The organism is Cupriavidus sp. LA-1 (assembly GCF_055385985.1).
The window spans coordinates 443,275-499,472 of the sequence record NZ_AP031387.1 but is presented as its reverse complement, the minus strand read 5'-3'; the positions used below and the strand labels follow the sequence as shown (position 1 = coordinate 499,472).

Sequence of the window (56,198 nt, the reverse complement as noted above, 5' to 3'; positions counted from 1 at the left end):
GATCTTCGACGCCGGGATCGACACGCCCGAGTTCAGGTGGCCAACCACGGCCACGACCTTGGCGTCGACCAGCTTCTGCGCCACGGCGGTGCCAGTCTTCGGATCCGCTGCGTCGTCTTCGCCGACCAGTTCGAGCTTGATCTTCTTGCCACCGATTTCCAGGCCGGTCTTGTTGACTTCTTCCACGGCCAGGCGGGCGCCGTTTTCGTTGTCCTTGCCAAGGTGCGCGATACCGCCGGTCAGCGGGGCCGCATGGCCGATCTTGACGACGACCTCGCCGCCACCCGCTGCGGGAGCGGCCGCCGCCGGCGCCGAAGCTGCCGGTTCAGCCGGCTTCTCTTCCTTCTTGCCGCAAGCTGCGACCAGCGCCACTGCAGCCGCGATCGGCAGAATCTTGGCAAACGTGATTTGCATGAGTGATCTCCTAGGATTCACAAAAACAGGGATTTGCAACGCCTCCCGGGGCGTTTCCCTGGACCGCCTTTGTTTAGTTTCAATTTGAAACGCGCGCATTGTATCCCCTTTCTTAGTCGATGCAATACGCGACGCAACATCCTTAACCATTTACCGGTCAAATGAGCTAGGGAATTTCCCCAATGCACAGAATGCGGCAATTCCCGCCCACATGACGCGGTCGCCCCACGTACTTACAAGAATCGTGCCTGCGCCGCCTGAAGAGGCGAATAAGCATCGCCGGCGCCACCTATAATGCTCCTTTATTAATTAGGTGTTCCATTTAAATGCAATGTCACCGATCTCTAATGTGCAGAATGTAGCGCCGCACCATAATAGGGAAAACCCCAGACCCGGGGATTACCCTGATTTGTCTGGCGTAAAAGACAGGCATCAATGACTGCACCGTGCGCGTGCATTAATCGGGCGGCAGATGAACGCCCGCCGGCAGCGCCAAAAACAAAAGGGCGCCGCATCAAGCGGCGCCCTCTTAATCAGGCAGGATTGAAAGGCGGGTACGCCCGCGCATTCCTCAAGCGGCTGCGCTGGTGGGCAACAACCCGCGCGGCAGCGGGAAAGCCATGTTCTCTTCGATGCCATCGAGTGGGCGCACCTGGCGCGCACCAAGTTCGCGCAGGCGCTCGACGATCGACTGGGCCAGCGCCTCGGGCGCCGAGGCACCGGCGGTCAGGCCGATGCGGCGCTTGCCGGCAACCCACTCGGCCCGCACCTGCTCGGGCGCATCCACCATATAGGCCGGCACGCCCAGGCGCTCGGCCAGCTCGCGCAGACGGTTGGAGTTGGAGCTGTTGGGGCTGCCCACCACGATCACCACCTCCACCTGCGGCGCCATGAACTTGACCGCGTCCTGGCGGTTCTGCGTGGCATAGCAGATGTCCTGCTTCTTGGGCTCGCGGATCTGCGGAAAGCGCGCCTTGAGCGCGGCCACGATCTCGCGGGTCTCATCCACCGACAGCGTGGTCTGGGTGACGTAGGCCAGGCGCGAGGGATCGGCGATCTGCAGCTTGCCGACATCGCCGACCGACTCCACCAGCACCATGCCGGTGCTGGCCTGGCCCATGGTGCCTTCCACTTCGGGATGGCCGCGATGGCCGATCATCACGATCTCGCAGCCCTCCGCGCGCATCTTGCTCACTTCGACGTGCACCTTGGTCACCAGCGGGCAGGTGGCATCGAACACATGCAGCCCGCGCGCGGCGGCGTCCTCGCGCACTTCACGCGAGACGCCATGGGCGCTGAAGATGACCGTGGCGCCGGCGGGCACCTCATCGAGCTCGTGCACGAACACCGCGCCCTTGCGGCGCAGGTCGGCCACCACATAGGCGTTGTGCACGATTTCGTGACGCACGTAGATGGGCGCGCCGAAGCGCGCGAGCGCACGCTCGACAATCTCGATGGCACGGTCCACGCCGGCGCAGAAGCCGCGCGGCTGGGCCATCAGGATTTCTGCGTCGGGTGCGGGGATCAGGTCAGGCATGCTGCGGTATAAGTACAGGTTCGGCACAGGTGCGGCGCGCTCACAAAATGCCGATCAGCTGCACGTCGAACAGGATGGTCTGCCCGGCCAGCGGATGGTTGAAGTCGAACAGCGCAGCCGTCTCGCCGATCTCCTTGAGCACGCCCGCGTACTTGCCGCCGCCGGGCGCGTTGAATTCCACCAGGTCGCCCGCGCTGTAGTCCTCTTCGAACGAGCTGTTCTCGCGCAGCGTGGCGAGCGACACCCACTGCAGCAACTCGGGGTTGCGCGGGCCGAAGGCCTGCTCCGGCGCCAGCCGGTAGGTCATGCGCTCGCCCTCGGGCATACCGAGCAGCGCCTGTTCGAGCGTGGGCGCGAACTGACCCTGCCCCAGCAGCAGCGTCGCGGGCTTCTCCTCGAACGTGCTGACGACCTCAGTGCCGTTCTCGAGCGCGATGCTGTAGTGCAGGGTCAGGAAGGAGTCTGGCTGGACAGTCTTGCGGCCAGTCGTGCCGCCGTCGGCTTCCGACGCGAAAGTTTGCAAATTCATGGGTGATCAACCGGTGTAGGGTAGGAGCAGGCCATCGCTGGCCCACTCCCCCCTAAGAACCGTACGTGCGGGTTTCCCCGCATACGGCTCAAGCCTTCTCAAAATACCATCAAATCGATGGCACCGGCTTTACAACAGAAAGCCCGTGGTTATGCACTTGGACGTGACAGTTCGGATGCAGCAGCACTCGGTTCCTCAGAGCATCGGAGCCACCGCGCACGCGGTACTCGATGTGGTGGTCATGCCACCCAGTCTCCTTGGTCATCTTGCACTGACACAGAGCACACAAGCCTCGCTGAGACATGTACAGCTTGATCCACTGCTTGCGGTGCGCCATGCTTTCCAGCAGCCGCTCCTGTCGCAATGTTTCACCATACACCTCCTGCGCCGGATCGAAGGGGTTGTAATCCGCTCTTACTTTCTTGTGCCGTTGGATGGGTGTGCTCGCGAGCGAGTACAACTCAACCCATACCTCACTATCGACATCTTTCACTACCGTGGTCCCGAACACCCAGTTGCGCTGACTGACTGAGGCGAAGTACTTCTTCCGCACCCAATCTGCCTTCTTGCCTGGATGTCTCCGCTTGGCCCACCGCCACAGAGCACGAAAAATGTCGTGCCCCAGACGGTTGAAGGCCGCCTTCGCCACTACGGCGCGGTGATACTGCGCCCAACCTCGTAGCATCGGGTTCAGCAGTCGAATCAGCTCTGACTGCTTCACCGTCTTGTTGGCACTGATGACATCCTTCACCTTGCGATAGAACGTCTGCACGTTCTTCTTGCTCGGCTTGATGAGCAGCGTTCCCGAGTACTTCCGGAAATTCCACCCAACGAAGTCAAAGCCGTCGGCTATGTTGACGATCCGCGTTTTCTCCGTGGATAGCGTCAGCCCCCGTATCGCTAGGAACTGCTCCACCCACGGCTTCACTTCGTTTTCTAGGATCTCAGGCGTATTGCCTGTGATCACGAAGTCGTCCGCATAGCGCACAACGTTCACTTTCAGCTTTCGCGTTTTCGCGATCCCTAGCTTCTCCTCGAAGGAAGCAACCAGTTGTCGTTCCAACCCGTTCAGCGCCACGTTTGCCAGTGTCGGGGAGATGATTCCTCCCTGCGGCGTTCCGGCTTCGGTCGCCTGAAACTGGCCCTGAAATACCACGCCAGCTTTCAACCACTTCCGCAGGATGGCTCTGTCCATCGGGACGTTGCGCTCCAGCCAGTCGTGACTGATATGGTCAAAGCAGCCTTTGATATCCGCCTCCAGCACCCATTGGGCTGAGTGCCCCCTGGACAGGTTGACGAATAGCTGTGACATGGCATCCGCCGTAGAACGGTTGATCCGGAACCCGTAAGAGTTCGGATCGCCGGTCCCTTCGGACACCGGTTCCAGCGCCAGCAGGTGCAACGCCTGCATGGCTCGATCCAACATGGTCGGAATACCTAGTGGGCGTTCCTTCCCGTTGGCCTTAGGGATGAAGACCCGCCGCAATGGCAAAGGCCTGTACCCTCGGCGCTTCAACCGCCCGATGGCTTCCCACCGGACTTCAGGCGAGTCCCACAGTACGCGATCGACGCCTGCCGTTCGCTTACCTTGGTTCTCCGTCACTCGCTTAACCGCCGATGCCTTGGCGGAAAACGAGCGGGTCAGAGACCGTTGCAAGGCTTTCACCCTGCGCCAGTCCCCTTCCTGTGTAGCCTTCGCAATTCGGATCTGCATTGCCCGGACGTTCCGTTCCACTCGGCGCCAATTGATGGCATCCCAGCGTTGCGGTGCGCCGGAGAGCGCAGATTCATCCTCGCGGATCAATGCTTCCATGCTGCTCTCCTATCTTGAGGTCTTCCCCAAAAGGCAGAGACAACATGCCCCCTGAGGGGCAAATTGCCCCTCAGGGGAAGAAATTTCAGTTTCAAGCGGGTTAGCCAGTCGTCCTGCGACGAAAGACCAGTTGGAAGTCTGCCCGCTTTCGCGTGAGGTGATGTTTCAACCCCTATTCGAGCCATTACAGCCCGGCGTTCGCTTCCTCCAACCTCCCATACCCGCACAGCCAACAGCGTTCCTTACGGTCCGCCTGCCTGAGCCACACTGCACTCGGGCAGCCATACGGGCTTACCACGTTCCCAGCACGCTACAAGACCGGGTTAGGGTCTGCCTATTCGCCGATGGTCCAGTGACGACGTGCTCCGAATGTTGAGCGGAGCAACCGACCAAATACCGTTTTGGTTAGTGCCTGTCAGCAGCTTTGGCACCGCAATACTCACGACGTTTATCAGCAGTTCACTTCCGTTACCCATACCAGTCAGCCTAGCTCCTCGACCCCGTTGCTGCTCGGAGCCTCTGCCCGAAGACCTCGCGATCCACGGACACCCTTGCGGGGGCTACATTGTCAGGAGAGCTTCATACCCCACCGTTACCAGTGACGCATGTCTCCCTAGGCTACTGCTAGTCGCATAGCAGGTTCACTATCAAAGCGCCCTCGCGGACGTGTTTGACCGAACCATAGCGTGCAGAGCGTTCGCTCCGCCCGAACCCTACCTGCCGGTCCATACGGACCGAAAATGCAAATGCTCCGCCTTGTGGGCGGATGACACTCGCCCACTTGGCGTTGTGGCGGCCAGCTGGCCGCGTACAAACTTGGTGCCAGACTTCGGCATGTACCAACACTGCCCCTTCTTGGAAGAGGGGACAGATACCCCGCCCGAAGGCGTGGTTCGCGCCTTAGGGCGGGCACTGGCTGGTAGGCCAGTACTGCAAGTAACACCTTTCAGAAAACTCTGAAAAGTAAGCAGGCGCTAGCGGCGTAAGCTATGGTGGGCTTCGTTTCACTAGCAAGTGGGAGCAAGCTCCCAAGGTCGATGTGTCGTACGTGACTCGGACGGACACGAGAGTGCGTGTCGCACCAACAACCCGTATTGTATTCGACTGGACCGTCGCCCGCCGCCCCGCGCTCGGGTGAAACCCTGACTGCGGCGTGACTACCCTGGAAATACCCATGACCATTGCCAACTGGCCCGCCTGCGAGCGGCCCCGAGAGAAACTCCTGGAAAGCGGCGCCGCCGCCCTGTCCGATGCCGAGCTGCTTGCCATCCTGCTGCGCGTGGGCTCGGCCGGCAGAAGTGCCGTGGACCTCGCACGCGAGCTGTTGCACCGTTTTGGCTCGCTGACAGCCCTGTTTGCGGCCGAGGCGCGTGCACTGACCGGCATCCGGGGCATGGGCGAGACCAAATATGTCCAGCTGCAGGCCATCCCGGAACTGGCGCGGCGCGCTGGCAGAGTCGCTGCGGCTACCCACCGGCTTCGATTCCCGGGATTCGGTGTGCAGCTACCTGCGCCTGACGCTGGCGCCGCTGCCGCACGAGGTCTTCCTGTGCCTGTTCCTCGATCCGCGCAACCGCATGGTGGCCAGCGAAGAGCTGTTCCGCGGCACGCTGACGCGTACCGCCGTCTACCCGCGCGAGGTAGCGCGCCAGGCGCTGGTGCATAATGCAGCGGGCATCATCGTGGCCCACAACCATCCGCGCGGCACCACGACGCCCAGCCAGAGCGACATCCACCTGACCCGCGAGCTGGCGCGCACGCTGGACCTGATCGACGTGCGGCTGCTCGACCACTTCATCGTGGCCGGGCAGGAAATCCGCTCGCTGGCCGACTGCTGCGAGCGCTTGCCGGGACTGTGACGCCAACGCCACGGCAAGGGCCGGGCGGCAACACCTGCCAACGACAAAGCACAGAAGGCATTGATTCGGCGAGGGATTCCGGTCTATAATGCCCGTTTTGCTGAAGTCTCAACCGCTGCAGTCCGGGCCCGCGCGCCTTTTGTTGATCTGTTGCGAACATTGTCCACGAATAGAAGATTTAGGAGTGCTTCATGGCACGCGTCTGTCAAGTGACCGGGAAAGCGCCGATGGTCGGCAACAACGTTTCCCACGCAAACAACAAGACCAAGCGCCGTTTTCTGCCCAACCTGCAGAATCGTCGTTTCTTCGTTGAATCCGAAAACCGCTGGGTGAGCCTGCGCGTCTCGAACGCCGGCCTGCGCCTGATCGACAAGAAAGGCATCGACTCCGTGCTCGCCGACCTGCGCGCACGCGGCGAAGTCTAATTAGGAGCACATCATGGCAAGCAAGGGCGGCCGCGACAAGATCAAGCTGGAATCGACCGCAGGTACGGGTCACTTCTACACGACTACCAAGAACAAGCGCACCATGCCGGAAAAGATGGAGATCATGAAGTTCGATCCCGTCGTCCGCAAGCACGTCGCTTACAAGGAAACCAAGATCAAGTAATTGATCCTGGATCCCGCCAGAAAGCCCCGCCATGTTGCGGGGCTTTTTGTTTATGCGCCCGGAATCGTCGCGCCGGCGCCGTCGGCGTGATAAGCGCCCGCCCGACCCGTGGCACTGATGCACGGCATGGCGCGCGGGTGTAGACTTCCCCGCTTCCCCCATCTGCCAAGCGCCCCCTGCGCACTCCGCACCATGAATTTCGACGTCGCCATCGTCGGCAGCGGCCTGGCCGGCCTTACGGTCGCGCTGCAACTGGCCGACACCCATCGGGTGGTCATCCTCAGCAAGCGCGCCATGACCCATGGCGCCAGCGACTGGGCGCAGGGCGGCATCGCCGCCGTGCTGGATTCCGGCGACAGCCATGACGAGCACACCCAGGACACGCTCGTTGCCGGAGCGGGGCTGTGCGATGAAGAGGCAACTCGCTTCATCGTGGAGCACGGGCGCGAGGCCATCCAGTGGCTGATCGACCGCGGCGTGCCGTTCACGCGCGACGAGCAGGCCGAACTGGGCTTCCACCTGACGCGCGAAGGCGGCCACAGCCGCCGGCGCATCATCCACGCGGCCGATGCCACCGGCCATGCCGTGGTCAGCACGCTGCTGCAGCAGGCGACACAACACCCGAACATCACCATCCTGGAAGACCACTTCGCGATCGACCTGATCACCTCGCGCAAGCTGGGTCTGCCGGGCAACCGCTGCTACGGCCTCTACGTGCTGGACGACAGCACCGGCGCGGTGCACACCCTGACCGCCACGCATACCGTGCTGGCCGCCGGCGGCGCGGGCAAGGTTTACCTGTACACCACCAACCCGGACACGGCCACCGGCGACGGCATCGCCATGGCCTGGCGCGCAGGCTGCCGGGTGTCGAACATGGAATTCATCCAGTTCCACCCGACCTGCCTGTACCACCCCTATGCCAAGTCCTTCCTGATCTCCGAAGCGGTGCGCGGCGAAGGCGGCCTGCTCAAGCTGCCGGACGGCACCCGCTTCATGCCCGAACACGACGAGCGCGCCGAACTGGCCCCGCGCGACGTGGTCGCGCGCGCGATCGACTTCGAGATGAAGAAGCGCGGGCTGGACTGCGTCCACCTGGATATCAGCCACCAGCCCGAGTCCTTCCTGAAGGAACACTTCCCGACCATCCACGCGCGCTGCCTGGAGCTCGGCATCGACATCACGCGCGAGCCGATCCCCGTGGTGCCGGCCGCCCACTACACCTGCGGCGGCGTGGTGACCGACACCTCGGGCCGTACCGACATCGGCAACCTGTACGCCGTGGGCGAAACCGCCTGCACCGGCCTGCACGGCGCCAACCGGCTGGCCTCCAACTCGCTGCTCGAATGCATGGTGATCGGCCGCGCCGCGGCCACGGACATCGCGTCCAAGGACAAGGCCGGCCTGCCGGACATTACCCTGCCCGCCTGGGACGAAAGCCGTGTCTCCGATGCCGACGAGGAAGTGGTGGTGTCACACAACTGGGACGAGCTGCGCCGCATGATGTGGAACTACGTCGGCATCGTGCGCACCAGCAAGCGGCTGGAACGCGCCCAGCACCGCATCGGCCTGCTGCGCGAGGAGATCGCCGAGTACTACGCCAACTTCCGCGTCACCAGCGACCTGCTCGAGCTGCGCAACCTGGTCGAGGTGGCCTCGCTGATCGTGGACAGCGCCTACTCGCGCCATGAAAGCCGGGGCCTGCATTTCAGCCGCGACTATCCGGAGGCCCTGCCCAAGGCGCTGCCCACAGTGATGCAGCCGCCGGCAGCCAGGAAGCGCTGACGGCTGGCCAGGCAAAGAAAAACGGGGTGGCGCCGCAAGGCCCCACCCCGTTTTTCCGGTATCGCGCGAAGCGTCAGCCGATGATCCGCAGCGAATAGTCCGTCGCCCGCACGTCCTTGGTCAGGGCACCGACCGAGATCCGATCCACGCCGGTTTCGGCGAAGGTGCGGATGGTATCGGCATTGACGCCGCCCGACACCTCCAGCAGCGCCCTGCCCTGGTTGAGCCTGACCGCGTCCTGCATCATCGGCACGGTGAAGTTGTCGATCAGCACGGACCTGGCGCCGGCCGCCAGCGCTTCTTCCAGCTCGGGCAGCGTTTCCACCTCGATCTGCACCGATGCGCTGGTGTCCAGCGCCAGCGCCGCCTGCATGGCAGCGGTGATGCTGCCGGCCGCGGCGATATGGTTCTCCTTGATCAGGATGCCGTCGTACAGCGCCAGGCGCTGGTTCTCGCCGCCGCCGATGCGGACCGCATACTTCTGCGCCAGGCGCAGGCCCGGCAGCGTCTTGCGCGTATCCAGCACGCGCGCACGGGTGCCGGCGATCAGGTCGGCATAGCGGCGCGTCGCGGTGGCCACGCCCGACAGCAGCTGCAGGAAATTCAACGACGGGCGCTCCGCGGTCAGCAGCGAGCGCGCCGGGCCGGTAATCTCGCAAACCGCCGAGTCCGGTGCCATGCGCGCGCCTTCCTGCTGCAGCCAGCGCACTTGCAGCGCCGGGTCGACCGCGCGCATGCAGGCATCGAACCACGGCTGGCCGCACAGCACTGCCGACTCGCGCACGATCACGCGCGCGCGCGCCGCCTTGGCCGCAGGCACCAGCAGTCCGGTCAGGTCGCCGCTGCCGACATCCTCGGCGATGGCGGCCTGCACGTTGGCTTGCAGCGCGGCCTGCAGCGCCGGGCCGTAACTATCGAAAACGGGATTCACGCTCATGCCGGGCCGATCCCCTGGAACAGTGCCTGCTCCTTGGCCAGGTCGGCCGACGGCCGCACGTTGCGCTTCTGCGCGGCAGCGAAGTCCAGCATGCGGTTGATGCAGGTCACCGCCTGGCGCCCGGTCACCGGGTCGACATGGATCTCGTTGCGGCCGGTTTCCAGCACCTCGGCCAGGTTGGTGAGCGCGTTCATGGCCATCCACGGGCAGTGCGCGCAGCTCTTGCAGGTGGCGCTGTTACCGGCGGTTGGCGCCTCAATGAAGTGCTTGCCGGGCGCGGCCATGCGCATCTTGTGCAGGATGCCGTTGTCGGTGGCGACGATGAATTCGGTCGCATCCAGCTTCTGGGCAGCCTCGATCAGCTGCGAGGTGGAGCCGACCACGTCGGCCTGCGCCACCACGTTCTCCGGCGATTCCGGGTGCACCAGAATCCTGGCGTTGGGGAATTCACGGCGCAGCAGGTCCAGCTCGATGCCCTTGAACTCGTCGTGCACCAGGCATGAGCCCTGCCACAGCAGCATGTCGGCGCCGGTCTGCTTCTGGATATAGCTGCCCAGGTGCTTGTCCGGTGCCCACAGGATCTTCTTGCCCTGCGCATGCAGGTGCTCGACGATCTTCAGGCCGATGCTGGAGGTCACCATCCAGTCCGCGCGCGCCTTGACCGCGGCGCTGGTGTTGGCGTAGACCACCACGGTGCGGTCCGGGTGCGCGTCGCAGAAGGCAGCGAACTCGTCGGCGGGGCAGCCCAGGTCCAGCGAGCAGGTCGCGTCCAGGTCCGGCATCAGCACGGTCTTTTCAGGACTCAGGATCTTGGCGGTCTCGCCCATGAAGCGCACGCCCGCCACCACCAGGGTCTGGGCCTCGTGGTCGCGGCCGAAGCGTGCCATTTCCAGGGAGTCGGAAACGCAGCCTCCGGTTTCCTCGGCCAGGTCCTGCAAGTCGGCGTCGACGTAGTAGTGCGCCACCAGCACCGCGTTGCGCTCCTTGAGCAGGCGGCGGATACGCGCCTTCAGCGACTGGCGCTCATCGGGCGTCAGCACCGGCGGTACCTTGGCCCAGGCATGGGCCACGCAGCTGCCGCCAGTGGCGTTTTCGGCATCCGCCAGGTTCGGCTTTTCGAACTCGACGGTCTTGATCGATTGTGGGGTCATCTCCGGTACTCCTCTAGACCTCCGCCAGCAAGGATGCGGCCCGGCCAGAATATTGGGGAGTTTATCTAAAACAAAAGCCCCGCCATGGGCGGGGCTTTGTCAAACCATACGGCACGGCCGAATTGTATCAGGCGTAGCGGCGCAGGCGCAGCGAGAAATCGTGCAACGCCTGGATGCCACTGGCCTCGGCACGATGGCACCAGGCCTGCAGCTGCTGCAGCAGCTGCTCGCGTGTGAGGTTGGAACGGCCCCAGATGGCGGCCAGTTCACGGCGCATTTCCACGAAGGTCTGCAGCGCCTTGTTCTGCTCGACGATGCTGGCCAGCTGCTCGCGCTGCAGCGCGGCCAGCTTGGTTTCCTCGCGGTGGATCCACTTGCTGGCGGGCTTGAAGCTGCGGTACTCGGCCACGCGGCCTTCCTTGAGCCGTTCGAGTTCCTGGCGGAACGCGCCCTTGACGGCCTTGGCGTAGCGCGCCATCACGTCATAGCGGTTGGCGATGATGGCTTCCAGCGTGTTGTGGTCGACCGGACGGGCTTCCACCAGGCGTGCCTTGGGCGGGGTCTTCTTGACCTTGGCCAGGCCGACAGCCTGCATCGCGCGGATATAGCCCCAGCCCACATCGAACTCATACCACTTGATCGAGAACTTGGCCGAGGTCGGGTAGGTGTGGTGGTTGTTGTGCAGCTCTTCGCCACCGATGATCAGGCCCCACGGCGACACGTTGGTCGAGGCGTCCTCGCAATCGTAGTTGCGATAACCCCACCAGTGGCCCAGGCCATTGATGATGCCGGCGGCATGGATCGGGATCCACAGCATCTGCACGGCCCACACGGTCATGCCGATCACGCCGAACAGCGCCAGGTCGATGATCAGCATCAGGCCCACGCCCTGCCAGCCGAAGCGCGAGTACACATTGCGCTCGATCCAGTCATTGGGGCAGCCGTGGCCGAACTTGGCGACGGTTTCCTTGTTCTTGGCTTCGGCACGATACAGCTCCGCGCCCTCCAGCAGCACCTTGCGGATGCCGCGGGTCTGCGGGCTGTGCGGATCGTCTTCGGTTTCGCACTTGGCGTGGTGCTTGCGGTGGATGGCGGTCCACTCGCGCGTGACCATGCCGGTGGTCAGCCACAGCCAGAAGCGGAAGAAATGCTGCGCAATGGGATGCAGATCCAGCGACCGGTGCGCCATGCAGCGGTGCAGGAAGATGGTGACGCCGGCGATCGTGATATGCGTCACCACGAGCGTGTAGATGACGATCTCCCACCAGGTCCAGTTGGCAAGGCCGTTGGCGGCCCAGTCAAGAATAGTGTCGAACAAACTGTTCTCCGTCGGTTAAACAGGGACTTTCCCGTGCAGGCCGGTGGGGCCGGTGCACGCAACGCGCAGAAAAAAGGCTGCGAACCCAAGTGATTGCGGTAGCTTTCTGGCGCCTGCCACGGGACCCGAAGTCATTCCGGGCTCCCAGGCACACGAGTCTCGCGCCGGCGCTGGGATGGCGCAGGGCTGGCGGGACAAGGTACGAGCCGCTGCAATCTGGCGGCTGTCTGATGTGGGAGCGTACGCCTGCAACCTTGGCTGCAACCCGCGACAACCCGGCATTCTACCGGATCGCGGGACGCGCAAGCATACGCTATTACCCGCATTTTGACGGCACGCAACGGTTTTCGTTCCGCGGGGTGGCGCTTGCTGCGCCTACCGCCGGGCCCTCGCTGGCCTATGCCGCACTCGCCGCATTCGCGGCATCGGCTACCGTCTTAGATGGGGGCAGATCGGTGCCGGGCAAGGGTGCTTCGCCCAGCACGCGGACTTCGCGCTGCGGATAGGGAATGGAAATGCCGTGCTCGCGCAGCGTGCGCCAGATCGCGCGGTTCATCGCGGACTGCACGCCCAGCTTGCCGTTCTGCGGATCGGCGATGTTGACCGCCACCTCGTACTCGATGCCGCTGTCGGCAAACAGCACCAGGAACGCGGCCGGCGCGGGCTCGGGCAGCACGCGCGGCAGGTCGCGCACGCAGGCGGTCAGCAGCGCGATCACCGTCTCCGGATCGGCATTGTAGTCAGCCTGCACGCGTGTCGCCACGCGCACATTGGTGTTCGAGAACGAATGGTTCTGCACCGCCTGCGCCACCAGTTGCTCGTTCGGCACCAGCGTTTCGCCGTCGCCGTTGCGCACCACGGTATAGCGGGTGCGGATCTGCGACACGATGCCGGTGTACTTGTCCACCGTGATCTGGTCGCCAAGCTTGACCGAGCGGTCCAGCAGGATAATGAAGCCGGAGATGTAGTTGCTGGCGATCTTCTGCAAACCCAGGCCCAGGCCCACGCCCAGCGCGCCGCCGAACACCGACAGCACGGTCAGGTCGATCCCCACCAGCGACAGGCTCAGCAGCAGCGATACCAGCAGCAGCAGGGCCTTGGATATACGCGTCAGCACCACCTTCAGGTTGCCGTCGAGGCTGGCCGAGCGCATCAGCCGCTCTTCCAGCCAGGAGCCGAACCACAGGGCCACCAGCACCGTCAGCAGGATCCAGACCACCGCCATCAGGGTGTCGGCCACGCTGATCTTCTGCTTGCCGCCGACGGAGAAGCGCACGCCCTCCATCCACGCCACCACGTCGCTCAGCACGCCCAGCACGTACAGCGCCATGCCCATCCACACCAGCGTGGTCAGCACCTTCTCCACCAGCAGCAGCATGCCGTGCAGCTGGCCGCTGCCCGACATCACCCGGCGCAGCACATAGAAGGTGAAATTCAGGGCGGTGATGCCAAACAGCGGCACCAGCGCCAGCCGCAGCACGCTGATCGGGATCAGCGGCGCCAGCGCGAAGCGGGCGGCCAGCACCAGCACCCAGCCGGCCAGCGGGAACATGGCGCGTTCAAGGCTGGCAGCGGCAAAGCGCACGGAAAAGCTCGAGCTTTCATAGCGCGCTTCCAGCCGCCGCACCACGAAGCGCGCGACCGGCCACGCCACCAGCAGGCAGCCGGCCAACACCAGCAGCTGCCAGAAGAAGTCCGGCCCGCCTGCATCGCGGATCAGGTCGTCCAGCATCTTGCCGAACATCGAATGGGTGGCTTTCAGGTCCTTCAGGCCGCCCAGGTCGGACAGGGTTTCACCGTTCATGGTGCAGATTCAGGGTTGGCGCGGCCGCCCGCGCGCGACGGGCGGACCGGCAGGCAACAGCGCTCAGCTGGTGCGTTCCAGCACCGCGGCAAAGAAGCCGTCGGTCTGGTGCAGGTGCGGATACAGGGCAAACATGCCGTTGTCCGGCAGCCCGGCCACTTCGATCTTCTGCTCGGCCAGCACTTCGGCGGCCGGCACCAGGCGGAAGTTGGGGTGCGAGGCCAGGAAATCGCGCACGATCTGCTCGTTTTCGGCTTCCAGCACGCTGCAGGTCGCATAGACGACGCGGCCGCCGCCCTTCACCAGCCGCGCGGCGGAGTCCAGGATCGCGCTCTGCTTGGCGGTCAGTTCCAGCACCGACTCCGGCGACTGGCGCCACTTCAGGTCGGGGTTGCGGCGCAGCGTGCCCAGCCCGCTGCACGGCGCGTCGACCAGCACGCGGTCGGCCTTGCCGGCCAGGCGCTTGATCTTGGCGTCGCGCTCGGAATCGATCAGCACCGGATGGACGTTGGACAGGCCGCTGCGCGCCAGCCGCGGCTTCAGGTTGGCCAGGCGCTTTTCCGACACGTCGAAGGCATAGAGCCGGCCGGTCGAGCGCATCGCCGCGCCCAGTGCCAGCGTCTTGCCGCCCGCGCCGGCGCAGAAATCGACCACCATCTCGCCGCGCTTGGGCGCGACCAGGTTGCACAGCAGCTGGCTGCCTTCGTCCTGTACCTCGACCAGGCCATTGACGAAGATCGGCAGCTGGTTCAGCGCCGGCTTGCCGGCCATGCGGATGCCGGCGGACGCCATCGGCGTGGGCTCGGCACCCAGGGCTGCGGCGTGCAGCTCGGCCAGCGCGGCCTCGCGGCTGGTCTTGGCCAGGTTGACGCGCAGGTCCAGCGGCGCCGGGCGCAGCCAGGCATCGCCCAGGGCCGCGGCAAAGGCGTCGCCATGCTGGCGCACGATTTCGTCGTACAGCCACTCGGGCAGATTGGCGCGCACGCGCGGCGCCAGGCTGGAGCGCTCGATCGTGGTCAGGCGGTCCAGCCACTCGGCTTCTTCGGGATGCAGGAACGGCGTCAGCGCGTCGCGGCCCAGGGTCGCGGCCAAGCCCAGCAGCGCGAGGCGGCGCGAGGTTGCGCCCGTGCCGCTTTCGGCAAACTGGGCAAACTCGACGCGCCGGCGCAGCACCGCGTAGATCGCCTCGGCGATGATGCCGCGCTCGCGGTGGCCAAGCTTGGCGTTCTCTCGGAAGTAATAGCTGACCACGGCATCGGCCGGGCGCGCGAACAGCATGACCTTGCCCAGCAGCCGATCGATATGCTGGATATGAGTGGCGTGCAGCCCGCCATGCGAGCGCACCGGGGCGCCGTTGGCACCGGGCGACTTGCGGATCGGGCTGCCCTTGCCCTTGCTGCGCGCGGGGGCGCGGCCTTCGCTGCGCGGGGATCGGGTTCCTTCCTGGGTACGGCTCATGCCTTGACTCCTCCCGCCGGGGTATCGGCGGAGATGGCCATCAGCAATTGCGGTTCGGCCGGGTTGATAACGTTGACTACGCCGTCCTGCAGTTGCAGGCGGTTCTCGACGAACCATTGCACGGCGCGGGGATAGATCACGTGCTCGCACTCGAGCAGGCGCGTGGCCAGGCTCTCGGGCGTGTCCGTGGGCCGCACGTCGAGTGCAGCCTGAATCACGATCGGGCCATGATCCAGTTCAGGGGTCACGAAGTGCACGGTGGCGCCATGCAGCTTGACGCCCGCGTCCAGCGCCTGCTTGTGGGTGTTCAGGCCCGGGAAGCACGGCAGCAGCGACGGATGGATATTCAGCAGCCGGCCCGCATAGCGGTCGACGAAGCCGGGCGTGAGTATACGCATGAAACCGGCCAGCACCACCAGATCCGGCGCGTGGGCGTCGATGGCCTCGGCCAGCGCCGCGTCGAAAGCGGCCCGGTCAGGGTGCTGGCGATGGTCGACCACGCCGGTTTCAATGCCTTGCTGCTGCGCAAACTGCAGCCCGGCGGCATCCGGCCGGTTCGACAGTACTGCCGCCACGCGGGCGGGCCAGCCGCCGCCTGCGCAGGCACGGACGATGGCTTCCATGTTGGAGCCCCGCCCGGAAATCAAGATGACAATTTTTTTCATCGCGCAATTCTACCAAGGCGAGGCACTAAACTCCGGTAAAGCCAACCCATTACGTGCTTAATTCACGAGATTCGGACAGGCTTGGCCTGTGGTAACGAAGCCCTTTCACCCGATTGATGGATTGTGACGTTTCGCCCCCTCTGCTAGAGTGGGCCCTACGTCCACGCGCCATTCCCGTGCATGACATGGGGCTCTCCGGAGCTGGTGACAACAAGGACGAAACGGGAAATTGAACGGGAATTCGCATGTCGAACGCTGCACCGATGTTGTTGGTGGTCGATGATCATCCTATGGCCTTGTCAGGGACCACGGCCTTCCTGGCCGAAGTCATGCCGGATGTGGCAGTCCATGCCGCCGGCAGTGCCCGCGAGGCGCTGGCCAGCCTGCAGCAGGGCTTGCGCCCCGATATCGTACTGCTGGATATCTGGCTCAACGACGGCACCGGCTTCGATGCCATGCAGTCGTTCAAGACGGTCATCCCGGGCGCACGCTTTATCTTCATGTCCGCCGAGGCCACGCCTGAAATCGTCGGCCGCGCCCGCGCGCTGTCGGCCTGTGGCTTCGTCGGCAAGCACCTCGATGCCAACGCCTTCACCGCCGCGGTGCGCAAGGTACTGGCGGGCGACACCGCCTTCCCCACCGATGAAGCCCTGAACGGGCACGCGCAGTCGTTCGGCCCGGCCCACGGCATTCCGGTCACGCCGGCCGAACTCGGCCTGACGCCGCGCCAGGGCTCGGTGCTGGCGCTGGTGCTCGAAGGCCTGCCGAACAAGGTGATCGCGCGCCGGCTGGGACTGACCGAGAACACCGTCAAGGAACACGTGTCGGCCATCCTGCAGCGCCTGGGCGTGCGCACCCGCATGCAGGTCATGTCCCGGATGGAACGGTTCCGGCTGCGCCAGTAAGGCCAGCCGCCCTCCTTCCTCCCTGGCTCCGGCCCGGCCTTAGGCCGGCCGCAGCCAGCGCCGCAGCAGCATCCGCAGCGAGGCCGGGTCCACCGGCTTGGGCAGCACGAAATATCCCGCCTCTTCCGCCGCCGCCAGCGCGGCCGACTTCAGGTCGCCGGTCAGCAGCGCGCTGCGCGCCTGCGGCTGCGTGTTCTGCCAGCGCTCGAGCAGGTCCAGCCCGTTCTCGCTGCCGGGCAGGCGCAGGTCGCAGAAGATGATGTCCGGGCGCACGCCCTTGGCGAACAGCTGGTCGGCCTCGGCGCCGTGCGCGGCGCAGGCCACGCGGATGCCCCAGGCCTCCATCAGCGCGATCCAGGCCTTGCGGATCTGGCTGTCGTCGTCGACCACCAGCACGGTGCCCTGCAGGCGGTCGGTCTTGGCCTCCTCGGCCTGCGCCATGGCGCGCATCGCGCGCACGCTTTCCACGGTCTCGGCCGGCACCGTCGCCAGCGCGAACCAGAACACCGACCCCTTGCCCGGCACCGAGCGCACGCCGTAGGTGCCGCGCATCAGCCGTACGCATTCCTTGAAGATGGCCAGCCCGAGGCCCAGGCCCTGCGACGGGTCGCGCTGCGGGTTGTGGACCTGGTAGTACGGCGAGAAGATGTCCGGCAGGTGCTCGGGCGTGACGCCGGCGCCGGTGTCCCACACTTCCAGCCGCACGTTCTTGCGGCGCTGGCGCGCCGTCACCAGCACGCCGCCGCGCTGGGTGTAGCGCAGCGCGTTCTGCACAAGGTTGAACAGAGCCCGGCGCAGCAGCACGGGCTCGGCCATCGCGTACAGCTCGTCGGGCACGCGCGGCGTCAGCGTCAGCCCGCTTTCGCGCGCGTCGGCGGCAAACTGGCTCATCACGTCGCGGATCAGCGCACCCAGCTCGCACGGCTCCAGCGTCGGCAAGACCTTGCGCCCTTCCAGCTTGGACAGGTCCAGCAGCGAGCGGAACAACAGGTCGATGGTCTGGGTGCCGGCCGCCACCTGCTCCACCAGCGGATGCAGTGCCGTCGACTGGTTGCGCGCGCGCAGCGCCTCCACCAGCATCACCAGCGCATGGACCGGCTGGCGCAGGTCGTGGCTGGCGGCGGCCAGGAAGCGCGATTTCTCCTCGCTGGCATGCAGCGCGCGCTCCTTTTCATGCTGGAACTGCCTGGCCAGGCGCCGGCTGTCGCCCTCCAGCTGGATCGCGCGCACCAGCGTGACCTGCAGGTTGAAGGCGTGGCGCGACAGCATCAGCGCATAGATCACCAGCAGCACCTGGACATAGGCGCCATGGCCGGGGAAGGCGAATTCCGCCATCAGGATATTGGGCACCAGGATCGGCACGCCGGCATAGACCAGGTTCGACGGCACCGGCGCCTGCGATACCGCGCCGCCGGCCAGCACCCCCAGGGTCACCAGGTACAGCACGCTGGAGAACACCGCCGAGCCCGAATACAAATGCAGCAGCGCCGAGCTGCCCCAGGTCATGCCGGTCAGGAAGGCGACCGCGCGCATATTGTTCCACCACTTGCGCGTGTGCGCGGAACGGCTCATCGTGGCATGGTCGCGCTGGTAGCCCACGTAGAACCACAGGCCGCCGAGCGTCAGCAGCAGCATCACCGCGCACCAGCCAAGCAGGGCCGAACGGCTCACGTCGTTCCAGAAGCCGAAGGTGGTCAGCGCAGGCAGCAACACCGAGGCCACGATCGCCGTGGGCGCGTTCTTGTGCACGATCGCCATCAGCTTGGCGCGCGTTTCGACGTCGAGCTGGGCGGTAGCCTGGGGCAGGACCCGGGGCAGGAGCCGGGAAAAGAACCCGGTAGGCAGCGCTTTCAAATCAGGTGGCGTGGAATGGGAGGAATCGGGAACGCCGCGAGGCAGGGTCCGAAAATGGGGTCAAAAAGCGGCCTAAGTGACCCATATCATGCCGCCTTTTGCCGCATCGCGCCATGCCGCGAGGGCCGGTTGCGGCACAAAAGCCGCAGCGCGGCGCCGGCCTGGGGCGACGGGAGCGGAAACCCGACCCATTCGCCTTATAATGCTCGCTTTACCTGAAACGTTTCCCGCCGTCCTCGTGAAAGTCTTCCGCGGCCTGCCCAACGCCGAGAGCCGGGCGCCCTGCGCGCTCACCATCGGCAATTTCGACGGTGTGCATCGCGGCCACCAGTCGCTGCTCGCGCGTGCGCGTGCGGCGGCGGATGCGCGCGGCCTGCCGCTGTGCGTGATGACCTTCGAGCCGCATCCGCGCGAGTTCTTCACGCCGGACAAAGCCCCCACCCGCATCGCGCTGCTGCGCGACAAGCTGGAAAGCCTGCGCCGCAACGGTGTGGACCGCGTGGTGGTGGAACACTTCAACGCCCACTTTGCCGGCCAGTCGCCGCAGGATTTCGTCGAGAACGTGCTCTGGCACGGCCTGCACGCGCGCTGGCTGCTGGTGGGCGACGACTTCCGCTTCGGCGCCAAACGCGCCGGCGACTTTGCCTACCTGCAGGAAGCCGGGCACCGCTACGGCTTCGATGTCGAGCAGATGGGCTCGGTGTCCGAGGGCGGCGTCCGCATCTCCAGCTCGGCGGTGCGCCAGGCGCTCGCCGACGGCGACCTGGAGCATGCCCGGCGCCTGCTCGGCCACGGCTATGCGATCAGCGGCCACGTGATCCACGGCCGCAAGCTGGGCCGCGACCTGGGCTTTCCGACGCTGAACCTGCGCATCTCGCACAAGCGGCCGGCGGTCAACGGCATCTTCGTGGTCCAGGTGCACGGCATCGCCGACCAGCCGCTCCCCGGCGTGGCCAGCATCGGCGTGCGCCCCACCATCGAGGACGCCGGCCGGGTGCTGCTGGAAGTCCACCTGTTCGATTTCAATGACAGCCTGTACGGCAAGCTGGTGCGGGTCGAATTCATGAAGAAGCTGCGCGACGAGGCGCGCTTCGACAACCTGGACGAGCTCACCGCCGCGATCGCCAAGGACAGCGCCGATGCGCGCGCCTTCTTCGGCCTGACCGCGCCGGGCGCCGCTGAAGGCAGCGGCGGCCGCGACTTCGCCACCTCCGCCACCGACCGAATTAGGTAGCGGCCGGCGCCCCCGCACTGTGCTGCGCGGGCCCCGGTTCGCACGCCGCCCGCCCCAGTCTTCACGCGCGCCCGCCGGCCTGTTGCCAGCCGCGCGCCAACCGAATTGCCCTGAGAATCGAAATGTCTGACGACAAACGCGCCAAGCCCGAGAAAAGCAAATACCCCGTCAACCTGCTCGACACGCCCTTCCCGATGCGTGGCGACCTGCCCAAGCGCGAGCCGCAGTGGGTCAAGCAGTGGCAGGACAAGCAGCTCTACAAGAAGATCCGTGCGGCGCGCCAGGGCGCTAAGAAGTTCGTGCTGCATGACGGCCCGCCGTATGCCAACGGCGACATCCATATCGGCCACGCCGTCAACAAGGTGCTCAAGGACATGATCATCAAGGCGCGCGGCCTGACCGGGCTGGACGCCGTCTACGTGCCGGGCTGGGACTGCCACGGCATGCCGATCGAGATCCAGATCGAGAAGAAGTTCGGCAAGGGCCTGCCGGTGCAGGAGGTCCAGGCCAAGGCGCGCGCCTACGCCACCGAGCAGATCAAGCGCCAGATGGTGGACTTCGAGCGCCTGGGCGTGCTCGGCGACTGGGACCACCCCTACCTGACCATGAACCACAGCAACGAGGCGGATGAGTTGCGCGCGCTCGGCAAGATCATGGAGAAGGGCTATGTGTTCCGTGGCCTGAAGCCGGTGAACTGGTGCTTCGACTGCGGCTCGGCGCTGGCCGAGGCCGAGGTCGAGTACAAGGACAAGGTCGACCTGTCGATCGACGTGGGCTTCCCGTTCGCCGAAGCCGACAAGCTGGCGCACGCCTTCAAGGTGCCCTTCGACCAGGTCAATGCGAAGCCGGGCTGGATCGTGATCTGGACCACCACGCCGTGGACCATCCCGAGCAACCAGGCGCTGAACGTGCACCCCGAGGTGGAATACGCGCTGGTCGACACCCCGCGCGGCTACCTGATCCTGGCCACCGAGCGCGTCGAGGAGCAACTGAAGGTCTACGGCCTGGAAGGCAAGGTCGTGGCCACCACCACCGGCGCGGCGCTGTCGGAAATCCGCTTCCACCACCCGCTGGCGAAGATGGACGCGGGCTATGACCGCCTGTCGCCGGTCTACCTGGGCGACTACGTCACCACCGACACCGGCTCGGGCATCGTGCACTCGGCGCCGGCCTATGGCGTGGAAGACTTCCAGTCGTGCAAGGCTCACGGCATGGCCGACTCGGACATCATCAGCCCGGTGATGGGCAACGGCGTCTATGCCGGCACGCTGCCGCTCTTCGGCGGGCTGTCGATCTGGGACGCCAACCCGAAGATCGTCGAAGTGCTGCAGGCCTCGGGCAACCTGTTCAATTCGCACAAGTACACCCACAGCTACATGCATTGCTGGCGCCACAAGACGCCGATCATCTACCGCGCCACCTCGCAGTGGTTCGCGGGCATGGACGTGGACCCGACCGAGGAGAACGGCAAGACCGCGCCGACCCTGCGCGAGACCGCGCTGGCCGGCATCGACGCCACCGAGTTCTTCCCGGCCTGGGGCAAGCAGCGCCTGCACAACATGATCGCCAACCGGCCGGACTGGACGCTGTCGCGCCAGCGCCAGTGGGGCGTGCCGATGGCCTTCTTCGTGCACAAGGAAACCGGCGCGCTGCACCCGCGCACGCCGCAGCTGCTGGAAGAGGTAGCCAGGCGCGTCGAGCAGCACGGCATCGAAGCCTGGCAGGCGCTGGACCCGGCCGAGCTGCTGGGTGACGAAGCCAGCCAGTACGAGAAGAACCGCGACACGCTGGACGTGTGGTTCGACTCCGGCACCACGCACTGGACCGTGATCCGCGGCTCGCACCGCGATGACCTGTACGATCCGTCCGCCGATGCGCCCGATGGCCGCCTGGCGGACCTGTACCTGGAAGGCTCGGACCAGCACCGCGGCTGGTTCCACTCGTCGCTGCTGACCGCGTCGATGCTGTACGGCAAGCCGCCCTACAAGGCGCTGCTGACACACGGCTTCACCGTCGACGGCGAAGGCCGCAAGATGTCCAAGTCGGTCGGCAATACCGTGTCGCCGCAGGACATCTCGAACAAGATGGGCGCCGAGATCATCCGCCTGTGGGTGGCCTCGACCGACTATTCCGGCGAGCTGTCGATCTCGGACGAGATCCTCAAGCGCGTGGTGGAAAGCTACCGCCGCATCCGCAATACGCTGCGCTTCCTGCTGTCCAACCTGTCCGACTACGACCACGCCAAGCACGCGCTGCCGGCGTCGGAATGGCTGGAGATCGACCGCTATGCCGTGGCGCTGACCGCGCAGCTGCAAAAGGAAGTGCTGTCGCACTACGAGTCCTATGAATTCCACCCGGTGGTAGCCAAGCTGCAGACCTTCTGCTCCGAGGACCTGGGCGGCTTCTACCTCGACGTGCTGAAGGACCGCCTGTACACCACCGCGCCGGACTCCAAGGCCCGCCGCGCGGCGCAGAACGCGCTGTACCACATCACCCAGGCGATGCTGCACTGGATGGCGCCGTTCCTGTCGTTCACCGCCGAGGAAGCGTGGCAGATCTTCGCCCACGGCACCGGGCACACCGACACCATCTTCACCAGCACCTACTACGCGGTGCCGGAAGTCGACGACGGCACCGACGACCTGCTGCAGAAGTGGCACACCCTGCGCGAAGTGCGCGCGGAAGTCACCAAGCAGCTCGAAGCCGTGCGCGTGGAGGGCGAGATCGGCTCGTCCCTGCAGGCCGAGCTGACCATCCAGGCCGGCGGCCCGGTGCTGGAAGCGCTGCAGAGCCTGGGCGACGACCTGCGCTTCGTGCTGCTGACCTCGTCGGCCAAGGTCACGCACGCGCCCGAGGCCGGCGACCTGCTGGTCACGGTGACCCCGTCGGCCCATGCCAAGTGCGAGCGCTGCTGGCACTACCGCGCCGATGTCGGCCACAACCCGGACCATCCGACCCTCTGCGGGCGCTGCGACAGCAACCTGTTCGGCGCCGGCGAACACAGGAGCCATGCCTGATGGCATCGACCACGTCCCGTTCCGCGCGTCCGGCACGCCGCAACAACAAGGCCGCCAGCGGCACCACCCCGCTGCTGTGGATGGCCTTCGCGCTGCTGGTGGTGCTGCTCGACCAGTTCTTCAAGATCGTCATCGTCCGCAGCTTCACCTATGGTGAATCGCGCCCGGTGACCAGCTTCTTCAACCTGGTGCTGGTCTACAACAAGGGCGCGGCGTTCAGCTTCCTGGCCGATGCCGGCGGCTGGCAACGCTGGTTCTTCACCGGGCTGGGCCTGGTGGTGGGAGCGTTCATCGTCTGGCTGCTGTACCGCCATACCGGCCAGCGCATGTTCTGCTTCGCGGTGTCTCTGATCCTGGGCGGCGCGGTGGGCAATGTGATCGACCGCGTGGTCTACGGGCACGTGATCGACTTCCTGGATTTCTACGTGCGCAACTACCACTGGCCGGCCTTCAACGTGGCCGACTGCGCGATCACGGTCGGCGCGGTACTGCTGATCGTGGACGAACTGCGGCGGGTGCGGCGCCACTGAGCGCCACCAGACCACAGCAGGTGATGCCGGGGCCGCGAATGCGGCCCCGTTGCCATCCAGCACCGGCACCGGCAGCAGCCAGGGCGCACAGCCGGTATCATGCCGATTCCCACCTTTTGACGAGCCTCACCATGGATTTGCGCGGCAAGCACATCGTTCTCGGCCTGACCGGCGGCATCGCCTGCTACAAGTCGGCCGAACTGGTCCGCCTGCTGACCAAGGCCGGCGCCACCGTGCAGGTGGCCATGACCGAGGCGGCGACGCATTTCATCACGCCGGTGACGATGCAGGCGCTGTCCGGCCGCCCGGTCTTCCTGTCGCAGTGGGACGCCCGCATCGACAACAACATGGCGCACATCGACCTGTCGCGCGAGGCCGATGCCATCGTCATCGCCCCGGCCTCGACCGACTTCATGGCGCGCCTGGCCAACGGGCTGTGCGACGACCTGCTCAGCACCCTGTGCATCGCGCGCGACTGCCCGCTGCTGGTGGCGCCGGCGATGAACCGCCAGATGTGGGCCGCCCCCGCCACCCAGCGCAACGCCGCGCAGCTGCGCGCCGACGGCGTGATGATCCTGGGTCCGGGCAGCGGCGACCAGGCCTGCGGCGAGGTCGGCGACGGCCGCATGCTGGAACCGGAAGAACTGGTCGAGGACATCATCGCCTTCTTCCAGCCCAAGCCGCTGCAAGGCAAGCGCGTGCTGATCACCGCCGGCCCGACCTTCGAGGCGATCGACCCGGTGCGCGGCATCACCAACCTGTCGTCCGGCAAGATGGGCTTCTCGATCGCGCGCGCGGCACGCGAGGCCGGCGCCGAGGTGCTGCTGGTGGCCGGCCCCACCGGCCTGCCCACCCCGCGCGGCGTGGTGCGCACCGACGTGCGCAGCGCGCAGCAGATGCACGACTCGGTAATCGCGCAGCTGCATGGCGTGGATGTCTTTGTCGCCGTGGCCGCGGTGGCGGACTGGCGTCCGGCCGAGGTCGCGCAGCAGAAGCTGAAGAAGGCCAACGACACCGATACGCCCGCGCTGCAGTTCGTGCAGAACCCCGACATCCTGGCCGCGGTGGCGGCGCGGGCCGACGCGCCCTACTGCGTCGGCTTTGCCGCCGAAAGCGAGAACCTGGAGCAATACGGCGAGCAGAAGCGCCAGCGCAAGGGCGTGCCGCTGCTGGTCGGCAATATCGGCCACCACACCTTCGGCCTGGACGACAACGAGATCGTGCTGTTCGACGCCGCCGGCATGACCCGGCTGCCGCGCGCCGACAAGCTGTCGCTGGCGCGCCAGCTGGTCGCGGCCATCGGCCAGCGCCTGCCCGGGCGGACGCGGCCCTGATCGCGGGCGCGCGTCCGGTATCATGCGCGGCTGCCACCTATTCCGTTGAACCGATTTCCCCCAGGATTCCCATGACCCAGCCTCTGAACCCGACCGTCGAAATCAAGGTGCTCGATGCGCGCCTGAATGAATGGGGCCTGCCCGCCTACCAGAGCGAGATGGCCGCCGCCATCGACCTGCATGCCTGCGTCGACGCACCGGTATCGATCGCGCCGGGCACGCCCGCGCAACTGGTGCCGGCAGGCATCGCCGTCCATATGGGCAACCCGTACATGGCCGCGACCATCGTGCCGCGCTCGGGCCTGGGCCACAAGAAGGGCCTGGTGCTGGGCAACTCGATCGGCGTGATCGATGCCGACTACCAGGGCCAGATCATGGTCAGCGTGTGGAACCGCAATGCGCCGGGCACCGAGCCGATCGTGATCCAGCCGGGCGAGCGCATTGCGCAGATGATGTTCGTGCCGGTGCTGCGGCCGGTGTTTTCGACCGTGGAAGAATTCAGCGAAGACAGCGAACGCGGCGCGGGCGGCTTTGGCTCGACCGGCGTGCATCACGCCAAGGTCAGCGCCTGACGCTGCCTCCGGCCACGCAAGATTCTGGCGCCCCGTGGGGCGCCAGTCTGCTTTTCAGCCCTGCTGTTCGAACAGCAGGGCCACCCCGCCGGCGGCCCCGGCCGGCACCAGCGTCTCGCGCGGCCCCAGGTCCTGGGTCGGCACGCCCTGCTCGCGCCAGCCGGCACGCGCCGCCGCCAGGTCATCGGTACGCAGGCGGATCGCCGCATAGCCCGGCCCCTCGCGCCGGATATGCGCGGTGCCGGTGGCCGAGGCCAGCGCCTGCGGGGTGCTGATCACCAGCGCGGCATCGTCCAGCGCCAGGCTGCAGACATGTTCGCTCAGCTGCGTCAGTTCGCCGCCGGTCAGCTCCGCATAGGCGCGCGCGGCGGCGTCCACCAGCGCCGGCGCCACCACCAGGAACATGGTGGCGATACTCCGCACGCCGTTGGCATGGCGGGTCCACTCGGGCCGCCACAGCAGTTCGGGCGTGCGGTGCTCGCAGACGAAGTAGCGCGCGCCCGGCGCATCGTCGAGCGCCGTCACGCGGAACGTCGCGGGATGCTCGCTGCCATCGTCCAGCCGCACCGGGCGCGAGAACTCGATCGGGTCGGAGGTGTGCCAGCCGCCAGCGCGCAGCCGCGCCGCGGTGCCGAAGGCATCGGCGCTCTTGCACGACATCGCCGCGCAGCCGCCGCCGCGCGTCTGGGCGTCCCAGTAGTACTGGCGGCCGGGATTGGGCGCGGTCACATGCAACAGCTCAAGGTAGTCCCGCCGCAGCATGATGCAGTGGTTCTGCGAGCCCAGCGTGTGATAGCCGCGCGGCGTCAGCGTAAAGCCGAGCCGACGCCAGGCCTGCGCGCCGGCATCGAGGTCGGGGCACACCACCACGGCGTGGTCGAATATTTCCGCTTGCGTTGCCATCGGCATCCTCTCGGTTTCACGGCACACGCTCGCGCCGGACACGGTCATTCGAACTGGATATTGGCCTTGCGCGCCACCGCATGCCATTTGTCATGCTCGCGGCGGACCAGGTCGCCAAGGTCGGCCGGGCTACCGCCCACGATCTCGAAACCCTGCGCGGCCAGCGCATCGACCACGCGCGGCTGGCGCAGCGATTCGACCAGGGCGTCGTGGATGCGCGTGACCGTCGCCGCCGGCAGGCCGGCCGGGCCGAACACGCCGATCCAGGAGTAGGCCTCGAAGCCTTTCAGGCCCTGCTCGGCCACGGTCTGTACCTGCGGCAGCTGGCGCAGGCGGCTGGTTCCGGTCACGCCCAGCACCTTGATGGTGCGGGCAGCCACGTGCGCCTGCACGGCGGCGTAGCTGCTGAAGAAAATATCGACCTCATTGGACAGCACCGCCTGCACGGCCGGGCCGCCGCCCTTGTAGGGCACGTGCAGCATATGCACGCCGGCTTCGGTCGCCAGCGCCTCGGCCGCCAGCTGGTTCAGGCTGCCGATGCCGGACGAGGCGTAGCGTACGCTGTCGGGCCTGGTCCTGGCCAGCGCCACCAGTTCGCGCACATTGGACGCGGGCAGCGCGGGGTTGGCCGCAATCACCAGCGGAAAGCGTACCAGCTGCGAAATCGGCGTGAAATCGCGGAACGTGTCGTAGGGCAGCTGCTTGTAGGCAAAGGGGTTGATCGCGTGCGTGTCGAACGCCATCAGCAACGTGCTGCCGTCCGGCTTTGCCCGCGCCACGGTGCTCGATGCGATCAGTCCGCCCGCGCCCGGCTTGTTGTCCACCACCACGGTCTGCCCCAGCGTCGCCTTCAGGCCGGGCTGCAGCTGCCGGGCCACGATGTCGACGCTGCCGCCGGGCGGAAACGGCAGCACCAACGCGATCGGGCGATTGCCCGCGGCGCCTTCGGCAGCGGTCGCCGCAGTGGCACCAGTGGCAGCAACGGCGTGAAGCATCGGGACGGGCATGGCGCCCAGCGGCAGGATCTTGAGCAGCAGGCGGCGGCGCCGCGTGCGTTCGGCAGAGGACATCAGGGATTCGGGCTGGATTTCTGGCCAATTGCGCGGCCAACCGCGGCCGCAAACCCGTGCCCCGACGGGCATGGCCGGCAGCCGCCGGAACAAAAGAAAAGGGGCGGCATGACTGCCGCCCCTGTATTTTGCCCGATGATCGGCCACGTTGCAGGCAACGCGGCCGATCATCGCTCAGGCTTCTGCACGCTGCTCTTCGGGCGCCTCGGGCGGTTCCGGCTCGATCTCGGAGAAATCGAGCTTGATCTGGTCCTGTTCGTCCAGGTCCACCACCACCTTGCCGCCCGATACCAGGCGGCCGAACAGCAGTTCGTCAGCCAGCGCCTTGCGGATCATGTCCTGGATCAGACGCTGCATCGGGCGCGCGCCCATCAGCGGGTCGAAGCCCTTGCGTGCCAGGAACTTGCGCAGCTTGTCGGTAAAGCTGGCCTCCACCTTTTTCTCGTGAAGCTGCTCTTCGAGCTGCATCAGGAACTTGTCGACCACGCGCAGGATGATTTCCTCGTCCAGCGAGCGGAAGCTGATCATGGCATCCAGGCGGTTGCGGAACTCCGGCGTGAACATGCGCTTGATGTCGGCCATCTCGTCGCCCTGCTCGCGCGAGCTGGTGAAGCCGATGGAGGCGCGGTTCATGGTCTCCGCTCCCGCATTGGTGGTCATGATGATGATCACGTTGCGGAAGTCGGCGCGGCGTCCGTTGTTGTCGGTCAGCGCCCCATGATCCATGACCTGCAGCAGGATATTGAAGATATCCGGATGCGCTTTCTCGATTTCGTCCAGCAGCAGCACGCAGTGCGGCTTCTTGGTAACGGCCTCGGTCAGCAGGCCGCCCTGGTCAAAGCCGACATAGCCCGGCGGCGCCCCGATCAGGCGGCTGACGGCGTGACGTTCCATGTACTCCGACATGTCGAAGCGCAGCAGCTCGATGCCCATGATGAACGCAAGCTGCTTGGCCACTTCGGTCTTGCCGACGCCCGTCGGGCCCGAGAACAGGAACGAGCCAATCGGCTTGTCGGTCTTGCCCAGGCCCGCGCGCGACATCTTGATCGCCGACGACAGTGCCTCGATGGCCGGGTCCTGGCCGAACACCACCGACTTCAGGTCGCGATCGAGCGTCTGCAGCTTGCTGCGGTCGTCCTGGTTCACGCTCTGCGGCGGGATGCGCGCAATGCGCGAGACGATGTCCTCGATCTCGCCCTTGCCGATGGTCTTCTTCTGCTTGGACTTGGGCAGGATGCGCTGCGCCGCGCCGGCTTCGTCGATCACGTCGATCGCCTTGTCCGGCAGGTGGCGGTCGGTGATGAAGCGGGCCGACAGTTCCGCCGCCGCGGTCAGCGCCGAAGCCGCGTACTTGACGCCGTGGTGCTCCTCGAAGCGCGACTTCAGGCCGCGCAGGATCTGCACGGTCTGGTCGACCGAGGGCTCGACCACGTCGATCTTCTGGAAGCGCCGCGACAGCGCCGCGTCCTTCTCGAAGATGCCGCGGTATTCCGTAAACGTTGTCGCGCCGATGCACTTGAGCTGGCCCGACGACAGCGCCGGCTTGAGCAGGTTGCTGGCGTCCAGCGTCCCGCCCGATGCGGCGCCGGCGCCGATCAGCGTGTGGATCTCGTCGATGAACAGGATCGCGTTCGGGTTGTCCTTGAGCGACTTCAGCACGCCCTTCAGGCGCTGCTCGAAATCACCGCGGTACTTGGTGCCGGCCAGCAGCGCGCCCATGTCGAGCGAGTAGACGGTGGCCTTTTCCAGGATGTCCGGCACCTCGTTCTTGGTGATGCGCCACGCCAGGCCCTCGGCGATCGCGGTCTTGCCGACACCGGCCTCGCCCACCAGCAGCGGGTTGTTCTTGCGCCGGCGGCACAGCACCTGGACCACGCGCTCGACTTCGCTCTCGCGGCCGATCAGCGGATCGATCTTGCCGGCCTTGGCCAGCGCGTTCAGGTTCTGGGTGTATTGCTCGAGCGGGCTTTCCTTGCCGTCGCCGCCCTCGCCCTCGCCGGCGGCATCGCCATGCTTGGCCGGCTCGGACTGGTCCTTGCGGATGCCGTGGCTGATGAAATTGACCACGTCCAGGCGCGTCACGCCCTGCTGCTGCAGGTAGTAGACCGCGTGCGAGTCCTTCTCGCCGAAAATCGCGACCAGCACGTTGGCACCCGTCACTTCCTTCTTGCCGTTGGAAGTGGACTGGACGTGCATGATCGCGCGCTGGATCACGCGCTGGAAACCAAGCGTGGGCTGGGTATCGACCTCGTCGGTACCCGGCACCACCGGCGTGTTATCCGCGATGAAGTTCTTAAGGCTGGTGCGCAGGTCTTCTATATTGGCCGCGCAGGCGCGCAAGACTTCAGCTGCCGTGGGATTGTCGAGCAATGCCAGCAGCAGGTGCTCCACGGTAATGAACTCGTGGCGTGCCTGCCTGGCTTCGACAAACGCCATATGCAGGCTCACTTCCAATTCTTGCGCAATCATGCTTCCTCCATCACGCACTGCAGGGGATGCCCCGCCTGCCGCGCGTGCGTTGACACCAGCTCGACCTTAGTCGCCGCGATATCCCTGGTGTAGATACCGCAGACGCCCTTTCCTTCCCGGTGCACGGTGAGCATGATCTGCGTCGCCGTTTCCCGGTCCCTGCTGAAATACTGCTGCAGGATCATCACTACAAACTCCATCGGAGTGTAGTCGTCGTTAAGCAGCACCACCTTGAACATGGCAGGCGGTTTAAGCGCCTGCTCTTTCCTCTCCAGGATGGTGCCTGCTTCGCGTTGTGGGACATTCGCAAGCCGTGTAGCCATGGCTTTATTCTAACCCTTACTCGCAACTCTGCAATTTGGGGAAAAGGCGCCGGATTCAAGAGCCGGGCCACCGGTTTCCCATGGTGAATGGATGCGGATTCCCGCGCGGAAGGCATTGCAAGGCACGTGGGCGGCGCCGGCAAAATGCCCGCACGCAGCCCCGGCGCCAGCCACCAAGGTAACACCAGGCGCCGTCCGATTCCTGCCACACCCTGCTGGCAGTGGGGAATCCGCCAGCTTGACAGTATCCGGCTTTGCCCGAAGAATCGGTCGCACACCTGCCGAAGGCCAGCGAGCCAAAGCAACAGCCAAGGCGGGTGATCCGTGAGCAGGGAGGCCCACGGCCCCGCGGCGGCGAGTCAGCATCGAGACTGGCCGCCACGCGATAGCACTCGCCGCGCGTCATCGCCGGCCGCACCTCAGGACGCGGCCGGTCATGGCGCCGCAGTCCGTGCCGTCTGGCTGGCAAGGCTTCCCCGCTTTGAAAATTGCTATTTCGTTGGGGGAGTATATGGCAAGCGGTATCGTCAAATGGTTCAATGACGCCAAGGGCTTCGGGTTCATCAAGCCGGACGAGGGCGAAGAAGAACTGTTTGCGCACTTTTCGGCTATCCAGATGGCGGGCTTCAAGACGCTAAAGGAAGGCCAGCGCGTCTCGTTCGAAGTGGTCCAGGGCCCCAAGGGCAAGCAAGCCACCAATATCCAGGACGCCAGCTAAAGCGCGCCGCGACCGCATCCGGGCCGCAGAGCCGCGGAGCGGTCAACCAGGGTGTGGGGGGAGCTCCCCCGGGACGGGACCGATGCCAGCGCCCCGCCTGGCCGCCACGGCGGCGCGGCGGGCACGGGCTCGCATCAGCTGCACGCACCACATCCGACGGAAAGCCCGGCCTCGCGCCGGGCTTTCTGGTTTCTGGCCACCCTTGCGGCCACCCTTCTCGCGCAGGATCACCGTTGCGCTGCGGGCAAGAAAAAACCCCGGCGCCGACCAGCCGGCACCGGGGTTTTCGCTTGCAGTTCGCCCGTCGCAGCGGGAGTCTGTGCTTACATATTGTCGATCATCACCTGGCCAAAGCCCGAGCACGAAACCTGGGTCGCGCCTTCCAGCAGGCGGGCGAAGTCGTAGGTCACCTTCTTGGAGAGGATCGACTTCTCCATCGACGAGATGATCAGGTCGGCGGCCTCGGTCCAGCCCATGTGACGCAGCATCATTTCGGCCGACAGGATTTCCGAGCCCGGATTGACGTAGTCCTTGCCCGCGTACTTCGGCGCGGTGCCGTGGGTGGCCTCGAACATGGCGACCGAGTCAGACATGTTGGCGCCCGGCGCGATGCCGATGCCGCCGACCTGCGCTGCCAGTGCGTCGGAGATATAGTCGCCGTTCAGGTTCAGCGTGGCGATCACCGAGTATTCGGCCGGACGCAGCAGGATCTGCTGCAGGAAGGCATCGGCAATGGCGTCCTTGACCACGATGTCCTTGCCGGTCTTCGGGTTCTTGAACTTGCACCACGGGCCGCCGTCGACCAGCTCGGCGCCGAATTCCTTTTGCGCCAGCTCGTAGCCCCAGTCACGGAAGCCGCCTTCGGTGAACTTCATGATGTTGCCCTTGTGCACCAGCGTCACCGAGGGCTTGTCGTTGTCGATCGCGTACTGGATCGCCTTGCGCACCAGGCGCTCGGTGCCCTCGCGCGAGACCGGCTTGACGCCGATGCCCGAAGTGGCCGGGAAGCGGATCTTCTTCACGCCCATCTCGTTCTGCAGGAAGGCGATCAGCTTCTTGGCCTGGTCGCTCTCGGCCGCCCATTCGATACCGGCGTAGATGTCTTCCGAGTTCTCGCGGAAGATCACCATATTGGTCTTTTCCGGCTCACGCACCGGCGAGGGCACGCCCTTGAAGTAGCGCACCGGGCGCAGGCAGACGTACAGGTCCAGCTGCTGGCGCAGCGCCACGTTCAGCGAGCGGATGCCACCACCCACCGGCGTGGTCAGCGGGCCCTTGATCGAGACCACGTATTCCTTGAGCACGTCCAGGGTTTCGTCCGGCAGCCACACGTCGGGGCCGTAGACCTTGGTCGACTTCTCGCCGGCGTAGATCTCCATCCAGGCGATCTTGCGCTTGTCGCCGTAGGCCTTGGCCACGGCCGCATCGACCACCTTGATCATCACCGGGGTGATATCGAGGCCCGTACCGTCGCCTTCGATGTAAGGAATGATCGGATTGTCCGGGACATTCAGCGAAAAGTCCTGGTTGACCGTGATCTTTTCGCCGGCCGGAACCTTGATGTGTTGGTACATGACGTCTCCAGTGCGGAACGGTTGCAACTGCCGCCGGTTCGTGGCCGGACGGCGAGATTCGGGGAGATGGCGCTGTGGCATTGTAGCGGGCCTCAATGCGTGCCCGTGCTGCGTTGCCACACGCATGCGCCACTCCGGGTGCGTCTGGTCTTCTCAGTCTTATATAAGACACAAGACTAATTTGGTATTATGCAGCAAATTTTCATCATCCGCCAATCGGGCCCACCCCCGATCCTTCGGCCCGGCGCGCCGCTGCGGCATACTTGCGCCCCATGACCCTGATTGCCCTGAACAAGCCGTTTGGCACCATGAGCCAGTTCTCGGAACACCCGACGCGACCGACGCTGGCCGCGTGCGTAAGCACGCCCGGCGTCTACCCCGCCGGGCGGCTCGATGCCGACAGCGAGGGCTTGCTGCTGCTGACCGACGACGGCGCGCTGCAGGCCCGTATCGCCGACCCGCGCCACAAGCTGGAGAAGACCTACCTGGCACAGGTCGAAGGCATTCCCGATGCCGCCGCCCTGGCCCGGCTGCGCGCCGGGGTCGACCTGGGTGACTTCGTGACCCAGCCCGCCAGGGTGCGTGCCATCGACGCGCCCGACTGGCTGTGGCCGCGCCAGCCGCCGGTGCGCTTTCGCGCGGCGATCCCGACCGCCTGGCTGGAGGTGAAGATCAGCGAGGGCAAGAACCGTCAGGTGCGCCGGATGACCGCGGCGGTGGGCTTTCCCACGTTGCGCCTGGTGCGGGTCGAGATCGGCCCGCTCGACCTGCGCGCCCTGGGGCTGGCGCCCGGGGAGAGCTGCGAGGTATTGCCAGCCCGACTGGGACTGTCGTCCGCGGCCCCGCGCGCCATTCCGGACCCCGCACGCCGTCCCCATGTATCGAAAACCAGCCAGACGGTTCAGACCAAGCGCCGCTCTCGTTACAAAAAAAAACAAATTGCGGGTCAACCCTGACGGCAGCGGCCTCGTTCTTGTCGGGGACACGTCCTATCACGCGTCACCCTTTTTAGACTGCTCATATCCTTCGAGGTAATACGCCATGAAAAAACTGATCGCTGCTCTGGTTGTTGGCCTGTTCGCCACCGGCGCCTTCGCCCAGGCTTCGGCACCTGCTGCTGACACCGCAGCCCCCGCAGCCAAGGAAGCCCCGAAGGCTGCCAAGAAGAAGACCACCCACAAGAAGCACAGCAAGAAGAAGGCTGCCGCCGCTGCTTCGGCCCCGGCTGCCCAGTAATTGCTGGCACCTTCCCTGCCCCGTGCATGCGCGAGGCGGGAAAGAAATGGCAGGCTGCCGCCAGGCGCCTGCCTTTTTTATTGCCGGCTCCAGATAGTCGGGGGGCTGTATACCGTGAGCCGCACATCAGTGCGCCGCGCGTGCGTTATGCTTGCGGCTGCCGCTGCCCGCGCCATTTCAGACTGAACACCATGTCCTTCCTGTCCAAGACGCTGTTGTCACGCTGCATTTCCATCGCCTGCATGTCCACCGCGCTGAGCGCCGGGGTCGCGCACGCGCAGGCCGCGCTGCCGGTGGTGCCGCTTAATGCGGGCATGTACGCGATCCAGGCCGAGGTCGCCGCCACGCCGGCGTCGCGCGAGCAGGGGCTGATGTACCGCCAGGCCATGGCAGCCAATGCCGGCATGCTGTTCGTCTTTGAGCAGAAGGCGGGCCACTGCTTCTGGATGCGCAATACCGAGCTGCCGTTGTCGATCGCCTTCCTGGCCGACGACGGCACCATCGTCAATATCGAGGACATGGCGCCGCGCACCGAGGACAATCATTGCCCGAAGGCGGCAATCCGCTATGCGCTGGAAATGAACAAGGGATGGTTCGCGCAGAAGGGCATCAAGGCCGGCGCGAAGATCGGCGGGCTGCCGCAGGCGCGGCAGTAAGCGATGCCGGCGGGCCCGCCGGCATCGGCAAGCCGCGACTCAATCGCGGAAGTTGTTGAAGTCCAGCGGTGCCTCGGGCACGTCCTTGCGGAGCATGGCCATCACGCTCTGCAGGTCGTCGCGCTTGGCGCCCGACACGCGCACCGCATCGCCCTGGATGCTGGCCTGCACCTTGATCTTGCTGTCCTTGATGATGCGCACGATCTTCTTGGACAGGTCGCCGGTCACGCCCTTCTTGATCGTGATCACCTGCTTGACCTTGTCGCCGCTGATCTTTTCGATCTTGCCATAGTCCAGGAAGCGCACGTCCACGTTGCGCTTGGCCATCTTGTTGATCAGCACGTCCTTGACCTGGCTCAGCTTGAAATCGTCGTCGGCAAACGCGGTCAGGTCATTTTCCTTCTGCTCGACCCGCGAGTCCGAGCCCTTGAAATCGAAGCGCGTCGAGATTTCCTTGTTGGCCTGCTCGACGGCGTTCTTCACCTCGACCATGTTCGCTTCGCACACTACGTCAAACGACGGCATTGCATTCTCCTTGTGATCCATATGCCCGGAGGGCGGCCGCGCACGGCGCCTTCCGTATAATCCAGCCTACCTCGCGGTTCCGGGTCGCTTGCCAACCAACAGCGGCGGCCGCATCACCTTTCCCTTGCATGGCAGATTTCCACGAATTCTATCCCCTGCGTCGCCACAATACATTCGGATTCGACGCGCGCGCGCGCTTTGCGGTGCATGTGCGCAGCGAAGCCGACCTGACCGAGGCCCTGGCCGACCCGCGTGCCGCGGGCCTGCCGCTGGTGGTGCTGGGCGGCGGCAGCAACGTGGTGCTGACCGGCGACCTCGACGCGCTGGTGCTGCTGGTGGAGATTCCCGGCTACCAGGCCGAAGAGGCTGGCGATGCCTGGCTGGTCACGGCCGGGGCCGGCGAGAACTGGAACGCGCTGGTCAACCGCACCATCGCCGACGGCATGCCCGGACTCGAGAACCTGGCGCTGATCCCCGGCACCGCGGGCGCGGCCCCGATCCAGAACATCGGCGCCTACGGGGTGGAACTGCGCGAACGCTTCGCGGGCTTGCGCGCCTATGACCGGCACACTGGCACCTTTGTGTGGATCGATCTGCGAGCCTGCGACTTCGGCTACCGCGACAGCCTGTTCAAGCGTGCCGGCGCCGGCCGCTACATCATCACTGCGGTGACGCTGCGCCTGCCCAGGGCATGGCAGCCGGTACTATCGTACGGAGAACTGGCGCGCGAGCTGGACGGCCAGGCCACGCCGGCCGCGGCAACCATCCGCGACGCCGTGGTCGCGATCCGCACGCGCAAGCTGCCCGACCCGGCGCAGCTGGGCAACGCGGGCAGCTTCTTCAAGAACCCGCTGGTCAGCGCCGCGCAGCGCGACGCCTTGCTGCAGGCCAACCCGGACCTGGTCAGCTATGCGCAGCCGGACGGCTCATACAAGCTGGCCGCCGGCTGGCTGATCGACCGCTGCGGCTTCAAGGGCGTGACCGATGGGCCGGTTGGCGTCTACGGCAAGCAGGCGCTGGTGCTAGTGCACCACGGCGGCGGCACCGGCGCCATGCTGCTGGCGCTGGCCAACCGCATCGCCGATGCGGTGCAGGCACGCTTCGGCGTGCGCATCGAGCCCGAGCCGGTAGTGCTGTAAAGCAGGCAGGCCAGGACTGGCCCGCCGCGTTCGTCACGCGAAGTGGCAGACGTAGTCCAGGGTTTCCTGCACTTCGATATCGAAGCTGCTGTTGCCCGGCACGCTGAACTGCTGGCCCGCGCCGTAGGTCTGCCAGTCATCCGAACCGGCCTGGCGCACGCGGCAGGTGCCGGCGTTGATTTCCATGATCTCGGGCGCGCCGGTGTTGAAGGTCAGCGCGGCCGGGAAGATCACGCCCAGCGTCTTGCGGGTGCCGTCCGGGAACAGCACGGTGTGGCTGACGCACTTGCCGTCAAAGTACAGGTTGGCTTTCTTGACGACCGACACGTTGTCGAACTGGCTCACTTCCATCTCCTTGGGTTTCTGTACGAAGGACGTAAAAAGAGGGGCCATCGCGGCCCCTCCCTGTTCAGCTCCGCGCGCTCAGTAGCTGCCGCAGAGCAGGTATTCCATCAGCGCCTTCTGCACGTGCAGGCGGTTCTCGGCTTCCTCCCAGACCACGCTCCTGGGGCCGTCGATCACGGCGGCCTCGACTTCCTCGCCGCGATGCGCCGGCAGGCAGTGCATGAAGAGCGCATCGGGCTCGGCGCGGTCCATCATCGCGGTGGTGACCATCCAGTCCTTGAAGGCGCGCTTGCGGGCATCGTTCTCGGCCTCGAAACCCATGCTGGTCCAGACATCGGTGGTGACCAGGCTGGCGCCCTGGCAGGCCGCGAGCGGATCGTCGAAGACCTTGACCAGGCTGGCGGCGGACGCCGGCACCATGGCCGGATCGAGCTGGTAGCCCGGCGGCGCCGAGAAATGGAAGGTGAAGCCCAGGCGCTCGGCGGCCTGGATCCAGGTGTAGGCCATGTTGTTGGCATCGCCGATCCACGCCACGGTCTTGCCGCGGATGCTGCCGCGCTGCTCGATGTACGTGAAGATGTCGGCCAGCACCTGGCACGGGTGGTATTCGTTGGTCAGCCCGTTGATCACCGGCACGCGCGAATGCGCCGCAAAGCGCTCGATGATGTCCTGGCCGAAGGTGCGGATCATGATGATGTCGACCATGCGCGAGATCACCTGCGCCGCATCCTCGATCGGCTCGCCACGGCCCAGCTGCGAGTCGCGCGTGTTCAGGAACACCGCGTGGCCGCCCAGCTGGTGGATGCCGGCTTCGAACGACAGGCGCGTACGCGTGGAATTCTTCTCGAAGATCATGGCCAGCGTGCGGTCGTGCAGCGGGTGCCAGGTCTCGTAGTTCTTGAACTTGGCCTTCAGGATCCGCGCGCGGTCCAGCAGGTACTCGTACTCGTCGGGAGTGAAGTCGCTGAACTGGAGGTAATGCTTGATCGGGGTTGAGCTCATAAAACAAAGAAGGCGGCTCGGTGGGGACGCGCCGTCATGAAGTGTTCATGACCCAAGCGCGCCGCGGAGCCGCCTTTTCGCGTCGCTTACGCAATTTAACTGCAAGAATCATAAGGGATTATTTCTGCTTTGGCGAGCCCGGAACAACCCGGCCCGGACCACCCCGCCGTCCCGTTGACAGCTTCCTGACAGGATTTCGCCCTTATGCGCAACTCTTATATAAGATATAATACTGGCTGATTCACGCGGGGCCCGGCATACCCATGCCACTGCCCGCCGCCGGCATCAAAAGTGCCCCCGCCAGACACCGACGCCCCGCCTTCCGGCTGGATCCAGCGCGAACCAAACGCGCCCCGGCCGCGTCAAACGGGCGCCCGTCCAGCGGGTTTACCGTCGAGTCATCCGCCTCACCCGCAGTGTCCAGCCTCATGAACCCCAACGTTCGCGAATACTTTATCCAAGGCATTACCAAGGAAGGCAAGACCTTCCGCCCGAGCGACTGGGCTGAACGGTTGTGCGGCGTGATGGCACAGTTCCGCCCCGAGGGCGACAGCGGCGATCCGCGCCTGACCTACTCACCCTATGTGCGGCCGATCTTCGCCGGCAACGTCAAATGCGTGGTGGTGGACGTGCGCCTGCGCGACATCGAACCCAAGGCACTGGACTTCGTGCTGAATTTCGCGCGCGACAACAACCTGCAGCTGGTCGAGGCCTGCTCGCTGGAATAAGCCCGCCGGCACCGGAAAGCAAAAAAGCTCGTCGGATGACGAGCTTTTTTATTGGCGGATGCCTGGGCATCCGCCTCTGCTGGGCCGCCTGGGCGGCCCTGGCAGCGATCAGGCAGCCATCGACTTGATGGCGGCCGACAGGCGCGACTTGTGACGAGCAGCCTTGTTCTTGTGCACGATCTTCTTGTCGGCGATGCTGTCGATCACAGCTTGCGAGTTCTTGAAGATCTCGGCGGCAGCGGCCTTGTCACCAGCGTCGATGGCCTTGCGGACGGCCTTGACGGCGGTGCGCAGACGCGAACGCAGGCTGGAGTTGTGAGCGTTCTGGGCAACGGCCTGGCGGGCGCGCTTGCGAGCTTGTGCGGAATTTGCCATTTAAAAATATCCTGAATTCAGATGCGTGCCGCGGGGGACACAACAATTAAGTCATATCGAGCGACCCGGGATGCACTGACACACGAATCCGGAACGCAACTGTCCTTGTGAATCGGCAATTATACACAGACGCCGGCGCACAAAGCAACACTGCAGAGACTTTGCCTGCTCAGGCCGGGCAGGCGCCGGCTGGTCCGTATAATAAGCGCCACATTGTGCCGAAGCACGTGGCGCGCCGGCAACTTTACCGTCCGGACCGCGTCTCAGAGGCGTCCCGGCATGCGGTGCTTGCGCACCGATCCACCCTTCCGCACCTGTCAGCACCCGTCCGCACCTTGAACCTGCTCAAAGCGCTCGCCACCATCAGCAGCCTGACGATGCTCTCGCGCGTCACCGGCCTCATGCGCGAGATCCTGATCGCCCGCGCCTTCGGCGCGTCGGACATGACCGACGCGTTCAACGTGGCCTTCCGCATTCCCAACCTGCTGCGCCGCATCTTCGGCGAAGGCGCGTTCTCGCAGGCCTTCGTGCCGATCCTGGGCGAGTACCACGCCAAGCGCGGCGACGAGCCGACCAAGGCGCTGATCGATGCCGTCGCCACGGTGATGACCTGGGTGCTGATGGGCGTGTCGCTGCTTGGGGTGATCGGCGCGCCGCTCGTGATGACGGTGGTCGCCACCGGTTTCCGCGGGCAGAGCGAGACCTATACCGCGGCCGTGTTCATGACGCGGGTGATGTTCCCGTATATCGGCCTGATCTCGCTGGTGGCGCTGGCGTCGGGCATCCTCAATACCTGGCGCAAGTTCGGGGTGCCGGCCTTTACACCGGTGCTGCTCAACCTGTGCCTGATCGTGGCGGCCGTGTTCGTCGGCCCGCACATGGACCAGCCGATCTACGCCCAGGCCTGGGGCGTGCTGATCGGCGGCGTGCTGCAGCTGGCAATCCAGGTGCCGGCACTGCGGCGCCTGGGCGTGATGCCGCGGCTGAGCTTCAACCTGCGCGCCGCGTGGTCCGATCCCGGCGTGCGCCGCATCCTGCGGCAGATGGGGCCGGCGCTGCTGGCCGTGTCGGTGGCGCAGATCAGCCTGATCATCAATACCAATATCGCCTCGCGGCTGGCCGCCGGCAGCGTCTCTTACCTGACCTATGCCGACCGGCTGATGGAGTTCCCGACCGCGCTGCTGGGCGTGGCGTTGGGGACGATCCTGCTGCCGAGCCTGTCCAAGGCCAACGCCTCGGGGGACCATGCAGAGTACTCGAGCCTGCTCGACTGGGGCCTGCGCCTGACCTTCCTGCTGGCGGTGCCGTGCGCGGTGGGGCTGTTCGTGTTCGGCGCGCCGCTGACCGCGGTGCTGTTCAACTATGGCAAGTTCAACGCCCACGCGGTCGAGATGACGCGCCAGGCGCTGGTCTCGTACGGCACCGGGCTGCTCGGGCTGATCGCGATCAAGATCCTGGCGCCAGGCTTCTATGCGCGCCAGGACATCCGCACGCCGGTAAAGATCGCGCTGCTGGTGCTGGTGATCACGCAGGGTTGCAACTACCTGTTCGTGCCGTGGATCGGCCATGCCGGGCTGGCGCTGTCGATCAGCGCCGGCGCCACCATCAACGCGCTGCTGCTGTTCCTCGGCCTGCGCAAGCGCGGCCTGTACCGCCCCGCGCCCGGCTGGTGGCTGTTCCTGGCGCAGCTGGGCGCAGCGGTGCTGCTGCTGTCCGGCATGCTGCTCTGGTTCGCGCGCAACTTCGACTGGATCGGACTGGGCACGACGCCGCTGCTGCGCATCGCGCTGCTGGCGTCGTGCCTGGTACTTGCAGCGGTGGTCTACTTCGGTACACTGTGGCTCATGGGACTGCGCTACTCTGCCTTCAGGCGCCGGGCCGGCTGATGGGCCAGCGGCGATTGCCAACGCCGGCTAACCAGCCAGCAATGGTGACCCACGCTGCGCACGGTGCCGGCGGCTGCACCGGGAAACCGACATGACATCCACCAAAGTCCTGGATTATTTCGCCAGCCTCGTGGCCGACGAAAACGGCATCCCGCTGACCGAGACCGCGCTGTCCGTCGCGCAGGATGCCTACCCCGACCTGGACCTGCAGGGCGAGCTGGCGGCGCTGGACGTGCTGGCCCTGCGCCTGAAGCGCAGGATCGCCGAAGGCACGCCCGCCATCCAGCGTCTGCGCCTGCTGAACCATTTCTTCTATCGCGACCTCGGCTTCGGCGCGAACGCGAACGACTACTACGACCCCGACAATTCCTACCTGAACGTGGTGCTGCGCCAGCGCCGCGGCATCCCGATCTCGCTCGCGGTGCTGCATATGGAGCTGGGCCAGCAGATCGGGCTGCCGCTCAAGGGGGTGTCGTTCCCCAACCATTTCCTGCTACGCATGACGATCCCGGCGGGCGAAGTGATACTGGACCCGCTCACCGGCGAGACCCTGTCGAAGGAACAGTTGCAGGAAATGCTGGATCCGTACCTGGAGCGCGAGGGCATCAGCGATGCCAGCCAGGTGCCGCTGGGCTTGTTCCTGCGCGCGGCGAGCCACCGCGAGATCATCGCGCGCATGCTGCGCAACCTGAAGGCGATCTATCTGCAGGAGTCGCGCTGGCAGCGGCTGCTGGCGGTGCAGAACCGGCTGGTGATCCTGCTGCCGGGTTCGATCGAGGAAGTGCGCGACCGGGGCCTGGCCTATGCCAACCTGGAGTGCTTCCGCCCCGCGCTGGCCGACCTGGAAGCCTATGTCCAGGCCCGGCCCGATGCGGCCGATATCGGCCAGATCCGCGAGCGCATGCCCGCGCTGCGGATGATGAGCCGCAGCCTCAACTGAAGAGGTCCGCGGCGCTTCAGCGGCTCAGCGCTCCACGCCCGTGGGCCGGCGGCGGTTGCCGCGCACCAGCTTCCACAGCCCGCCCAGCAGCAGCGGCACCACCGCCGCGCCGATGCCGGCCAGCACGATCAGGTTCAGGTACTGGCGGATAAACGGCAGGTTGCCGAAGAAGTAGCCGGCAAAGACCAGGCCAGCCACCCAGGCCACGGCGCCGGCCACGTTGAACATCTGGAAGCGCGCGAAGGTCATCTGCGACACACCGGCCACGAACGGCGCGAAGGTGCGCACGATCGGCACGAAACGCGCCATCACCAGGGTCTTGCCGCCGTGCCGCTCATAGAAGTCGTGGGTGCGGCGCAGCGCGTCCTGGTCCAGGAAGCGCCACTTGTGATCGAACACCTTGGGCCCGATCCAGCTGCCCACCAGGTAGTTGACGGTATTGCCCGAGATGGCCGCCACCAGCAGCAGGCCGATCAGCGCCCATTCGTTCATGGCGCCGGTTGCGCAGAAGGCACCCGCGATAAACAGCAGCGAGTCGCCCGGCAGGAACGGCAGGACCACCAGCCCGGTCTCGGCAAAGACGATCAGGAACAGGATGGCGTAAACCCAGTGGCCGTACTGGTCGATGACCGTGCCGAGGTATTTGTCGACGTGCACCAGCATGTCGATGAGCTGCAAAGCGAGATCCAAGTCGTTCCCCGTTTGGTTTGTTGACGGTTTCGTTCGATGCGGCCGGTGTCCTGACCAGAGCCGCCATGGCCTGAATCATACAAGAGCGGCCGCACCAATCCGTCACCCGCGGCGCCTTTTGCGCGCCCGACTCCGTGCGAGCGTCCACGTATAATCGCCGGATGCCTGCCTCCGCCTCCAGCACCGCCCTGCGCACCACCCAGCAGCCGCGCCCGATCCGGCCGCTGCCGGACCAGCTCATCAGCCAGATCGCCGCCGGCGAAGTGGTGGAACGCCCGGCCTCGGTGGTCAAGGAATTGCTGGAAAACGCACTCGACGCGGGCGCCACGCAGCTCGGCATCCGGCTGGAGGAAGGCGGCGTGCGGCGCATCGTCATCACCGACAACGGCTGCGGCATCCCTGCCGCCGAGCTGCCGGTCGCGCTGATGCGCCACGCCACCAGCAAGATCGCATCGCTCGACGAACTGGAATCGGTGCTGACGCTGGGCTTCCGCGGCGAGGCCCTGGCCTCGATCGCCTCGGTGTCGCAGTTGTCCCTGACCAGCCGCACCGCGGCCGATGCCCATGCCACGCAGGTCAGCGCCGATACCGGCACGGTCCAGCCTGCCTCGGGCGGAGTCGGCACCACCGTCGACGTGCAGCACCTCTACTTCAACACGCCGGCACGCAGAAAGTTCCTCAAGACGGAACAGACCGAGCTGGGGCACTGCCTGGAGATGGTCCGGCGCGTGGCGCTGGCGCGGCCCGACGTGACAATCTCGGTCCACCACAACGGCAAGCCGCTGGAGCACTGGAATGCCGGCGACGTGGCCACCCGCACTGCCCAGGTGCTGGGCAACGACTTTGCCCGGGCCCGGCTGGCGCTGGACGAACAGGCCGATACCCTGAGCCTGTACGGCTTTGCCGGGCTGCCCACCGCCTCGCGCGGGCGGCCGGACCAGCAGTATTTCTTCGTCAACGGCCGCTTCGTGCGCGACAAGCTGCTCAACCACGCCGTGCGCAGCGCCTACCAGGACGTGCTGCACGGCGACCGCTTCCCGTCGTACGTGCTGTGCCTGGACCTGCCGCCGGAGATGGTCGACGTCAACGTGCACCCGTCGAAGATCGAAGTGCGCTTCCGCGAATCGCGCGCCATCCACCAGTTTGTCTACCATGCGGTGCAGCGCTGCCTGGCGCGCCAGGCCGGCGAAAACGGCGACAGCCTGCATACCGATGCCGACGGCGAGATCACCATGCGGCCTGGTGCCGCGACGCCGGCGGGCGGAGCGCGTCCGGGCCAGGGTGGCGGCGCCGGCGGTGGCCAATGGATCAACTATTCCGCGGCGCGCCAGGCCGAACTGGGTATCGCCCAGCCGCGCCAGGCCTACCTGGGCATGGTGCGCGAGGCGACGGCCCCGGCGGCACGCCCCTACGGCGCGTTTCCCGGCACCCCGGCGCAACCGCCGGCCTGGCTGGCCGATGCCCAGGCGGCGCGCGCCGATGACCCGCCCGGCCTGCTGGACCGGCTGCCGCCGGCGACGCGTCCGGCGTTTGCCGATCCTGCTGATTCCGCCGATCGCGCCGACGCGCCCGACGACCACCCGCTCGGCTACGCCATCGCCCAGCTGCACGGCATCTACGTGCTGGCGCAGAACGCGCGCGGGCTGGTGCTGGTGGACATGCACGCCGCCCACGAGCGCATCCTGTATGAGCAGATCAAGGCCGGCCTGGACGCGCGCGACCTCGCCGTGCAGCCGCTGCTGATCCCGGTCACGCTGCCCGCCAGCCCGGTCGAGATCGGCGTGGCCGAAGAACACCAGGAGACGCTGACGCTGCTGGGCTTCGATATCGCACCGGTATCGCCCACCACGCTGGCGGTCCGCGCGGTGCCGGTCCTGCTGCAGCAGGCCGATGCCGAGGCGCTCGCGCGCGACGTGCTGCGCGACCTGCACGCCTACGGCGGCTCGCGCGTGCTGGCCGAGCGCCGCAATGAACTGCTGGCCACCCTCGCCTGCCACAGCGCGGTGCGCGCCAACCGCAAGCTCACGGTCGAGGAAATGAACGCGCTCTTGCGCCAGATGGAGCAGACCGAGCGCGCCGACCAGTGCAACCACGGCCGCCCGACCTGGGTGCAGCTGACCGTGACCGAGCTGGACCGGCTGTTCCTGCGCGGGCAATAAGCGGCTCGCCCGCACCACTCATCCAAGGTTTTTGATGTCCGCCGTACCCCACGATTCCGCCGCGCATCCGCCCGTGGTCTGCCTGCTCGGCCCCACCGCGTCGGGCAAGACCGCTGCCGCACTGGCGCTGGCGGCCGACGCGCCGGTTGAGATCATCAGCCTGGACTCGGCGCTGGTGTACCGCGAGATGGATATCGGCACCGCCAAGCCCACGCGCGAGGAACTGGACAGCGCGCTGCACCACCTGATCGACATCATCGACCCGGCCGACAGCTACTCCGCCGCGCAGTTTGTCGCCGATGCCGAACGGCTGATCGCGCAGGTCCGCGCGCGCGGCCATGTGCCGCTGATCGTCGGCGGCACCATGCTGTACTACAAGGCGCTGACGCAGGGGCTCAACGACCTGCCCCAGGCCGATGCCGCGTTGCGCGCCGAGCTGGACCAGCTTGCCGCCGAGCGCGGCTGGCCGGCGCTGCATGCGATGCTGGCCGAGGTCGACCCGGTCACCGCGGCGCGGCTCGCGCCCAACGACGCGCAGCGCATCCAGCGCGCGCTGGAGATCCACCGCCTGTCCGGCCAGCCGATGTCGGCGCTGCTGGCGCGCCAGGCCGAGGGGCGTACCTTTGCCGGTGCGGCGGACCAACGCTACCGCGTGATCGCGCTCGAGCCGTCGGACCGGCTGGCGCTGCACGCGCGCATCGCGCAGCGCTATGACACCATGCTGGCCAACGGCTTTATCGAGGAAGTCGAGCGGCTGCGCGCACGCGGCGACCTGCATCCCGGCCTGCCGTCGATCCGCTGCGTCGGCTACCGGCAGGTGTGGGAATACCTAGACGGCGAAGCCGATTTCGCCACCATGCGCGAGCGCGGCGTTGCCGCCACGCGCCAACTATGCAAGCGCCAGCTGACGTGGCTGCGCAGCACGCCGGAGCGGCTGGTGGTGGATTGCCTGGCGCCGGGCTATGTCGACCAGGTGCGCAGGCTGGCGGACTTCGGGCAATGACCCGGTTGCATGCAGGTTCGCGCAGCAAGTGACGGACTGGCGCGCCATGAGGCGGCAATCGGTCACCCTCGGTGTTATACACTTGATGGCGAACCGCCATACAATAACGACACCGACTGTCTTTTTTCCCGGGCTGCCAAGCCGACCGCCATGCCACGAACCAAAGCCGGACAACCCGCCACACCCGCCGCCGACGGTATCACCGAGACCGACGCGGACAGCGTGCGCGGGTCGTCGGTCGAGGAAATCGCCGACCGCATCCTGACCGCGATCTGGGAGCACCGGCTGCCGCCGGGCACCAAGCTGGTCGAGGAAAAGCTGGGCGGCGTATTTGGCGTGAGCCGTACCAAGGTGCGGCTGGCCTTCGCCAGGCTGGCGCACGAAGGCGTGCTGACGGTGCATCCCAACCGCGGCACCTTCGTCTCCAGTCCGAGCGTGGCCGAAGCGCGCCAGGTGCTGCATTCGCGCCACCTGCTGGAGCCCGCACTGGTGCGCGACCTCGCCGGCGCGATCGGCGCCAGCGGTGTGCGCACGCTGCGCGAGTCCACGCGCCAGGAAGCGCAGGCGCGCGACAGCAACGACCGCCGCGCCATCATCCGGCTGTCGGGCGAGTTCCACTGCAAGCTGGCGGAAATGACCGGCAACCAGTACCTGGGCAAGTACATGCGCGAGCTGTGCTCGCTGACCTGCCTGATCATCGCGCTCTATGACGCGCCGGGCGTGCCGTCGTGCCCGCACCACGAGCACGACGATATCGTCGATGCGCTGGAAGCCGGCGACGGCGAGCGCGCCGCACGGCTGATGGCCGAGCATCTCGGCCATGTCGAAAGCACGCTGCGGCTGGAGTTGCCGGCCGAAGAAAAGGTCGACCTGGAAGCGGTGTTCGCCGCGGTCTGAGCCGCGGCGTTACCGTCGGGAAAGGAAAGGAGCGCCGCTTAGCGGTGCTCGATGCGCGCGGCGAGCGCCGCGGGCAAACCCAGCGTGGGCTTGGCATCCGGGCGGCGGAACGTGCCCGCGGTGGCCTTGCGCGGCTGCAGCGCGACCAGCGCCTCGGCCTGCTTGACGGCGGCGGCCATCTGGTCGACCACCGGCACCGGAATGCGGTCGCGCACGCGCGCGGCCAGGCCGGCCAGCGGCGCGCCGGCCAGGATCACCACATCGGCCTCGTCCTCCACCACGGCGCGGTTGGCCAGTTCCACCAGCACGGCTTCCTTCTCTTCCTGCACGTCCGACACCGAGGCAAAGCTGCCGTCGAGCATGCGGATGCCGGCCAGCCGGCCGCGCAGGCCGTGCATGTCCACGCACTCCTCATACCAGGGCCCCAGCGCCCGCGCAAAGGTGACGATGGCAAAACGCCGGCCCAGCATGCAGGCCGACAGCATCGCCGCCTCCGCCATGCCCACCACCGGCAGGTCGAACAGTTCGCGCGCGCCCATCAGGCCGGGGTCGCCAAACGCCGCGATGATGGCCGCGTCGAACTGGCCATGATGCTCGGCCAGCATTTCCAGCGCGATGGCGCCGCCGATCTGCGCCTCGGCGCGCGTGGCGATATACGGCACGCCGCGGCTGGCGGTCAGCGGCACCAGTTCGGTGCCGGGCGCGACGGCTTCGGTGGCCGCGGCCATCAGGCGCGCGGTGATGCCTTCGCTGGTATTGGGATTGAGTACGAGGATTCGCATATCTGTTTTATCAGGCAGGGTTTAGCAAGGACGCCGGCACGCTTTCTGCCAGCTTCGCGCCGGCGGTGACGCAGGCCGCGAAGCGGGCGGCATCCCGGCGCGTGGTCAGTTCCAGTCTGCAGTGCCGGTCAAGGCATCAGTCACGCAAGGCGGCCCTCACAGGCTGCCGCCCGAGGTGCGATAGCGCGGCCTGGCCATTTCCGGCAGGCCGCACGGCAGGAACTCGCCATGGCCGGGCTCGGCCAGTACCTCGCCCTCGTGCGCCACCACCTTGCCGCGCACCAGCGTGGTCACCGGCCAGCCGGTCACGCGCTGGCCTTCATAGGGGGTGTAGTCGACCGCATGGTGCAGGCCGGCGTTCTGGATCGTCACTTCGCGCTGCGGGTCCCAGATCGCCAGGTCGGCATCGGCGCCGATGGCGATGGTGCCCTTGCGCGGATGCAGGCCGTAGAGCTTGGCGGGGTTGGTCGAGGTCAGCGCGACGAACTGGTTGACCGAGATGCGGCCGCCCACCACGCCTGCCGAGAACAGCAGCGGCAGCCGCGTCTCCAGTCCGGGGATGCCATTGGGGATGTACTGGAACGGGACTTCCTCGCCGCCAGGCTTCTTGCCCTGCGCGTCTTCGTAGCGGAACGGTGCATGGTCGGACGAGAAGATGGTGAAGAGGCCATCGGCCAGGCCGTCCCAGATCACTTCCTGGTTGCTGCGGTCGCGCGGCGGCGGGCTGCACACGCACTTGGCGCCGTGGTAGCCGGGCTGGTCGAGGTCTTCGGCGCTCAGGAACAGGTACTGCGGACAGGTCTCGGCAAAGATCTTCATGCCGCGGTTGCGGGCCCAGCGGATCTGCTCCACCGCTTCCTTGCCCGACACGTGGACGATCAGGATCGGCACATCGACCAGTTCGGAGAAGGTGATGGCGCGGTGCGTGGCCTCGCGCTCGATCGCCATCGGCCGCGCCAGCGCGTGGAACTTCGGCGCGGTGTTGCCCGCCGCTTCCAGCTTCTCGGTCAGCCAGGCGATGCAGTCCGAGTTCTCGGCATGCACCATCACCAGCGCGCCTTCCTGGCGCGCCACCGACAGCACCTCGAGGATCTCGCGGTCGTTCAGCTTGAGGTCGTCGTAAGTCATGTAGATCTTGAACGACGAATAGCCTTCGCGGATCAGGCCCGGCAGCTCGTCGTTCAACACCGCCTCGGTCGGGTCGGCGACGATCAGGTGAAAGGCATAGTCGACCACGGCCTGGCCGCCGGCGCGCCGGTGGTAGTCGGCGACCGCCGCGCGCAGCGAATGGCCTTTCTCCTGTGCGGCAAACGGGATCACCGTGGTGGTGCCGCCGCACGCCGCCGAGATCGAGCCGGTGCGGAAGTCATCGGCCATCTTCAGGCCGTCCGGCATCGGCTGGTCCAGGTGGCAGTGGGCATCGACGCCGCCCGGCAGCACCAGCTTGCCGCTGGCGTCGATGGTCTGCGCGGCCTCGCCCAGGTCATGGCCAAGCTGCACGATGCGCCCGCCGGCGATGGCGATATCGCATTGCATGGTGTCGCTGGCGGTCACCACGGTGCCGTTGCGGATGATCAGGTCGAACTGTTTCACGATACTGTTCACAAGAGGATAAGGAGGGGGCCGCACGTTGGCTGCCTGTTAGCGATCTTGCTCAGTACATTAGGCCATAAACCGCCATACAATCAAGTTGAATTTTGTTTGTCAGTGTTGATGCAGATGCATGGTGGACTTTGATGCGGGGCACGAGAACGGTTCCGGGGCGCCGTCATGCCGATAACACCGGGTAAACCCCTAATACCGGAAGCAGGGCGAAAAAAAAACGGCGCATGCCCGAGGCATGCGCCGTTTTTTGTACGGAGGTCGCGGAGGTCGTGTCAGACCACGATCGTCTGGGCCTCGCCCTCGGCCCGCTCGCGGATCTCACCGATCTGCCAAACCGCCTCACCAGCAGCCTGCAGGTGGCGGATAGCGCGCTCAGCATCTTCCTTGGCCACGATCACCACCATCCCGATGCCGCAGTTGAACACGCGGTGCATTTCGTCGTCAGCCACACGCCCCTGCGCCTGCAGCCACTGGAACAGCGGCGGCAGCGTCCAGGCATCACGCTTGAGCACAGCGGTAACGTCCTGCGCCAGCACGCGCGGCACATTCTCGGTCAGGCCACCACCGGTGATGTGCGCCATACCCTTGACCGGCAGCGTCTCGATCAGCGACAGCAGCGGCTTCACGTAGATGCGCGTCGGCGCCATGATCGCGTCCTGCAGGCGCTGGCCATGGAAGTCGGCATTCAGGTCCGGCTTGGCCACTTCAAGGATCTTGCGCACCAGCGAATAGCCGTTGGAATGCGCACCCGACGAAGCCAGTCCCAGCACCACGTCGCCCGGGGTGATGGTGCTGCCGTCGATGATCTTCTTCTTTTCGACCGCGCCGACCGCAAAACCGGCCAGGTCGTATTCGCCATCCGGGTACATGCTCGGCATTTCGGCGGTTTCGCCGCCGATCAGCGCGCAGCCGGCCAGTTCGCAACCTCGGGCGATGCCCTGGATCACGGTGGCGGCGGTGTCCACATCGAGCTTGCCGCAGGCGAAGTAATCGAGGAAGAACAGCGGCTCGGCACCCTGTACTAGGATGTCGTTGACGCTCATAGCGACCAGGTCCTGGCCGACGGTGTCATGGCGGTTGAGCTGGAAGGCCAGCTTGAGCTTGGTGCCCACGCCGTCGGTGCCCGACACCAGCACCGGCTCCTGGAACTTCTTCGACAGTTCGAACAGCGCACCGAACCCGCCGATGCCCGCCATCACGCCCTCGCGCATGGTGCGCTTGGCAAACGGCTTGATACGGTCGACCAGCGCGTCGCCGGCATCGATATCAACACCGGCGTCGCGGTAGGAAAGGCCTGCCTGGCCGGCGGTCGGGGATGCGCTCATGGGAACCTGCTTGTCCTGGAGGAAATAAAGTGAGGAATTCGGCGCTCGGGCCGCCGCGGCTTCCGTCGCTCGGGATCGGAAGGCGGGCGCGAGTCCAGTAGAATCGCAATTTTAACGGATAGAGGCCCCTTGCTTCCAGTTTCCGGCGAGATCGCGCCGCGAACCGCGCTGCCGCCCCTTCCCTCCGACCATTGATGAATGCCCCGCTGCTGAACCAAGAGGCCAAGCGCATCCTGCTGTGGATCGTCGTCGCCGTCGCGCTGTTCGCCGCCATCATCGCGCTGGCGCCGGTGCTGACGCCGTTCCTGTTCGCGTTCATCTTCGCCTATATCCTGAACCCCGGCGTGGACTGGCTGCAGCGCCGCCGCGTGCCGCGCGCGGTGGGCGTGGCACTGATGATCCTGCTACTGACGGTGATCTGCGTGATGCTGGTGCTGCTGCTGATCGCGGTGCTGCAGCGCGAGATCCCGCAGGTGCGCGAGCAGCTGCCGATCCTGCTGAAGAAGCTCAACTCCGTGGTCGCGCCGCGCCTGGCCGAGTTCGGCGTGCGCGTGCGCTTTGACTTCCCCGGCCTGCGCAATATGCTGTCGGACCGCTTCGCGGCCAGCCCGGAAGACCTGCTGGTGGTATTGCTGAACTACGTCAAGATGTCGGGCTCGGCGCTGATCGCGGTGGCGGGCATCGTCTTTATCGTGCCCATCGTCATGTTCTACCTGATGATGGACTGGCACATGGTGATGCGCCGCATCGAGGGCGTGGTGCCGCGGCGCTGGGTGCCCAAGGTGCGCGAACTGATCAACGAGACCGACGCGCTGCTGTCGCAATACCTGCGCGGCCAGATCCTGGTGATGGTGATCCTGGCGGCGATCTACTCGATCGGGCTGACCATCGCCGGCTTCGATATCGGCGTGCCGGTCGGGGTCTTCACCGGGCTGGCGGTGTTTATCCCGTATATTGGCTTTGGTGTCGGCCTGGCCATGGCGACCCTGGCCGCGCTGCTTCAGTTCGGCAACTGGTACGGGCTGGGCGCGGTGGCGGTGGTCTACGGCTTCGGCCAGTTCATCGAGAGCTTTTACCTGACGCCGCGCCTGGTGGGCGAACGCATCGGCCTGCACCCGCTGGTGGTGATCTTTGCGCTGCTCGCCTTCGGCCAGCTGTTCGGCTTCTTCGGCGTGCTGCTGGCGCTGCCGACCTGCGCCGTGCTGCTGGTGGGCGCCCGCCAACTACGCCGGGTTTACCTGGCCAGCGACCTGTACCGAAAATAACGGCTGCCCCCAACTGCTGCCCACACCCGCAAGTTAGCCATACGTCATGTTCCCGCGTCCCAAGCAACTGTCGCTCGAGCTGGGCAGCCCGCCGCCTTCGACCTTCGAGAATTTCGTGGTGGCGTCCAACCGCGAGGCGCTGCAGCGCCTGCGCGAGCTGCCGGCCGCGCTCGCCCAGGAGCGCGCCAGCGACCGCCTGGTCTACCTGTGGGGCGAGGTCGGCTGCGGCCGTACCCACCTGCTGCACGCGGTGTGCGAGGCCGGGCCGCAGCACGGCATCCGCTGCCGCTACCTGAGCCCGCACCACCCGCTGTCGGACTTCCTGTTCGACCCGTGGTGCCAGCTTTACACCGTGGATGACGTCGAGTTGCTGGATGAAGCGCGCCAGATCGCGGTGTTCTCGCTCTACAACGAGGTGCGTGCCCACGTGCGCACCGCGCTGGTAGTGGCCGGCGGCCTGGCGCCGCGCGCGATGCCGGTGCGCGAAGACCTGCGCACGCGCCTGGGCTGGGGCCTGGTGTACCAGGTTGCACCGTTGTCCGACGACGACAAGAAGGCCGCCGTGCTGCAAGCGGCACGCGAGCGCGGCCTGCAGCTGTCGCCCGAGATCACGCACTGGCTGGTGACGCGGCATTACCGCGACATGCCCAGCCTGATGGCGCTGCTGGACGCGCTCGACACCTACTCGCTGGAACGCAAGCGGCCGGTGACGCTGCCGTTGCTGCGTGAAATGTTTGCTGAATTCCGGGATTAGCGCCCGCAACGGGGCACAAACCGTGTCCAATGCGGCCTGGCCGCACGCCGGCCCTCCCGCCCGACCTCTCGCCTTAAGGTAAAATCGCCGCCCATGAATCTGGCACTCTTTGACCTCGACCACACCCTGATCCCGACTGACAGCGACCATGAATGGGGCCGCTTCCTGGTCCGCCTGGGCGTCGTCGACGAGGAAACCTACCGGCAGAAGAACGACGAGTTCTACGGGCACTACAAGGCCGGCACCCTCGACATCCAGGCCTTCCTGCGCTTTGCGCTGGCGCCGCTGGCGGCCAACCCGCGCGACCGGCTCGATGCCATGCGGATGCGCTTCATGCACGAGGTGATCGACCCCGTGATCACGCCGCAGGCGCGCGCGCTGGTCTGCAAGCACCTGGAAGCCGGCGACCTGTGCGCGGTGGTGACCGCCACCAACAGCTTTGTCACCGCGCCGATCGCCGCGGCCTTCGGCATCAAGCACCTGATCGCGACCGAGCCGGCCACCGTCGACGGCAAGCCCGGCAGCCAGTTCACCGGCGAGGTCGAGGGCGTGCCCAGCTTCCGCGAAGGCAAGATCACCCGCGTCGAGGCCTGGCTCAAGAGCCAGGGCGCGCAGTGGGACCATTTCGAAAACACCACCTTCTACAGCGACTCGGCCAACGACCTGCCCCTGCTGGAAAAAGTCTCGGAGCCGATCGCCACCAACCCGGACGATCGCCTGCGCCACCACGCCGCCGCGGCAGGCTGGCGCATCATGGATCTGTTCTGACGTGATCAAGAAGCTCATCACCCGGCTGCTGGGCAAACCCGGCCCCAAGCAGCGCCGCACCGGCCGCGCCCATACGCCGCGCATCGTCGGCGCCGACGAACACCAGATTGACCCTGCGCTGCTGTCGCGCAATGCCGTCAAGGTCACCTCCACGCTGCAGCAGGCCGGCTACCAGGCCTATATCGTGGGCGGCGCCGTGCGCGACCTGCTGCTCGGCATCAAGCCCAAGGATTTCGACGTCGCCACCAACGCCACGCCCGAGCAGGTGCAGGCGCTATTCCGGCGCTCGCGCATCATCGGCCGGCGTTTCCAGATCGTGCACGTCACTTTCTACGGCGGACGCGAGCAGGAGATCATCGAGGTCTCGACCTTCCGCGCGCTGGTCGACGCCATTGCCAGCGAGACCCTGCCCGAAGGCCGCCGCCTGAAGCGCGCCGAGCTCGATACCAAGACCCATGCGATCGATGCCTCGGGCCGGGTGCTGCGCGACAACGTGTGGGGCTCGCAGGCCGAAGACGCGGAACGCCGCGACTTCACCATCAACGCGATGTACTACGACCCGGCCGCGCAGACCGTGCATGACTACCATCACGGCATGGAAGACATCCGCGCGCGTACGCTGCGCATGATCGGCGACCCGGTCACGCGCTACCGCGAAGACCCGGTGCGGATGCTGCGCGTGGTGCGCTTCGCGGCCAAGACCGGCTTCGACATCGACGAGGCCACGCGCGACCCGATCGCCGGCCTGGCCTCGCTGATCCACAATGTGCCGAGCGCGCGCCTGTTCGACGAAATGCTCAAGCTGCTGATGTCCGGGCACGCCTGGGCCTCGCTGCAGGAACTGCGCAAGGCGGGCCTGCACAAGGGCCTGCTGCCGCTGCTGGACGTGGCGCTGGAGCAGCCGATGGGCCAGCGCTTCGTGCAGCTGGCGCTGGACAACACCGACCGCCGCGTGCAGGCCGGCAAGCCGGTCTCGCCGGGCTTCCTGTTTGCCGCGCTGCTGTGGCACCACGTGCTGCAGCGCTGGACCAAGCTGCGCGACGAAGGCGAGCACGCCATCGCCGCGCTGAACACCGCCATGGACCTGGTGCTGGAAAAGCAGACCGGCCAGCTGGCGATCCAGCGCCGCTTTGTCACCGACATGCGCGATATCTGGGGCATGCAGCCGCGCTTCGAGAAGCGCGTGGGCCGCATGCCGTTCCGGCTGCTGGAGTCGCCGCGCTTCCGCGCCGGCTTCGACTTCCTGCACCTGCGCTGCCAGTCGGGCGAGCTGCCTGAAGAACTGGCCACCTGGTGGCAGGACTTCCAGGACGCCGACCCGGGCGAGCGCGAGGACCTGATCGACGCGGTGCGCGGCGCCCGTGGCCCGGGCGCGCAGGGTGGTCAAGGCGGCCCTGGTGGCCAGGGCGCCCAGGGTGCGGAAGGCGAAGGCCCGGCACGCAAGAAGCGCCGCCGGCGCGGTCCGCGGAAATCGGATAAAGTGTCCTCCCGGAGCGATACGGACGCGGGCGAGGCAGCACATGCCGGCCCCGGCCAGCCGGAGGAAACTTAAATGACGCTTGCCTTCATCGGCATCGGGGCCAATCTGGGGGATGCCCGCCAGGCCATCAAGGACGCCATCGTGTGCCTGGCCCAGCAGGTCGGCATCACGGTGCTGGCGCGCTCCTCGCTCTATCGCACCGCCCCGGTCGATGCCGGCGGCGACGACTACTACAACGCGGTGGTCAAGGTGCAGACTTCGTTCACCGCCGGGCAGCTGCTGCGCATCTGTCACCACATCGAAGACCAGTTCGGCCGCGAGCGCCCGTTCCGCAACGCGCCGCGCACGCTGGACCTGGACCTGCTGCTGTTCGGCGACGAGCAGCACGACCACGAGCACCTGACCGTGCCGCATCCGCGCCTGACCGAGCGCGCCTTCACGCTGGTGCCGCTGCTGGAGCTGGACGCGGCGCTGGCCATCCCCGGCCGCGGCCGCGCCGCCGACTACCTGGCCAGCGTGGGCGCCCAGCGCATCGAGAAGGTCTCCACCTGCAAGTGCCTGCGCATGCAGGCCGCCGCGGGCGATGGCGGCACCGCTGGCTGAACCCGCCCGGCGGCGCCCGCGGCGCTGCCATCCACCCTACTGACGCCCGGAGCGCCATGCTCGATCACCTGCGCCGCATTGTCGTCGAAGGCCCCGTCGGATCCGGCAAGACCTCGCTGGCCCAGCGCCTGGCGCGCACGCTGCACGCCCAGGAACTGCCCGACAGCGCGCGCCGCAGCCCCTTCCTCGAGCCCTTCTACCGCGATCCCGCGCGCCACGCGCTGGCGCTGCAGCTGTGGTGCCTGACCCAGCGCGCGGTGCAGCTGCAGCAATGGCAGGCTGGGGTCATGACCGGCCAGCGCATGGTCACCAACTTCCTGATCGCCAAGGACCGGCTGCACGCGGCGCTGACCCTTTCCGCGGACGAACTGGCGCTCTACGACGCCATTGCCGCGCGCCTGGACCTGCCGCCGCAGCGCGCCGACCTGGTGATCGTGCTGCAGGCCACGCCGTCGCTCCTGCGCGAGCGCATCGTGCGCCGCGGCGAGGCCGGCGAAGCCGGTATCGACGAACATTATCTGCAGCGCCTGGCCGGCGCCTACGGCGAATTGTTCCACCGGTACGACGAGGCGCCCGTGCTGGTCGTCGACACCGCCCACTTCAATCCGGTGGACAATGATGACGATTTCCGTACACTACTGTCGCGCATCGAAAACATGCGCGGCCGCAAGGCCTTTCTCAATCTCGCTGCGCCCTGACAGGTTCCCCCTGCCAGACCCAACACAATAACGACGGCTGTCGTTGCCGTGCGGGCGGCCCTCCCGGCACCGGCAAAGCCGTCCTACACGGGCACTGCCATGAGCTACCTCCTCGATCCCTCCCGCAAGACCATCACCATTCCCAAACTGCAGGCGATGCGTGACGCCGGCGAGAAAATCGCCATGCTGACCGCGTACGACTCGTCCTTCGCCGCGCTGCTCGACTACTGCGGCGTGGAAATGATCCTGGTCGGCGATTCGCTGGGCAATGTGATGCAGGGCCAGCAGACCACGCTGCCGGTCACGCTGGAACAGATGGCCTACCACACCGAATGCGCGGCGCGCGGCAACCAGACCGCGCTGCTGCTGACGGACCTGCCGTTCGGCACCTATCCCACGGCGGAAACCGCCTTTGCCAGCGCCGTCACGCTGATGAAGGCCGGCGCGCAGATGGTCAAGCTCGAAGGCGGCGACTGGCTCGCGCCGATCGTGAAATTCCTGGTCGAGCGCAGCATCCCGGTGTGTGCGCATATCGGCCTGACGCCGCAGTCGGTGCATGCCTTGGGCGGCTTCAAGGTGCAGGGCAAGACCGACGCCGGCGCGGCCCAGCTCAAGCGCGATGCGCTGGCGCTGCAGGCCGCCGGCGCGCAGGTGGTGCTGATGGAAGCGGTGCCCGCGGCGCTGGCCGGCGACATCACGCAATTGCTGACGGTGCCCACCATCGGCATCGGCGCGGGCGCGGACTGCACCGGCCAGGTGCTGGTGCTGCAGGACATGCTCAACATCTACCCCGGCCGCAAGGCCAAGTTCGTGCGCAATTTCATGGACGGCCAGACCTCGATCGAGGCCGCCGTGCGCGCCTATGTGGCCGCCGTCAAGGACGGCAGCTTCCCCGCCGCCGAGCACACCTTCTCCGCCTGATCTGGTGGAGATCGGCAGCGCCACCGCCGACGCC

Annotated in this window: 52 protein-coding genes and 1 pseudogene (2 of these 53 only partly in view); 29 read left to right on the top strand and 24 right to left on the bottom strand. The window is 66.3% G+C overall.

Going from position 1 to position 56,198, the window contains the following annotated elements:
- From ACZ5MJ_RS02440 to ltrA, 4 genes are all read right to left on the bottom strand, one after another.
- A protein-coding gene (locus ACZ5MJ_RS02440) for a branched-chain amino acid ABC transporter substrate-binding protein (RefSeq protein ID WP_464222120.1) crosses the window boundary here: on the bottom strand, positions 1–414 show its 5' end (the start). It extends 789 nt beyond the left edge of the window; only the first 414 of its 1,203 coding nucleotides appear in the window; it begins with the start codon at positions 412–414; its stop codon lies off the left edge, out of view.
- A 571-nt stretch (positions 415–985) separates the two neighbouring features.
- Entirely contained in the window at positions 986–1,951 is a 966-nt protein-coding gene (gene ispH, locus ACZ5MJ_RS02435; RefSeq protein ID WP_464222118.1) for a 4-hydroxy-3-methylbut-2-enyl diphosphate reductase, read from the bottom strand.
- Positions 1,952–1,991: 40 nt separating this feature from the next.
- The gene (locus ACZ5MJ_RS02430; protein ID WP_464222116.1) at positions 1,992–2,480 is read right to left on the bottom strand and encodes an FKBP-type peptidyl-prolyl cis-trans isomerase; all 489 of its coding nucleotides are present in this window, start codon (positions 2,478–2,480) and stop codon (positions 1,992–1,994) included.
- A gap of 109 nt (positions 2,481–2,589) precedes the next feature.
- Positions 2,590–4,293: a group II intron reverse transcriptase/maturase gene (gene ltrA, locus ACZ5MJ_RS02425; RefSeq protein WP_464222115.1), complete on the bottom strand. Its 1,704-nt coding sequence runs from the start codon at positions 4,291–4,293 to the stop codon at positions 2,590–2,592.
- Positions 4,294–5,467: 1,174 nt separating this feature from the next.
- Here ltrA and radC point away from each other — a divergent pair.
- From radC to nadB, 4 genes and pseudogenes are all read left to right on the top strand, one after another.
- Positions 5,468–6,152: pseudogene (gene radC, locus ACZ5MJ_RS02420) on the top strand (RadC family protein).
- 191 nt (positions 6,153–6,343) lie between these two features.
- Positions 6,344–6,577, top strand: a complete 234-nt coding sequence (gene rpmB / locus ACZ5MJ_RS02415; protein WP_006575661.1) for a 50S ribosomal protein L28 — start codon at positions 6,344–6,346, stop codon at positions 6,575–6,577.
- 13 nt (positions 6,578–6,590) lie between these two features.
- Positions 6,591–6,761, top strand: a complete 171-nt coding sequence (gene rpmG / locus ACZ5MJ_RS02410) for a 50S ribosomal protein L33 (protein ID WP_078197739.1) — start codon at positions 6,591–6,593, stop codon at positions 6,759–6,761.
- Between the two features lie 192 nt (positions 6,762–6,953).
- Positions 6,954–8,546, top strand: coding sequence for an L-aspartate oxidase (gene nadB, locus ACZ5MJ_RS02405; RefSeq protein WP_464222104.1), 1,593 nt, complete (start codon positions 6,954–6,956; stop codon positions 8,544–8,546).
- Positions 8,547–8,619: 73 nt separating this feature from the next.
- Here nadB and nadC read toward each other — a convergent pair whose 3' ends face one another.
- From nadC to purN, 6 genes are all read right to left on the bottom strand, one after another.
- On the bottom strand, positions 8,620–9,483 hold the full coding sequence (gene nadC, locus ACZ5MJ_RS02400; protein WP_464222102.1) for a carboxylating nicotinate-nucleotide diphosphorylase: 864 nt from the start codon (positions 9,481–9,483) through the stop codon (positions 8,620–8,622).
- The gene (nadA, locus tag ACZ5MJ_RS02395; protein ID WP_464222100.1) at positions 9,480–10,634 is read right to left on the bottom strand and encodes a quinolinate synthase NadA; all 1,155 of its coding nucleotides are present in this window, start codon (positions 10,632–10,634) and stop codon (positions 9,480–9,482) included. The genes nadC and nadA overlap by 4 nt, the downstream gene beginning before the upstream one ends.
- 127 nt (positions 10,635–10,761) lie before the next feature.
- Positions 10,762–11,952 carry a DesA family fatty acid desaturase gene (locus tag ACZ5MJ_RS02390; RefSeq protein WP_464222098.1) on the bottom strand — a complete coding sequence of 397 codons (1,191 nt, stop codon included), beginning with the start codon at positions 11,950–11,952 and terminating at the stop codon, positions 10,762–10,764.
- Between the two features lie 397 nt (positions 11,953–12,349).
- Complete coding sequence (locus ACZ5MJ_RS02385; protein ID WP_464222096.1) at positions 12,350–13,756, bottom strand: mechanosensitive ion channel family protein; 1,407 nt, start codon at positions 13,754–13,756, stop codon at positions 12,350–12,352.
- Between the two features lie 63 nt (positions 13,757–13,819).
- Complete coding sequence (locus ACZ5MJ_RS02380) at positions 13,820–15,214, bottom strand: RsmB/NOP family class I SAM-dependent RNA methyltransferase (protein WP_464222095.1); 1,395 nt, start codon at positions 15,212–15,214, stop codon at positions 13,820–13,822.
- Complete coding sequence (purN, locus tag ACZ5MJ_RS02375) at positions 15,211–15,879, bottom strand: phosphoribosylglycinamide formyltransferase (RefSeq protein WP_464222094.1); 669 nt, start codon at positions 15,877–15,879, stop codon at positions 15,211–15,213. The genes ACZ5MJ_RS02380 and purN overlap by 4 nt, the downstream gene beginning before the upstream one ends.
- A 245-nt stretch (positions 15,880–16,124) precedes the next feature.
- Here purN and ACZ5MJ_RS02370 point away from each other — a divergent pair, with 245 nt between their 5' ends.
- Complete coding sequence (locus ACZ5MJ_RS02370; RefSeq protein ID WP_464222092.1) at positions 16,125–16,784, top strand: response regulator; 660 nt, start codon at positions 16,125–16,127, stop codon at positions 16,782–16,784.
- 39 nt (positions 16,785–16,823) lie between these two features.
- On the opposite strand, the gene ACZ5MJ_RS02365 is transcribed toward ACZ5MJ_RS02370, so the two are convergent.
- Positions 16,824–18,638, bottom strand: coding sequence for a hybrid sensor histidine kinase/response regulator (locus ACZ5MJ_RS02365; RefSeq protein WP_464222091.1), 1,815 nt, complete (start codon positions 18,636–18,638; stop codon positions 16,824–16,826).
- Positions 18,639–18,876: 238 nt separating this feature from the next.
- Between ACZ5MJ_RS02365 and ACZ5MJ_RS02360 the strand changes: the two genes are divergently transcribed.
- The 5 genes from ACZ5MJ_RS02360 to dut all read left to right on the top strand — a co-directional run bounded on the left by ACZ5MJ_RS02360 (position 18,877) and on the right by dut (position 25,325).
- The gene (locus tag ACZ5MJ_RS02360; RefSeq protein WP_464222090.1) at positions 18,877–19,872 is read left to right on the top strand and encodes a bifunctional riboflavin kinase/FAD synthetase; all 996 of its coding nucleotides are present in this window, start codon (positions 18,877–18,879) and stop codon (positions 19,870–19,872) included.
- A gap of 122 nt (positions 19,873–19,994) precedes the next feature.
- Positions 19,995–22,889, top strand: coding sequence for an isoleucine--tRNA ligase (gene ileS, locus ACZ5MJ_RS02355; protein WP_464222089.1), 2,895 nt, complete (start codon positions 19,995–19,997; stop codon positions 22,887–22,889).
- A complete protein-coding gene (lspA, locus tag ACZ5MJ_RS02350) occupies positions 22,889–23,419 on the top strand; it encodes a signal peptidase II (RefSeq protein WP_464222088.1) in 531 nt (176 codons plus the stop codon). Before ileS ends, lspA begins: the two co-directional genes overlap by 1 nt.
- 131 nt (positions 23,420–23,550) lie before the next feature.
- Entirely contained in the window at positions 23,551–24,753 is a 1,203-nt protein-coding gene (gene coaBC, locus ACZ5MJ_RS02345; RefSeq protein WP_464222086.1) for a bifunctional phosphopantothenoylcysteine decarboxylase/phosphopantothenate--cysteine ligase CoaBC, read from the top strand.
- Positions 24,754–24,824: 71 nt separating this feature from the next.
- Entirely contained in the window at positions 24,825–25,325 is a 501-nt protein-coding gene (gene dut / locus ACZ5MJ_RS02340) for a dUTP diphosphatase (protein WP_432258131.1), read from the top strand.
- 54 nt (positions 25,326–25,379) lie between these two features.
- Here dut and ACZ5MJ_RS02335 read toward each other — a convergent pair whose 3' ends face one another.
- The 4 genes from ACZ5MJ_RS02335 to clpS form a co-directional block, all read right to left on the bottom strand.
- On the bottom strand, positions 25,380–26,228 hold the full coding sequence (locus ACZ5MJ_RS02335; protein ID WP_464222084.1) for a VOC family protein: 849 nt from the start codon (positions 26,226–26,228) through the stop codon (positions 25,380–25,382).
- Positions 26,229–26,272: 44 nt separating this feature from the next.
- Complete coding sequence (locus ACZ5MJ_RS02330) at positions 26,273–27,298, bottom strand: tripartite tricarboxylate transporter substrate binding protein (protein WP_464222082.1); 1,026 nt, start codon at positions 27,296–27,298, stop codon at positions 26,273–26,275.
- 174 nt (positions 27,299–27,472) lie between these two features.
- On the bottom strand, positions 27,473–29,767 hold the full coding sequence (gene clpA / locus ACZ5MJ_RS02325) for an ATP-dependent Clp protease ATP-binding subunit ClpA (RefSeq protein WP_464222081.1): 2,295 nt from the start codon (positions 29,765–29,767) through the stop codon (positions 27,473–27,475).
- Positions 29,764–30,090 carry an ATP-dependent Clp protease adapter ClpS gene (clpS, locus tag ACZ5MJ_RS02320; protein ID WP_010814998.1) on the bottom strand — a complete coding sequence of 109 codons (327 nt, stop codon included), beginning with the start codon at positions 30,088–30,090 and terminating at the stop codon, positions 29,764–29,766. Before clpS ends, clpA begins: the two co-directional genes overlap by 4 nt.
- 511 nt (positions 30,091–30,601) lie before the next feature.
- On the opposite strand from clpS, the gene ACZ5MJ_RS02315 reads away from it, so the two are divergent.
- Positions 30,602–30,808: a cold-shock protein gene (locus tag ACZ5MJ_RS02315; RefSeq protein ID WP_012353757.1), complete on the top strand. Its 207-nt coding sequence runs from the start codon at positions 30,602–30,604 to the stop codon at positions 30,806–30,808.
- Between the two features lie 323 nt (positions 30,809–31,131).
- Here ACZ5MJ_RS02315 and icd read toward each other — a convergent pair whose 3' ends face one another.
- Complete coding sequence (gene icd / locus ACZ5MJ_RS02310) at positions 31,132–32,382, bottom strand: NADP-dependent isocitrate dehydrogenase (RefSeq protein WP_464222078.1); 1,251 nt, start codon at positions 32,380–32,382, stop codon at positions 31,132–31,134.
- A gap of 272 nt (positions 32,383–32,654) precedes the next feature.
- Here icd and ACZ5MJ_RS02305 point away from each other — a divergent pair, with 272 nt between their 5' ends.
- The 3 genes from ACZ5MJ_RS02305 to ACZ5MJ_RS02295 all read left to right on the top strand — a co-directional run bounded on the left by ACZ5MJ_RS02305 (position 32,655) and on the right by ACZ5MJ_RS02295 (position 34,274).
- A complete protein-coding gene (locus tag ACZ5MJ_RS02305) occupies positions 32,655–33,338 on the top strand; it encodes a pseudouridine synthase (protein ID WP_464222077.1) in 684 nt (227 codons plus the stop codon).
- A gap of 85 nt (positions 33,339–33,423) precedes the next feature.
- Positions 33,424–33,618 (top strand): hypothetical protein, encoded by a 195-nt coding sequence (locus tag ACZ5MJ_RS02300; protein ID WP_432258137.1) that lies wholly within the window; start codon positions 33,424–33,426, stop codon positions 33,616–33,618.
- Between the two features lie 191 nt (positions 33,619–33,809).
- Entirely contained in the window at positions 33,810–34,274 is a 465-nt protein-coding gene (locus tag ACZ5MJ_RS02295; protein ID WP_464222076.1) for a DUF192 domain-containing protein, read from the top strand.
- A 39-nt stretch (positions 34,275–34,313) separates the two neighbouring features.
- Here ACZ5MJ_RS02295 and ACZ5MJ_RS02290 read toward each other — a convergent pair whose 3' ends face one another.
- Positions 34,314–34,799: a YajQ family cyclic di-GMP-binding protein gene (locus ACZ5MJ_RS02290; RefSeq protein WP_464222074.1), complete on the bottom strand. Its 486-nt coding sequence runs from the start codon at positions 34,797–34,799 to the stop codon at positions 34,314–34,316.
- 128 nt (positions 34,800–34,927) lie between these two features.
- On the opposite strand from ACZ5MJ_RS02290, the gene murB reads away from it, so the two are divergent.
- Positions 34,928–35,938, top strand: coding sequence for a UDP-N-acetylmuramate dehydrogenase (gene murB / locus ACZ5MJ_RS02285; RefSeq protein ID WP_464222073.1), 1,011 nt, complete (start codon positions 34,928–34,930; stop codon positions 35,936–35,938).
- A 33-nt stretch (positions 35,939–35,971) separates the two neighbouring features.
- On the opposite strand, the gene ppnP is transcribed toward murB, so the two are convergent.
- Positions 35,972–36,283 (bottom strand): pyrimidine/purine nucleoside phosphorylase, encoded by a 312-nt coding sequence (ppnP, locus tag ACZ5MJ_RS02280; protein WP_464222072.1) that lies wholly within the window; start codon positions 36,281–36,283, stop codon positions 35,972–35,974.
- 78 nt (positions 36,284–36,361) lie between these two features.
- Complete coding sequence (gene argF, locus ACZ5MJ_RS02275; RefSeq protein WP_464222070.1) at positions 36,362–37,285, bottom strand: ornithine carbamoyltransferase; 924 nt, start codon at positions 37,283–37,285, stop codon at positions 36,362–36,364.
- 428 nt (positions 37,286–37,713) lie between these two features.
- On the opposite strand from argF, the gene ACZ5MJ_RS02270 reads away from it, so the two are divergent.
- The gene (locus tag ACZ5MJ_RS02270; protein WP_012353767.1) at positions 37,714–38,013 is read left to right on the top strand and encodes a DUF3579 domain-containing protein; all 300 of its coding nucleotides are present in this window, start codon (positions 37,714–37,716) and stop codon (positions 38,011–38,013) included.
- 108 nt (positions 38,014–38,121) lie between these two features.
- On the opposite strand, the gene rpsT is transcribed toward ACZ5MJ_RS02270, so the two are convergent.
- Positions 38,122–38,388 carry a 30S ribosomal protein S20 gene (gene rpsT / locus ACZ5MJ_RS02265; RefSeq protein ID WP_010815010.1) on the bottom strand — a complete coding sequence of 89 codons (267 nt, stop codon included), beginning with the start codon at positions 38,386–38,388 and terminating at the stop codon, positions 38,122–38,124.
- A 335-nt stretch (positions 38,389–38,723) separates the two neighbouring features.
- On the opposite strand from rpsT, the gene murJ reads away from it, so the two are divergent.
- Entirely contained in the window at positions 38,724–40,274 is a 1,551-nt protein-coding gene (gene murJ / locus ACZ5MJ_RS02260; RefSeq protein WP_464222063.1) for a murein biosynthesis integral membrane protein MurJ, read from the top strand.
- 91 nt (positions 40,275–40,365) lie between these two features.
- The gene (locus ACZ5MJ_RS02255; RefSeq protein WP_464222061.1) at positions 40,366–41,214 is read left to right on the top strand and encodes a SirB1 family protein; all 849 of its coding nucleotides are present in this window, start codon (positions 40,366–40,368) and stop codon (positions 41,212–41,214) included.
- 24 nt (positions 41,215–41,238) lie between these two features.
- On the opposite strand, the gene ACZ5MJ_RS02250 is transcribed toward ACZ5MJ_RS02255, so the two are convergent.
- Positions 41,239–41,877: a VTT domain-containing protein gene (locus ACZ5MJ_RS02250; protein ID WP_464223635.1), complete on the bottom strand. Its 639-nt coding sequence runs from the start codon at positions 41,875–41,877 to the stop codon at positions 41,239–41,241.
- 188 nt (positions 41,878–42,065) lie between these two features.
- Between ACZ5MJ_RS02250 and mutL the strand changes: the two genes are divergently transcribed.
- From mutL to ACZ5MJ_RS02235, 3 genes are all read left to right on the top strand, one after another.
- Complete coding sequence (mutL, locus tag ACZ5MJ_RS02245) at positions 42,066–44,063, top strand: DNA mismatch repair endonuclease MutL (protein ID WP_464222059.1); 1,998 nt, start codon at positions 42,066–42,068, stop codon at positions 44,061–44,063.
- A gap of 34 nt (positions 44,064–44,097) precedes the next feature.
- On the top strand, positions 44,098–45,066 hold the full coding sequence (miaA, locus tag ACZ5MJ_RS02240) for a tRNA (adenosine(37)-N6)-dimethylallyltransferase MiaA (protein WP_464222058.1): 969 nt from the start codon (positions 44,098–44,100) through the stop codon (positions 45,064–45,066).
- A gap of 150 nt (positions 45,067–45,216) precedes the next feature.
- The gene (locus ACZ5MJ_RS02235; protein ID WP_464222057.1) at positions 45,217–45,963 is read left to right on the top strand and encodes a GntR family transcriptional regulator; all 747 of its coding nucleotides are present in this window, start codon (positions 45,217–45,219) and stop codon (positions 45,961–45,963) included.
- Positions 45,964–46,001: 38 nt separating this feature from the next.
- Here ACZ5MJ_RS02235 and ACZ5MJ_RS02230 read toward each other — a convergent pair whose 3' ends face one another.
- From ACZ5MJ_RS02230 to purM, 3 genes are all read right to left on the bottom strand, one after another.
- Positions 46,002–46,745: an aspartate/glutamate racemase family protein gene (locus ACZ5MJ_RS02230; RefSeq protein ID WP_464222056.1), complete on the bottom strand. Its 744-nt coding sequence runs from the start codon at positions 46,743–46,745 to the stop codon at positions 46,002–46,004.
- Positions 46,746–46,901: 156 nt separating this feature from the next.
- Positions 46,902–48,338 carry a dihydropyrimidinase gene (gene hydA, locus ACZ5MJ_RS02225; RefSeq protein WP_464222055.1) on the bottom strand — a complete coding sequence of 479 codons (1,437 nt, stop codon included), beginning with the start codon at positions 48,336–48,338 and terminating at the stop codon, positions 46,902–46,904.
- Between the two features lie 284 nt (positions 48,339–48,622).
- Positions 48,623–49,675 (bottom strand): phosphoribosylformylglycinamidine cyclo-ligase, encoded by a 1,053-nt coding sequence (gene purM, locus ACZ5MJ_RS02220; protein WP_464222053.1) that lies wholly within the window; start codon positions 49,673–49,675, stop codon positions 48,623–48,625.
- 194 nt (positions 49,676–49,869) lie between these two features.
- On the opposite strand from purM, the gene ACZ5MJ_RS02215 reads away from it, so the two are divergent.
- The 8 genes from ACZ5MJ_RS02215 to ACZ5MJ_RS02180 form a co-directional block, all read left to right on the top strand.
- Positions 49,870–50,940 (top strand): AI-2E family transporter, encoded by a 1,071-nt coding sequence (locus ACZ5MJ_RS02215; protein ID WP_464222052.1) that lies wholly within the window; start codon positions 49,870–49,872, stop codon positions 50,938–50,940.
- A 46-nt stretch (positions 50,941–50,986) separates the two neighbouring features.
- Complete coding sequence (hda, locus tag ACZ5MJ_RS02210) at positions 50,987–51,694, top strand: DnaA regulatory inactivator Hda (protein ID WP_078197780.1); 708 nt, start codon at positions 50,987–50,989, stop codon at positions 51,692–51,694.
- A gap of 93 nt (positions 51,695–51,787) precedes the next feature.
- Positions 51,788–52,462 carry a histidinol-phosphatase gene (locus ACZ5MJ_RS02205; protein WP_464222051.1) on the top strand — a complete coding sequence of 225 codons (675 nt, stop codon included), beginning with the start codon at positions 51,788–51,790 and terminating at the stop codon, positions 52,460–52,462.
- A 1-nt stretch (position 52,463) separates the two neighbouring features.
- Positions 52,464–54,014, top strand: coding sequence for a polynucleotide adenylyltransferase PcnB (pcnB, locus tag ACZ5MJ_RS02200; RefSeq protein WP_464222050.1), 1,551 nt, complete (start codon positions 52,464–52,466; stop codon positions 54,012–54,014).
- Positions 54,015–54,545, top strand: a complete 531-nt coding sequence (gene folK, locus ACZ5MJ_RS02195) for a 2-amino-4-hydroxy-6-hydroxymethyldihydropteridine diphosphokinase (protein ID WP_464222049.1) — start codon at positions 54,015–54,017, stop codon at positions 54,543–54,545. It begins immediately after the preceding gene.
- Between the two features lie 56 nt (positions 54,546–54,601).
- Complete coding sequence (locus ACZ5MJ_RS02190) at positions 54,602–55,243, top strand: deoxynucleoside kinase (RefSeq protein WP_464222048.1); 642 nt, start codon at positions 54,602–54,604, stop codon at positions 55,241–55,243.
- 99 nt (positions 55,244–55,342) lie between these two features.
- Positions 55,343–56,164: a 3-methyl-2-oxobutanoate hydroxymethyltransferase gene (gene panB, locus ACZ5MJ_RS02185; RefSeq protein WP_464222046.1), complete on the top strand. Its 822-nt coding sequence runs from the start codon at positions 55,343–55,345 to the stop codon at positions 56,162–56,164.
- Between the two features lie 4 nt (positions 56,165–56,168).
- Positions 56,169–56,198, top strand: partial view of an ABC transporter permease gene (locus ACZ5MJ_RS02180; RefSeq protein WP_464222045.1) — the 5' portion only. It continues 669 nt past the right edge of the window; 30 of the gene's 699 nt are visible here — the first part of the coding sequence; the start codon lies at positions 56,169–56,171; its stop codon lies off the right edge, out of view.

Excerpts from the sequence above, each read along its gene's own strand:
- ACZ5MJ_RS02295 (WP_464222076.1), top strand. The coding sequence starts at position 33,810 with ATGTCCTTCCTGTCCAAGACGCTGTTGTCACGCTGCATTTCCATCGCC.
- ACZ5MJ_RS02215 (WP_464222052.1), top strand. The coding sequence starts at position 49,870 with ATGAATGCCCCGCTGCTGAACCAAGAGGCCAAGCGCATCCTGCTGTGG.
- hda (WP_078197780.1), top strand. The coding sequence starts at position 50,987 with ATGTTCCCGCGTCCCAAGCAACTGTCGCTCGAGCTGGGCAGCCCGCCG.
- murB (WP_464222073.1), top strand. The coding sequence starts at position 34,928 with ATGGCAGATTTCCACGAATTCTATCCCCTGCGTCGCCACAATACATTC.
- ACZ5MJ_RS02230 (WP_464222056.1), bottom strand. The coding sequence starts at position 46,745 with ATGCGAATCCTCGTACTCAATCCCAATACCAGCGAAGGCATCACCGCG.
- ACZ5MJ_RS02270 (WP_012353767.1), top strand. The coding sequence starts at position 37,714 with ATGAACCCCAACGTTCGCGAATACTTTATCCAAGGCATTACCAAGGAA.
- ACZ5MJ_RS02330 (WP_464222082.1), bottom strand. The coding sequence starts at position 27,298 with ATGTCCTCTGCCGAACGCACGCGGCGCCGCCGCCTGCTGCTCAAGATC.
- ACZ5MJ_RS02315 (WP_012353757.1), top strand. The coding sequence starts at position 30,602 with ATGGCAAGCGGTATCGTCAAATGGTTCAATGACGCCAAGGGCTTCGGG.
- nadC (WP_464222102.1), bottom strand. The coding sequence starts at position 9,483 with ATGAGCGTGAATCCCGTTTTCGATAGTTACGGCCCGGCGCTGCAGGCC.
- clpS (WP_010814998.1), bottom strand. The coding sequence starts at position 30,090 with ATGGCTACACGGCTTGCGAATGTCCCACAACGCGAAGCAGGCACCATC.
- ACZ5MJ_RS02380 (WP_464222095.1), bottom strand. The coding sequence starts at position 15,214 with ATGAGCCGTACCCAGGAAGGAACCCGATCCCCGCGCAGCGAAGGCCGC.
- mutL (WP_464222059.1), top strand. The coding sequence starts at position 42,066 with ATGCCTGCCTCCGCCTCCAGCACCGCCCTGCGCACCACCCAGCAGCCG.
- rpsT (WP_010815010.1), bottom strand. The coding sequence starts at position 38,388 with ATGGCAAATTCCGCACAAGCTCGCAAGCGCGCCCGCCAGGCCGTTGCC.
- folK (WP_464222049.1), top strand. The coding sequence starts at position 54,015 with ATGACGCTTGCCTTCATCGGCATCGGGGCCAATCTGGGGGATGCCCGC.
- ACZ5MJ_RS02385 (WP_464222096.1), bottom strand. The coding sequence starts at position 13,756 with ATGAACGGTGAAACCCTGTCCGACCTGGGCGGCCTGAAGGACCTGAAA.
- purM (WP_464222053.1), bottom strand. The coding sequence starts at position 49,675 with ATGAGCGCATCCCCGACCGCCGGCCAGGCAGGCCTTTCCTACCGCGAC.
- nadB (WP_464222104.1), top strand. The coding sequence starts at position 6,954 with ATGAATTTCGACGTCGCCATCGTCGGCAGCGGCCTGGCCGGCCTTACG.
- ACZ5MJ_RS02235 (WP_464222057.1), top strand. The coding sequence starts at position 45,217 with ATGCCACGAACCAAAGCCGGACAACCCGCCACACCCGCCGCCGACGGT.
- argF (WP_464222070.1), bottom strand. The coding sequence starts at position 37,285 with ATGAGCTCAACCCCGATCAAGCATTACCTCCAGTTCAGCGACTTCACT.
- ileS (WP_464222089.1), top strand. The coding sequence starts at position 19,995 with ATGTCTGACGACAAACGCGCCAAGCCCGAGAAAAGCAAATACCCCGTC.
- ACZ5MJ_RS02255 (WP_464222061.1), top strand. The coding sequence starts at position 40,366 with ATGACATCCACCAAAGTCCTGGATTATTTCGCCAGCCTCGTGGCCGAC.
- miaA (WP_464222058.1), top strand. The coding sequence starts at position 44,098 with ATGTCCGCCGTACCCCACGATTCCGCCGCGCATCCGCCCGTGGTCTGC.
- ACZ5MJ_RS02305 (WP_464222077.1), top strand. The coding sequence starts at position 32,655 with ATGACCCTGATTGCCCTGAACAAGCCGTTTGGCACCATGAGCCAGTTC.
- ACZ5MJ_RS02250 (WP_464223635.1), bottom strand. The coding sequence starts at position 41,877 with ATGCTGGTGCACGTCGACAAATACCTCGGCACGGTCATCGACCAGTAC.
- clpA (WP_464222081.1), bottom strand. The coding sequence starts at position 29,767 with ATGATTGCGCAAGAATTGGAAGTGAGCCTGCATATGGCGTTTGTCGAA.
- ACZ5MJ_RS02335 (WP_464222084.1), bottom strand. The coding sequence starts at position 26,228 with ATGGCAACGCAAGCGGAAATATTCGACCACGCCGTGGTGGTGTGCCCC.
- rpmB (WP_006575661.1), top strand. The coding sequence starts at position 6,344 with ATGGCACGCGTCTGTCAAGTGACCGGGAAAGCGCCGATGGTCGGCAAC.
- ACZ5MJ_RS02190 (WP_464222048.1), top strand. The coding sequence starts at position 54,602 with ATGCTCGATCACCTGCGCCGCATTGTCGTCGAAGGCCCCGTCGGATCC.
- panB (WP_464222046.1), top strand. The coding sequence starts at position 55,343 with ATGAGCTACCTCCTCGATCCCTCCCGCAAGACCATCACCATTCCCAAA.
- ACZ5MJ_RS02430 (WP_464222116.1), bottom strand. The coding sequence starts at position 2,480 with ATGAATTTGCAAACTTTCGCGTCGGAAGCCGACGGCGGCACGACTGGC.
- rpmG (WP_078197739.1), top strand. The coding sequence starts at position 6,591 with ATGGCAAGCAAGGGCGGCCGCGACAAGATCAAGCTGGAATCGACCGCA.
- ACZ5MJ_RS02370 (WP_464222092.1), top strand. The coding sequence starts at position 16,125 with ATGTCGAACGCTGCACCGATGTTGTTGGTGGTCGATGATCATCCTATG.
- lspA (WP_464222088.1), top strand. The coding sequence starts at position 22,889 with ATGGCATCGACCACGTCCCGTTCCGCGCGTCCGGCACGCCGCAACAAC.
- ACZ5MJ_RS02290 (WP_464222074.1), bottom strand. The coding sequence starts at position 34,799 with ATGCCGTCGTTTGACGTAGTGTGCGAAGCGAACATGGTCGAGGTGAAG.
- ltrA (WP_464222115.1), bottom strand. The coding sequence starts at position 4,293 with ATGGAAGCATTGATCCGCGAGGATGAATCTGCGCTCTCCGGCGCACCG.
- coaBC (WP_464222086.1), top strand. The coding sequence starts at position 23,551 with ATGGATTTGCGCGGCAAGCACATCGTTCTCGGCCTGACCGGCGGCATC.
- purN (WP_464222094.1), bottom strand. The coding sequence starts at position 15,879 with ATGAAAAAAATTGTCATCTTGATTTCCGGGCGGGGCTCCAACATGGAA.
- ispH (WP_464222118.1), bottom strand. The coding sequence starts at position 1,951 with ATGCCTGACCTGATCCCCGCACCCGACGCAGAAATCCTGATGGCCCAG.
- dut (WP_432258131.1), top strand. The coding sequence starts at position 24,825 with ATGACCCAGCCTCTGAACCCGACCGTCGAAATCAAGGTGCTCGATGCG.
- nadA (WP_464222100.1), bottom strand. The coding sequence starts at position 10,634 with ATGACCCCACAATCGATCAAGACCGTCGAGTTCGAAAAGCCGAACCTG.
- ACZ5MJ_RS02205 (WP_464222051.1), top strand. The coding sequence starts at position 51,788 with ATGAATCTGGCACTCTTTGACCTCGACCACACCCTGATCCCGACTGAC.
- icd (WP_464222078.1), bottom strand. The coding sequence starts at position 32,382 with ATGTACCAACACATCAAGGTTCCGGCCGGCGAAAAGATCACGGTCAAC.
- ACZ5MJ_RS02300 (WP_432258137.1), top strand. The coding sequence starts at position 33,424 with ATGAAAAAACTGATCGCTGCTCTGGTTGTTGGCCTGTTCGCCACCGGC.